Source organism: Elusimicrobiota bacterium, from assembly GCA_016706425.1.
Lineage (GTDB): Bacteria > Elusimicrobiota > Elusimicrobia > FEN-1173 > FEN-1173 > JADJJR01.
This window is the reverse complement of sequence record JADJJR010000001.1, coordinates 288,357-344,818: the sequence shown is the minus strand read 5'-3', so window position 1 is coordinate 344,818 and position 56,462 is coordinate 288,357. Positions and strand designations below refer to the sequence as shown.

The window sequence follows — 56,462 nt, the reverse complement described above, 5'->3', positions numbered from 1 at the left end:
GGTCGCCGCCCCGACCGGGTTTCCACCCAAAAGGATTTCGTGGCCGTGGCGCGGCACCCCGCGCTCCTTCAGACGGAAGGCGATCATCCGCCGACGCGATCCCTGTTCCTTTTCCTTCAGGAGGGCGGCGCGCCCGATGAAATCGGTTTTCCCCAACTTGACCGCCCAGCCCAGGCCGGACTCCAGGGCGGAATGGCCCTCGTCCAGATCGTTGCCGTAGAGGCGGTAGCCCATCTCGAGCCGCAGGGTGTCGCGCGCGCCCAACCCGCAGGGGACCAAGCCGTGGGGCGCCCCCGCTTTGATCAGCGCTTGATGGAAAGGCAGGACGTGCTCCGCGGGGCCGAAGAATTCAAAACCGTCCTCCCCCGTGTACCCCGTGCGGGCCACCACCATCTCCCGGCCCAGGACAAGCCACTCGGCCACGTCGTTCTTTTGCATTTTGACGGCGTTGGGCAGGAGCTCTTTTAATATCGCCGCCGCGCGGGGGCCCTGCAAGGCGAGGGCCGCGGCCTGGGGTTGTTCCGCCAGCTCCGTCTCGGGGCCGAGGTGGGCTTGAAGCCACGCCCAGTCCGCCCGGGCCCGGGACGCGTTGGCGATCACCAAATAACGGCCGCTTTCCAACCGGTAAATGTAGAGGTCGTCCACCACGCCGCCGTCTTCCCGACAGAGGAGCGCGTAAAGACCGCGGTTGTCTTTGAGGGCCGACACGTCGTTCGTCACGAGCCGATCCAGGGTGGACCGGGCGCCGGGGCCCGTGACCCAGATCTGCGCCATGTGGGAGATATCGAAGAGCCCCGCCCGTTGGCGAACGGCCTGGTGTTCGGCCAAGATCCCTTCGAACTGGATGGGCATTTCCCAGCCGGAGAATTCCACGATCCGCGCGCGGGCTTCTTGGTGAAACACGAAAAATGGGGTTCGTTGCGGGGTCGCGGTCATGCGGTCTCCAAGAGTTCGTCGGCGTGGTAGGAACTGCGCACCAAGGGGCCCACGCTCACGTTCTCAAAAAACGCCTTGGCGGCCCGCCCGAGGGCGCGAAATTCCTCGGGCGTGTAAAAGCGGTCCACGGGGAAAAAGGCCGGCCCGGGCGGCAGGTACTGGCCCACGGTCAACCTCCGCACGCCGGCGTCCCGCAATTGGGCGAACGTCGCCAAGAGCTCGTCCTCGGTTTCGCCCAGCCCCACCATGAGGCCCGACTTGACGCGCAGCCCCGCCCCCGCCGCGGCCGACAACACCGCCAAGGACCCCCGGTGCGTGGCCCGGGCCCGCACGCGCGGGGACAGACGTTCGACGGTTTCCACGTTGTGGTTGAACACGTCGGGGGCCGAGCGGAACACCCGTTCTAGCAAATCACGGCGGCCCTGGAAATCCGGGGTCAAAACCTCCACGGTGACGCCGGAGGCGCCCGTGCGCAGGGCGTCGACGCAGGCGGCGAACTGCCCCGCCCCCTGGTCGTCCAGGTCGTCGCGGGCGGGCGAGGTGATGACCACGTGCTTCAAAGACAGTTTTTGAACCGCGCGAAGGAGATTCGCGGGCTCCGCGGGGTCCACCGGGCCGGGGCGCCCGGTTTTTTCGGCGCAAAAGGCGCAGCGGCGGGTGCAAACCGCGCCCAATATTTGAAAGGCGAGGGTCCCCCGGGCCCAGCAGTCGGTGCGGTTGGGGCAACACGCCTCGCGGCACACCGTCGGGAAAGCGGCGTCCGCGAGGGCCGTTTGGACCGCCGCGAGGGCTTCGCCTTCGGGCACCGTCCGGGTCAAATGCCGGGGCAGACGCGGACGCCAGGACAGGACGGGGCTCATCGCGCCAGCGCCTCCCGCACGCCCTCGGCCAGGGTCGGGTGGGCGAAGATCACGCGGTGAACATCTTCGGTCCGCATGTCCCCGGCGAGGGCCAGGGCGAAGAGATGGACCAGTTCCGTCGCGTGCGGTCCCACCAGCTGGGCGCCGAGGATTTTCCCGTCGGCCCTATCGGAAAGCACTTGAAGGAAGCCGTCGCCCTCGTTCGAAGCCAACGCTTTGGGCGACCCTTTGAAAAAGAACCGATGGGCTTTGACGTCGACGCCGCGCGCCCGGGCCGTCGCGGCCCACTCGCCCACGCTGGCCACTTCGGGCCAGGTGTAAAGGCAGCGGGGCACGCGGTCGTTGCGGTAGGGGCGCGCGGCGCCGAAGAGGGCGTCGACCGCGGTTTCGGCCTGGGCCGCGGCCGCGTGGGCCAGGAGGGACAGGCCGTTGACGTCGCCCACGGCGTAGATCGACGGCGCCGATGTCAACATCAAATCGTTGACGGCCACGCGCCCGCCGTCGACCGCCACGCCCGCGCGCTCGAGGCCCAGGCCGGCCGTGACCGGCCGCCGCCCGACGCAAACGAGAATTCGGTCGAAAGCGGCGGGGTCGCCCCGGGAAAATCGGACGGTGAAACCGTCGGCCGTTTTGTCGAAATCGGTGACCACCGTCTCGAGGCGCACGGCGAGGCCGCGCCGTTCGAAGGCCCCCTGCAGGACCCGCGCCACGGCCGGGTCTTCACCGGGAAGCAGTTGGTCTTTCATTTCGACCAGCGTCACGGCCGCGCCCAGCTCGGCGAACAACCCCGCGAACTCGCAGCCCACCGCGCCGCCCCCCACCACCAAAAGGCGGCCGGGCACGCGTTCCAGGGCGAGGGCGCCGTCCGAGTCCAGCACGTCCCCGCGCCGCGCGTCGAAAGGCGGCGGGAACACGGGCGCCGAACCGGTGGCCAGAACCGCGGCGTCGAACTCGATGGTTTCATCGCCCCGGGCCGTCCGCAGGAGGGCGCGGTGGCCGTCGACGAACTCGGCCGCGCCCGTCACCACCCGCACCCCCCGGCGGGACAAATCCTGTTCCAGGGCGCGACGGAGGCCGTCGATCAATTCGTCTTTTTTGCGACGGAGGGCCTCCCAGTCCACGGACAGGGGCCCGCCCGTCAAGACGGGACCCGCGGCACGGACCGCGTGCAACAGACGGCCGCCTTCCAAGAGGGTTTTGGTGGGAACGCAGCCCCAGTTGAGGCAGAGGCCGCCGAGGCGGTTTTTTTCGACGAGGGTGACGGCGGCGCCCCGGGCGGAGGCCCGTTTCGCCGCGGCTTCGCCCCCCGGCCCGGCGCCGATGACGAGGACGCGCTTCACGTCGTCACTCGACGGTGACGGATTTGGCGAGGTTGCGGGGTTGATCGACGTCGCAGCCCCGCAGCACGGCGATGTGGTACGACAAAAGCTGAAGCGGCACCACGTTGACGGCCGGCGCCATGGATTCGGGCATCTCCGGCATCCAAAGCACGTCGGGGGTCAACGCGGCGATCCGGGTGTCGCCCTGGGTGGCCACGGCGATCACCCGGCCGCCCCGGGCGGCCACTTCTTCGAGATTGGTGAGGATTTTGTCGTAGACGCGGCCCTGGGTGGCCACGGCGACGACGGGCATGTCTTCGTCGATGAGCGCGATGGGCCCGTGCTTGAGCTCGCCGGAGGGATAGCCCTCGGCGTGGATGTAGGAAATTTCTTTGAGTTTGAGCGCCCCTTCCAGGGCGATGGGGTAGTTGAGGTTCCGCCCGAGGAAAAGGAAATTCCGACTGTGGAAATATTTCTTGGCCAGGGCGACGGTGGCCGGCTCGCATTTCAGGGCCTCGCCCACCCAATGGGGCAGGTGGAGGAGGTTTTGCATGATCTTTTCCACGTCGGGGCGCGGCAGGGACCCGCGAATCAAGGCGCCGTAAAGCGCCAACATGTAAAGCACCACCACCTGGGTGGAGAAGGCCTTGGTGGACGCCACGCCGATTTCCGGTCCGCAGTGGGTGAGGATTTTACCGTGGCACTCGCGGTAGAGGGTCGAGCCGATGACGTTGCAGATGGCGAGGGTGCGCGCGCCCTTTTCCTTGGCGTGGCGGATGGCCGCGATGGTGTCGGCCGTCTCGCCGGATTGGGAGATGGCCACCACCAGGTCCTCGGGGCCCACCAGCGGGTCGCGGTAGCGGTATTCCGAGGCGATTTCGACGTCGCAGGGAGCCTTGACCCATTTTTCGATGAGGTAACGCGCCAGAAGACCCGCGTGGTACGAGGTGCCGCAGGCCACGATGGTGATTTTTCGGAAAGCCCGGATCTGGTCTTCCGAGAGGCGCAGGGTGTCGAGGTGGACGCGGATTTCGTCCACGTTCAACCGCCCGCGCAGGCAGTCTTCGATGGCGCGGGGCTGCTCGTGGATTTCCTTCAACATGAAGTGGCGGTAGCCGGCTTTCTCCGCTTGCAGCGGGTCCCAGGGCAGGTGGGTCGTTTTGCGTTCGACGGGTTGGCCGGTCTCGGCGCTGTAAAGCTTGACCCCCTCGGCGCTCAGAAGGGCCATGTCGCCTTCGTTGAGGAAAATGGCCTGGCGCGTGCGCGACAGGATCGCGGGCGCGTCGGAAGCCAGAAAATATTCGTTTTCGCCGACGCCGACCAAAAGGGGGCATTCCCGGCGCGCGCCGATGATCACCCCGGGGCAGTCGGCCGACACGACACCCAGGGCGTAGGTGCCTTTGAGCTCGGAGAGGGTTTCGCGCACGGCCTCCAAAAAGTCCGGGGCGGCGAGGGGCGCGCCGTTCTTCTTCCGGCGGGCGATGGCCTCGCCGATCAGGTGCGCGATGACCTCCGTGTCGGTTTGGGATTCGAATTTGACGCCCCGCGCCTGCAGGCCGGCTTTGAGCGCGGAATAGTTTTCGATGATGCCGTTGTGGACGACCACCACGCGGCCCGACGCGTCGCGGTGGGGGTGGGCGTTTTCTTCGGAGGGGCGGCCGTGGGTGGCCCAGCGGGTGTGGCCGATGCCCACGTGACCGGCCAGGGGCGATTTTTTGAGCAACACGTCCAAATTGTGAAGTTTGCCGACGCTGCGACGGATGTCAAGAACGGGGCCGTTCAAAACCGCCACACCGGCGGAATCGTACCCGCGGTACTCCAACCGTTTCAGGCCGTCCAGCAAGACGTCCGAGGCGTCCTCGCTCCCCACGTACCCGACGATTCCGCACATGGTCTACCTCCCGGCCGGCGCGCCGGCCGACATCAAAACTTTCATTTCCCGCACGGCGGTCGTCAACCCCGTAAACACCGCGCGGGCCACGATGGAGAACCCGATGTTCAACTCCCGCATCCCGTCGATCCGCGACACGGGGCCCACGTTGTCGTAATCCAGACCGTGCCCCGCGTTGAGCCCGAGCCCCCCCCCCAGGGCGGCCGCGCCGGCCGCGCGGAGTTTCACGAGCTCCCCCTCCCGCTCGGCGGGCTTGGCGTTGGCGTAGGCGCCGGTGTGCAGTTCCACCCAATCGGCGCCGGCGTCCTTGGCCGAGCGGACCTGCTCTTCGTCCGGGTCGATAAAGAGGCTCACCGCGATGCCCGCCGACCGCAAGCGGCGCGTGATTTCGCGCAAGCGGACGAGTCCGCGCGCGACGTTCAAGCCGCCTTCCGTGGTCAACTCCTGGCGCTTTTCCGGCACCAGGCACACGCTGTCCGGGCGGATGACCCGCGCGATGCGGACCATCTCGTCCGTGGCGGCGATTTCCAAATTGAGCCGCAGACCCGGCTCCTTGCGCACGAGGGCCACGTCCTTGTCTTGAATGTGGCGGCGGTCTTCCCGCAAATGGACCGTGATGGAATCGGCCCCCCCTTCCCGGGCGGCGCGAGCGGCGGCGGCCACGTCGGGGAAACGGGCGCGACGGGCCTGGCGAAGCGTGGCCACATGGTCGATGTTGACGCCGAGAAAGGGCATGGATGAGGGAGTGTGTCGACGATTATTCCATATCGGAAGGCGTTTCGCTATGATGGGTCCATGAACCGGTGGACCAAAATCCCCTTTGGCCTGTGGGCCCTCTTGTTGGCGTTGATCCCGTGGTGGGCGGCGCCCCGCGGCTACCTGGGAATCGAGAACGACGACGCGCTTTATGTCCTGGCCGCCCGGTCCCTGGCCGAGGGCCATTACCGCATGTGGTTTTTGCCCGGAACGCCCCCGTTCACCGACACGACCCCGGGGTTCCCGGCTTTTCTCCTTCCCGCGGCCGCGTTGGCCCCCGACTCTTTCCTCGCCCACCAACTGCTGGCGGCTCTTTACTTGGCGCTGGCGGCGGGGGCGGTCGCCCTCTGGTTTCGCCGCCGGTATTCGACCCTCGCGGCCCTGACGCTGGGCGCCGCCTTCGCCCTCAACCCCCTGGTGCTCTCCCGGGCGGGGATCGTCATGCCGGAACCCGTTTTCCTGTTGGCGGCTCTGGGGGTGTTCGCGCTGCTCCCGGGGCCGGGGTGGAAAACGGGCCTCGCGTTGTTGGGCGCCTATTTGATCCGTCCCGCCGCGCTGCCCCTGTGGGGCGCGGTGGGGCTGTCGCTCGCGCTTCAAAAACGCCGTCGGGACCTGATCGCGGCGGTTTCCATCCCCGCGGCGGGATTCGCCCTGTGGTCCCTCTGGGCCCGCGCGGGGGGCGGGGTGCAGGAAGCCAAGGAACTCCCGCTCCTCTGGGCGGCTCTGGGCGCGGGGCGCGGCGGGGACTTGATGATGGGCAACCTGCGGCAGATCGTGGAAACCTGGGGGCGGACCCTCCTGCCCCTGCCCTGGGCGATCACCGCCCCCGCGGCGTTGCTCGCGGGCGCCGCGCCCTTCACGTGCGTCCTCCTGGGGCTCCAACGTCGGTTGCGCGCGAACCGGGGGGACGCGGTCGCGTGGTTCGTGATCGGCAGTTTGGCCATGCACACGCTGTGGCCCTGGTGGTACGAACGCTATCTGGTGGCGCTCCTGCCGTTCCTGCTTTTGATGGCCGCCGAAGGGCTGCCCGCCGCTCTAAAGGCGCGCCCCCGGGCGACGGCCCTCGCCGCGGCGGCGGTGATCGCGGCGGCGTTTTTCAGTCAGAACATCCCCTTGCTCCGGGGCGGGGAGGCCGGGCGACCGCCGGCGCTCAAGAACACATACGCCTGGATTCAGGGCAACACGACCCCCGGCGACGGGTTCGCCAGCGCCCTCTACGCCCGGGACCTGATTTGGACGGGCCGGGTGTTCCAGCCCGTGGGAAGGGCCGAATCGTCCGAGGGTTTGGCCGCGTCTTTAAAGCAACGGCGGGCGCGTTACGTTTTGTGGGAAGAATCGGTGGACTTTGGTTTGACCCGGACCGACAACGCCCTCGCGCGGGGGCTGGCGGGTGTCGAAGCGGCGTTGAAAGACGCGGACCGTTTTCGTCCGGTCCGCACCGATCCGGCGGAGCGGGCGACGATTTACGAGGTGCGTTGAAAATCAGACGCCGGCGGCTTTGACGATGGACGCGAGGCGTTCGGCGTGGGCGGTGATGAGGGCCCGGTCGGGACCCTCGATCATGACCCGCAGCAACGGTTCCGTGCCGGAGTAGCGGATGAGGGTCCGGCCCGTGGCGCCGAGGGATTTTTCAATCGCGGCCACGGCGGCCGGAAACCCGGGGATCTTTTCCAGGGGCACGCGCTCTTTCACCGTCACATTCACGAGCGCCTGGGGGTACTCCACCGCCAGCGACGTCAGCGCCGAAAAAGACCGACCCGTTTCGGCCAGCACCGCCAAAACCTGAAGCGCCGTCAGAATCCCATCCCCCGTCGGTAAAAATTCCCGGAAGATCACGTGGCCCGAAGGCTCTCCCCCCAGCAGGGCGCCGCTTTTCACCATGCCCCGCCAAACGTGCTTGTCGCCCACGGGGGTCACTTCGGCCCGAAGACCCAGGGCCTCCAGGGCGCGGATCAACCCCAGATTGGTCATGACCGTCACGGCGACGGCGTCGGCGCGCAACCGCCCGCGGGCCTGAAGCGCCCGGGCCGTCACCAGCAGGACGGCGTCGCCGTCCCGCACCCGGCCCGTTTCGTCCACGAAGATCGCGCGGTCGGCGTCCCCATCGAAGGCCACGCCGAGACGGGCGCCGTGACGGCGCACCGCGCGGGCCAAGGCCTCCGGGTGGAGCGCGCCGCAACCCCGGTTGATGTTTCGCCCGTTGGGCGCCGCCGACAAAACGGTCACCCGGGCGCCCAACCGCCGGAATAGCGCCGGCGCGACCGTGGACGCCGCCCCGTGGGCGCAATCCAGAACGATCGGGAAATCCCGGAGGGAAACCCCCCGGGGCCAGACGTTGAAAAGGAATTCGGCGTAACGCGCGCGCGCGGCCGGGAACGGTTTGAGGCGGGGCGCCGGAGCGATCGCGGATTCCTGGTCCAGGGCGAGGCGCTCGATGGCGTCCTCCCAGGCGTCGTCGATCTTCATGCCCCGGGGGTTGAAGAGCTTGATGCCGTTGTAGGGCGCCGGGTTGTGCGAAGCCGAGAGCACGGCCCCCGCGGCCACGGGCAGGTCGGGCAGGAGCGCCGCCACCGCGGGCGTCGGCAGAACGCCGCCGTCGAGCAAGGCGTAACCGGCGGCCCCGAGGCCGTCGGCGAGGGCGGACAGGAGCGGCGGGCCCGAGGCGCGGGTGTCGCGCACCGCCAAAACGGCCCGGGGACGCCCCGGCTCATGGGCGGCCAGCACCCGGCCGGTCGCCCAACCCAGACGACGGACAAAATCCACCGACAGGGGGGGGCGCCCGGCCAACCCGCGCACGCCGTCGGTGCCGAAAAGCCTTCCCATCAGCGTTTCACCGTCGGGGCCGCCCGGCCCGCGGGCGCGGGACGGCGGGCGTCTTGGTGGTGCACCACCCACCACAGGAACAGCGCCAAGACAATCGCCAGGACCTTCAGTTCCCAATTGTGCCGCCAGATTTTCATAGATCGCCGGACCGGTTCGCGCGACGGCGGAAGAGGCCGCGGTCGTTCAAGAGCCGGTAGGCCGCTTTGAGCCGCTCGCGCAGGTCTTCGGGGGCGATGTCGCGCTCGATGCGCCCGCTGTGCGTGAGGGACAGGGTCCCCGTCTCCTCACTCACCACCAGGGCGAGCGCGTCGGATATTTCGCTCACGCCCAGGGCGGCCCGGTGCCGCGTGCCGAAAATCCGCGCGAGGGACGGGTCGTTGGACAACGGCAGGACGCAGCCCGCCGCCACGAGACGGTCGTCGCGGACGATGGCCGCGCCGTCGTGCAGCAAGGTGTTGGGAAAGAAGAGGGTGAGCAAAAGGTCCTTGGTCACGTCGCCGTTGATGGGCGTGCCGGTGCCGATGAAATTGCGCAGGCCGGTTTCCTGTTCCAGCACGATCAGCATGCCGATTTTGTTGGCCGCGGCCTCTTTGAGCGCGTCGACGATTTCATCGACGAAAGTGAGCTCCGGCGGGATCAGGGTGCGCGCGAAGCGGCGGCTGCCGATTTGGGCCAGGAAGGCCCGCAGTTCCGGCTGGAACACCACCACCAACACGGCGCCCCAGGCGATCCAAAAGGTGCGCAACACCCACCCCAGGGCGGGCAACCGCAGCACGTTGTCGACGAGGAACGTCACCACCGCCAGGATGACCAGCCCGCGCAGCACCTGCACGGCCCGGGTCCCGTGGAACAACACCAGAATTCGATAGATGACGAACGACAGGAGGAGGATGTCGACGACGTGGATGAGACCGTTGTTCCAGAAGCGGGCGAGGGCGTCGGCCATGGCGGGCGTCCGTTGGGAAACGTGGCTCCTTGTGCGGGATCAAGCCCGCCGGTTGTCGATCAAACGCGTGCGGCCCACATAAATCGCGGCGGCGATGCGGGCGGGGCCCCGCCCCTCCCAGGGCCGCAGAGTGCGGGGTTCCACCACCGAAACATATTGAATCCGCCGCAATCCGCCGCGGGCGAGCGCGGCCCGGGCCGCGCGTTCCGCGGCGGGGGCGTTCCGACGGGATCTTAACACTTGGGCCGCGGTCCGTAAAGCCAGCCGCAAATGCGGCGCGGCGCGGCGCTCCGCGGGGGTCAAATAACGGTTTCGGCTCGACAACGCGAGACCGTCCTGTTCGCGCACCGTCGGGCAGGGCACCACGCGCACCGGCACGTCCAGGTCGCGCACGAGCCGCTCGACCACCCGCAGTTGTTGGAAATCTTTCTCGCCGAAATAGGCCCGGTGGGGCTGGGCCGCGTTCAATAACTTCAAAACAACGGTGGCCACACCGCGAAAATGCCCGGGCCGAAAAGGTCCGCACAGGGGTTGGGACAGTTCCTCCACCGTGACCCACGTTTGAAACCCCGGGGGGTAGAACCCGGCGGCCGACGGAGCGAACACGGCGTCCACCCCGGCCGCGCGGCAGAGGGCCAAATCCCGACGAAAAGGGCGGGGGTAGCGCGCGAGGTCTTCCCGGGGCCCGAACTGGGTCGGGTTCACGAAAATGGAGACCACGACCCGTTTGTTTTCACGACGGGCGCGGCGAACGAGGGAGCGATGCCCTTCGTGGAGCGCGCCCAGGGTGGGGACAAACCCGATGGTCTCGCCCCGGCCCCGCCAACGGGCGGACAGCGCTTGCAGGGCGCGGGCGCTCCGAACGATCTTCATCGCCCAAAGGCCCCGTTGAAGAAAGCCAACAATCGATCCTGGAAGGCGCGGCCCGCCACTTCCGCCACTTTGCCGTGATCGGCGCCGGGGACGGTCCACTGGGTTTTGGGTTCCCGGGCGGCGGCGAACAACCGGTCCCCCTCGGCGCGGGGAATGCGGCGGTCGCGGTCGCCTTGGATGAGGAACACCGGCCGCGGCGCGATGCGACCGATGGCCTTGATCGGCGCGTAGTCGCCGAAATCAAACCCCAGGCGTTGGCGGGCGAACCAAAGGGCCAGGCGCCCGACAAAGGGGGGCGTGTGGTGGAACAACCGCCCGTAGCGGAGCACCGTGGGCCCCAGCTCCGGGAACGGGCTTTCGGCCGCGAGGGCGGCCACGGCCGGCTCGTCGGCGGCCGCCCACAGGGCCAGGGCGCCGCCCATGGACATGGCAAAAATGCCGACGCGCGCCGCTTCCCGGGGGTGCTCAAAGCGCACGTGCGCGAGGGCCGCCCGCAGGTCGTCGATTTCGTAACGGGACAGGGAGGTGCGGCCGGGACCGCTTTCCCCGTGACCGCGGAAATCAAAGAGGAAGAGGTTGTAGCCGCCGCGCGACCGGAGAAAATGGGTGCGCTCAAGCACATCGGAGCGGTTGGCGCTCCACCCGTGGCAAAGGACCAGGGTGACGTCGGTCGGGTGCGGCGCGGGAACGAACCAAGCGCGCAACGGAACGCCGTCGGCGGAGCAGAAGGTTTCGTCGCGGTAGGGAAAACCGAAGGTCTCGGGCCGGGTCGTGAGGGGGTCCCGGTCGCCACGCAACAAGAGACCCGACGCCCACCAGCCCCACAGGAGCACCGCGCCCGCCGCGAGGAGGACCACGCCCCCGATCGCCATCAGAGGTAAGTTTGCGCCGGACCGGGGAAACGGCCGGCCTTCACGTCGTCCCGGTAGCGCGCCGCCGCCGCCCGGGCCAGGGGCCAAAGCGCGGCGTAGGCCTTGACGAACCGGGGCGGGAGCGCGTCGGAAAAACCCAAGAGATCGTCCAACACCAAAATTTGTCCGTCGGTGTCGGGGCCCGCGCCGATGCCGATGGTCGGGACGCGCAGGGCCCGCGTGACCCGCCGCGCCAACGCGGCCGGCACGGCCTCAAGCACGAGGGCGAACACGCCGGCCCGTTCCAATGTTTTCGCGTCCCGCAGCAGCCGCGCGGCGTCGGCGCGGTCGCGCCCTTGCACGCGGTGGCCGCCCAGCCGGTGTATCGACTGGGGCGTCAACCCCAGATGCCCCATGACGGGGATGTTGGCGGCGATCAGGGCTTTCAATGAGGGCAGCACCGGACCCGCGCCCTCCACCTTGACCGCTTCGGCCCCGCCCTCCTTCACGAGGCGGCCGACCTGGCGGACGGCGTCCTTCGGGTCGAACTCGTAGGACAAAAAGGGCATGTCGGCGACCAGCAGCGCGCGGCCGTTCCCGCGCCGGACGGCGCGGGTGTGGTGGAGCATCTCCTCCACCGTCACGGGCAGGGTGTTGGCGTACCCCAGCTTGACGTTGCCGACGGAATCCCCGACCAGGACCACGTCGACCCCGGCGGCGTTCACCAGCCGCGCCATGGGCGCGTCGTAGGCCGTGAGGGCGACGATCTTCTCCCCGGCGCTTTTCATGGCGCGCAGGGTTCGGACGGTGACTTTGGCGGCGTCGATCGGTGGTTTTTTCGTCATAGGATCGCGGGCGAAGCCAGTTTAATCCTTTGGTCCGGGGCTGTCAATTTGGCCCGGGCCCGCGCCACCGTCTGGCCGGTCACGGGATCGCGAAAACGCGGCGCGATTTCGGCCAGGGGCTCCAGCACGAAACGGCGCTCCCGCCAGTGCGGGTGCGGCACCGCGAGACCGGGGGCGTGCACGCGGCGGCGCCCGTAAAACAAAACATCGAGATCGATTTCGCGGGGCCGCCAGCGGCCGCGTGGTCGACGACCGAGGGCGCGCTCCAACAATTTGAGCTCGCGCAACAAATCGACGGGCGGCAACCCGGTGGCGATCTCCACCACCGCGTTCAAATAGTCGGCCTGGGCGGGACCCACCGGCGACGTCTCGTAAACCGACGAAGCGCGCACGACCCGCGTGCCCGGCAAACGGGCGAGGGCCCGCGCCGCCCCCCGCAGGCGCGATCGCCGGGGCCGGACGTTCGACCCCAACCCGAGAAAAACCCGTTCGCGACGGATCATTTTCGCTCTCGAAGAATAAACCGGAACAACCCGTGCATGAGCGCCACATCGGGCCGCTGAATCCGCCAGGACAAAAGCTTTTCACGCACTTTGCGCACTTTTTCCGAAGGGGACAGGAACGGAAGAAACCCCACCGCCTCAAAAACCTCCCGGGCGTGGGCCGCCAAGCGGCGGCGGTCGGCCACGGTCGCCGGTTCCGGGGCCCCGGCGCGGAGCGCGGGGGCGGGCCGCGCTTCCACTTGGGCCCAGGCGTAGGCCGTCAGGGCCACCGCGTGGCTCAGGTTCATGGACGGCGTGCGATCGTCGGTGGGGATGGTGATCCAGAAATGGCAGCGGGCGAGATAAGCGCCGGGCAATCCCGTTTTTTCGGAGCCGAAAAGCACCGCCGCGCGGGCCCGGCCGGAGAGGAGTTCGGGGTGGTGGCGACGCAGGTGCGCCGCCAGGGACGGCAGGGGAACCACGGGCCGGTCGGCGCGGCGGTCGCGCAGGGCCGTGGTGCCGACCACCAGGGCGCAATCCCCGGTCGCCTCTTCGATGGAATTCGTGGCGCGCGCCGCCGACACCAACCGCTCGGCCCCGACGGCGCTCGTCGTTTCCTTCCAAACGGGGGCGTAGGGCTTGACCGCGACCATGTCCTCGAAACCGAAGTTCGCCATGGCGCGGGCCGCCGCCCCGATGTTCAACGGGTTGCGGGGCCGGACCAGGACAAAGCGCGTGTTTTTTTGAATCACGCCGCGGCGGGCTCCTCCAGCCCCGGCACCGCCCGCTGGGTGCGGTGGATGATGAGAACGCCCGCCACCACGATGAGCGCCGTGCCCACGGCCGAAAAAACGTCCGGGCGACGGTGCCACAGAACCCAGTCCAACAGGGCGGCCACGGCGACGGCGATGTACATCAAAGGCCCCACCCGGCCGGGCGAGGAGCGGCGGTAACCGCCCGTCATGATGAGTTGGGCCACCGTCGCCAGACCCCCCAGAAGGAGGATCCACCCCCACAACGAAGCGGGAACCGGACGCCAGGATCCCGCGAGCGGCAGGGCGGAAACCCCCGAGGCGAGCAAACCAAAATAGAACACGATGGCCGTGGAGGTTTCGGTCTCGGTGAGCTGGCGGATGCCCACCTGGGCCACCGCCCCCAGAATGCCCGACGCCAAGGCCGCCAGGGCCACAGGTTGGAAAACCCCGGTCCCGGGTTTCATTACCAGCAGGACGCCCACGAACCCCAGCGCCAGGGCCTGCAGGCTGTGGGTGGGAATTTTCTCCTTCAACCAGATCTTGGCGATGAGCGGCATGAAAAGCGGCGCGGTGTAGGAGAGCACGTAGGCGTCGGCCAGGCGGAGGCGCCCGATGGCGAAAAACGAAAGATACATGGAGGCCAGCCCCGCCGCCGCCCGGGTGACATGACGAAAGAAATGGCGGGTGGCGAGGGAGCGGAGGCCCGCCCGGTGGACAAAGGGGACGAGGGCCAGGAGACCCACCGCGTTCCGGAAAAAAACGATCGTATCCGGTGGGAACGTCGCGGACAAATGTTTCACCACGCCGCCCAACAGTCCGAACAGCAAGGCGGAAAGGGCGATCATCCACGCCCCGGCCCGGGGCGACGCCGGGGGGCTGTAGGCGGGGATCACCAAACGATTTTGGCGATGCGCTCCAGGGCTTCCTCAAGCCGCGGGCGCGGGACCGTCAAGGCGAACCGCACGTACCCTTCCCCGGAGGGCCCGAAGCCGTTGCCCGGCGTGCAGACGATGTGGACCTCCTCCAACAGGCGCTCGGCCGTGCGCGCCGAGGAAATGTTTTTGGGCGGCTTGGCCCAGACGTAAAAGGTCGCCGGCGGGTTCACCACGTCCCACCCGAGTCCGCGCAACCCCTGAACGAAAAGATCGCGCCGCTCGCGGTAGACGCGCCGCATCTCGGCCACGTCGTCCTGAGGCCCGGTGAGCGCCTCGACGCCGGCCTCCTGGACCGCCTGGAAGACGCCGGAGTCGAAATTGTCCTTGAGCCGACCCAACGTTTTCACCGCGTCGGCGTTGCCGCAGACCCAGCCGATGCGCCAACCCGTCATGTTGTAGGTCTTGGAACAGGAATGGAACTCGATGCCCACGTCCTTGGCCCCGGGGATTTGAAGGAAGGACAGCGGCGGCGCGTCGTAGTACATTTCGGAATAGGCGGCGTCGTGAACCACGAGAATGTTGTTCTTTCGGGCGAAGGCGATGACTTTTTCATAAAAGGACGCCGGCGCCATGACCGACAGCGGGTTCGAGGGATAATTGACGTAGAGCAGTTTGGCCCGTTTCAAGACCTCCGGCGCGATGGTGTCCAGTCGCGGCAGGAAATTGTTCTCCCGCAGGAGCGGCAAGAAATGCGTTTGGCCGCCGGCCAGGATGACCGAGGCGTTGTAGGCCGGGTAGGCGGGTTCGGGGATAAGGGCCACGTCGCCGGGATTGAGAAACGCCAGGGGCAGGTGGGTGAGGCCGTCCTTGGAACCGATGAGCGCGTGGATTTCGGTCTCGGCGTCCAATTCCACCTGGAAACGCTTTTTGTACCAACCGGCCACCGCTTGACGGAAAGACAGCAGACCCGCGCCGAAGGGGTATTGATGGTTGGCCGCTTTGGCCAGGGCCGCCTGGCCGGCGGCGATGATCCGGACCGGCGTGGGCAGGTCCGGGTCGCCCACCCCGAGGGAAATGATGTCCGCGCCCCGGTCCTTCGCGGCTTTTTTCTTCGCGTCGATGGCGGCGAAAAGGTAGGGGGGCAATTGGCCCAAACGGTCGGAAGCGGGAACGGCCATGGTTCGATCTCCTTTATTTTTTACGGGGCGGCGCGAGCAGGACGCTTCCCACGCCGAGGGCGAGGAACAGGGTCATCGCGAGACCCGCCAAATTCACGATCCATCCTTCAAACACCCCGAGCTCGCGGGGCCCCCGAACGCCGGCGTCGGCCCAGGTGGCCGCGGTGAACACCACCTTGAGGAGGGGGCCTATTTTAACAAACAGCCCCCCTTCGCACACCAGGAGGGCCCAAAGGGTCCAAAACAGGACGGCGAAAACCGTTAAACACCCCACCAGCACCAACCCCACGTGAACGGGGTCGTAAACCGGCGCCGCCGGTCGAACGTCATCGGCCCAGAGATTCCAAAACCCCCGCCAGACCCGGCCGATCACCGCGACACCCGGTTCATCAGGCGCCCGATTTGCGGCGAGCGAATTTCCACGCGGTCGCCGGGCCGCAGCGGCCCCACGCCCGATGGGGTGCCGGTGGAAATCACGTCCCCCGGTTCCAGGGTCATCACCCCGCTCACGAAGGCCACCAGGGCGGGAATGTCGAAAATCAATCGCCGGGTTGAGGATTTCTGCCGCCGCTTTCCGTTGACCCAGGCTTCAACGCCGATGTTTCCCGGCGACAGCCCCGGGACGATCCACGGCCCCAAGGGCGCGAAACCGTCGAACCCCTTGGCGCGGGTCCATTGCCCGTCGGACCTCTGTAAATCGCGGGCGGTGACGTCGTTCATGAGGGTGTAGCCCAACACGTGGTCCAGGGCGCGGCCCGGCGACACCCGGCGGGCGCGGCGGCCGATCACGACGGCGATTTCGGCCTCGAAATCCACCTGTTTCGAACGGAGGGGCAACCGCAGGGGATCGCCCGGTCCGATCACGGCGCTGGGGGGTTTGAGGAAAATCAAAGGTTCCGGGGGCGGGGCCTTGCCGAACTCCTTGGCGTGGTCGGCGTAGTTGACCCCCACCGCGACGATCTTGGACGGCCGAACGGGGGCCAAAAGGCGGACCCGGGCCAAGGGCCATTCCACCCCCGTCGCTTCAAAGGGTCCGAAGGGATCGGGGAGGATTTCCTCGACGCGGGTCCCGCACAGACGGCCCCACCGGGGGCCGTCGCCGGCGTCGAAACGGCACAGGGGAAAAGGACGTGTCATGGGAATAACCAATTATAGCCTTTCCGTGGGAGGACCACGGAACCGGAATTCGCTAGAATGGCCGGGTGTTCAACTCGGCGCTCGGCCTCAAAATCATAAGAACCATGTTCCGCCCCCTTGCCGTGGTCGGGTTCGGCCTCAGTTCGCCCTTCGCCCTGGGCCAACAGTGGTCGCTACAGGAGTTTTGTTGGAGCACCTGGCTGGCGGCCCTCGTTTTCTCCTGGGCGTGCGTCGTCACGGCCGCTTTGCAAATATTGACGACGGGGGCGACGACCCGGCCCGCCTTGGAAGAGCGGTTCCCCCCCCTGAGGGACTTGCCCGCGGCGGGGTACGCGGTGTTGCTGGCCGCCCTTGCCCTCGGGGCGGCGGCCGCGGCTTTTTGGGTTTACGGGCTCGTGTTTTCCTTCTACGGGGTGTTTCTATCGGTGTTCGCGGAGATGGAACCGGTGCGGCTCTTCGGTCGCAACGGATTCATCAATTCGGACTTTTACACGCCGCTCGCCCACCTGCTCGGGAAGTACTGGCCCATGGCGGTCGGGGCGCTGATCGCCGACACCGTGTTCTTGGTGAAGGGGAACCCCTGGCGCCGTTTCGCCGCGCCGTTCCATTCGGAGGCGATGCGGTTGCATGTTTTTGTCATCGCCCTGCCTTTTGTCACGATGCTGGCCTGGGCCCTTTTTGGGCGCGAATACCACCCCGCGGCGATTCTATTGCTCAGCCTGTTGTTCTACTTTTTCCCCCGCAAATCGGCTTTCGCCAATCCCAAAACGTCCGCCATGTCGTAAAGGCCCGCGGGTTTTCCCACGGCCCATTTCGCGGCGGCGATCGCCCCGGCGGCGAAGGCCGTGCGGGAGGTCACGCGGTGGACGAGCTCAATCCGCTCGCCGTCCCCCAAAAACAGCACCGTGTGGTCGCCCACGACGTCGCCGCCGCGCACGGCGTGGATGCCGATCTCGTCGGCTTTGCGTTCCCCGACCAATCCCTCGCGGCCGAACACGAAGCGGCCCTTTTGGCGGCCCCGGCGCACGCTTTCGGCCAGGCGTTTGGCCGTCCCGGAGGGCGCGTCTTTTTTCAAGTTGTGGTGGATCTCGGTGACCTCGGCGTCGTAACCGGGCAACAGGGCCGCGACCCGTTCGGCGACCTCAAACAGCACGTTCGCCGAAAGGCTCATGTTGGGGGATTGAACAATAGCAACGCGTTTAGCGGCTTCCCTGACCCGGACCAAGTCTTGCTCCATCAAGCCGGTGGTGCCGACAACAAGAGGAATGTTCGAGCCCGCGGCAAGTTCGGCGTGGGCGGCGCTGAGTTGGGGCACAGTAAAATCGATCATTGCGTCGACTGTTCTCAACGCGGCCTTAACGTCATCGATGACTCGGATCTTGTGAACCTCCCGCCCGATTATATGGCTGCCACTGGATTCCACAAGCGCCGACAAAACGATCCCCGAATCTTTTGAGGCCAGATCAATGATAGCCTGGCCCATCCGTCCACCCGCGCCGATGATCCCAAGTTTCAACATGTCAGCACCCCGCGTGCCGGCGTCGCGGGCCCACCAGCCCGTAATCGCGCAGCGCTTTTTCCAGTTTTTCCGCGTTGCCCTTTTCCAGGGGCGTCAACGGCAACCGCATGTCCGGCTCGCAGAGGTCCAACCACCCCATGGCGGTTTTGACGGGGATGGGGTTGGTCTCCAGGAACATGGCGCGGCAGAGGGGATAGAGTTTGAGATGACGCCGCGCGGCGTCCGCCGTGTCGCCTTTTTCCCAGGCCGCGCAAAGGCCGGAAACGTCGCCGGGCACCAGGTTCGCCACGACCGACACAACCCCCTTGCCGCCCACGGCCAGGATCGGCAACGTGAGGGAATCGTCGCCCGAAAGGACCTCGAAAACCGGCCCCAGGGCCTGGATGATTTCGGTGCTCTGATCGATGTTGCCCGAGGCCTCCTTGATGCCGACCACCCGGGGACAGGACCGAACAAGGTCCACAACGGTGGAAGGCAGCATGTTGACCCCCGTCCGGCCGGGGACGTTGTAGAGAACGATGGGCAAATCCACCGCCTCGGCGATGGCTTTGAAATGGTCCGCCAAGCCCCGCTGGGTGGGTTTGTTGTAATAGGGCGTGATCTGGAGTGTCCCGTCGGCGCCCACCGCCTTGGCGTGACGCGTCAGCTCGATGGCTTCCTGGGTCGCGTTGGAGCCGGTGCCGGCCAAAACGCGCGCCCGTTTGTTGACGAATTTGACGGTGAGCTCCACGACGCGGTTGTGCTCTTCGTGGGACAGGGTCGAGGTTTCCCCGGTGGTGCCGCAGGGCACGATGGTTCGGGTTCCCCCGGCGATTTGGAATTCCACCAATTCTTTTAATTTTTGCTCGTCCACCGCGTTGTTCTTAAACGGGGTGACCAGCGCGACCGCGGATCCTTCAAACATAAGGCTCTCCTTGTTGATCCCTAAGAACGCCAAACGCCGTCAAAAACGAACGCGGCGGGGCCGTTTAAATAGACATGGTTGTCGGGGGCCCATTCCACCTCGAGCGCCCCGCCCGGCAAAGACAAAGTCACCCGACGGTGCAGACGGCCGGTCAACACCCCCGCCACCCCCACCGCGCAGGCCCCGGTGCCGCAGGCGAGGGTGGCGCCGCTGCCGCGCTCCCAGACGCGGACCACCGCGCGGTCCGGGTTTTCCACCGTCACGAACTCCACGTTCGCGCGGCGCGGGAAGAACCCGTCCCTCTCGATCGCCGGACCCCAGGCGACCAGGGGCACGTTCGGGGCTTCGTCGACAAAAATCACGAAGTGCGGGTTCCCCATGGAAACGGCCGTTCCCGTCAGGGTTCGGCCGGCGCGCCCCAAGACGGTCCGCGCCGCGGCCCCCAGGGTTTTGGACAACGGACGCTCCAACACCCGCCCGACGGCGCGGGTCGGTATCCGCGCGGCGTCCAACACCGGCTCCCCCATGTCGACGCGAACCCGCGTCCCCTGGACCGTGGGGCGCTTGACGCCGCCCAGGGTCTCCACCGTGAAGGAAGTTTGGCGGGTGTGACCCCGCTCGCGGGCGAAGAGCGCCAGGCAACGAATGCCGTTGCCGCACATTTCCACTTGGGAGCCGTCGGCGTTGTAAATCCGCATGCGGAAATCCGCCACGGCGGATTTTTCCAGAACCAACACCTGGTCGGCGCCGACCCCGAACCGGCGGTCGCACAGCGCGCGCGCCAGGGCGGGGGTCACCCGCACCGGCCGCCGAACGCCGTCAAGCATGACGAAATCGTTGCCCGTCCCGTGCATTTTGGTGAACGCGAGATTCTTCACGGGCGCCCCCCCGGCAGGCTTTCGCCCCGCGTCAGGTCGGCCAGGGTTTCCCGTCGGCGAATGAGGTGGGCCTTCGCCCCGTCCACCAGCACCTCGGCCGCGCGCGGCCGCGTGTTGTATTGCGAACTCATGGAAAACCCGTAGGCCCCCGCCGCCATGACGGCCCAGAGGTCCCCCGCTTTCGGGCGGGGCACGGCGCGGGCCTTGGCCAGGTAATCCCCCGATTCGCAAATGGGGCCGACGACGTCGGCCACGTAGGAACCGCCGCGGGATTTTCGCGTGGGCCATATCGGGTGGTGCGCGTCGTAGAGCGCCGGCCGCGCCAAGTCGTTCATGGCCGCGTCGACGATGACAAAGTTTTTGTGGCCGGGCTCCTTGCGGTAAAGCACGCGCGTCAGCAGACAGCCCGCCTCGGCCACGAGGAAACGCCCCGGCTCGAACAGCAACCGGACGTTTCGGTTTTTGAGGCGCGGCAGCAACTCCCGCGCCAAGGCGGCCGGGTCGGCGGAGCGGTCGTTTTTGTAGGCGACGCCCAGGCCGCCGCCCAGATCCAGGACGTGCAGGAAAATCCCGGCCTTTTCCAGCCGGGCCATCAACGCGAGCAATTTGTCCAAGGTTTCCCCGTAGGGACGGACGTCCAACAACTGCGATCCGATGTGCGCTTGAAGACCCACCACGCGCAACCAAGGCCGCTGCGCGGCCCAGCGGTACAATTTTTCCGCTTCGCCGATGGACACCCCGAACTTGTTCTCCGCCCGCCCGGTCGTGATGTGGTGGTGGGTGTCGACCACGACGTTGGGGTTGACGCGGACCGAGACCGGCGCGGCCCGCCGCAGGCGCGCGGCCACCCGGTCGAGGGCGCCCAGTTCCTCGGCGGACTCGATGTTGAACATGAGGATCCCGGCTTTCAGGGCGGCGACCATTTCCGGCTCGGTCTTCCCCACGCCGGAAAAAACGATCCGCGCGGCGGGCACGCCGGCCTTGAGCGCCCGGGCCAATTCCCCGCCGGAAACGATGTCGGCCCCCGCCCCTTCGCGGGCCAGAACGTTGACCACGCCGAGGTTGCTGTTGGCCTTGAGGGCGTAACACACGGTGTGCGGCACCGCCGCGAAGGCCCGATCGAACCGCCGGAACTGCGCGCGGATCTTGGCGGCGGAATAAACGTACAAGGGGGTCCCCCACCGGGCGGCCAAATCCGCCAACCGCCGCCCCTCCACGAACAAATCTTTTCCGACGTAACGAAACGTCTCGTAAGGATTCCGCACGCGCACCTCGCTCATTTTAATAGCGATTCCAAAACGGCCAACCATTTTTCCGAAGCGGGGTCCGGCGGGAAAGCGTTGCGCAACACCGCGCGCGCCCGGTCCCTGTCGCCGCGCTCGATGGCGACCAGGGCCGCCAATCCCCGCCCGGGGAAATAGCCCGGGGCCTCGGACTCGAGCCGTTTCAACAAACCCTCCAGGCGAACCCCGTCGTTGCGCCGCCAAGCGATGACCGCCCGTTCAAAAACCAGAGCCGGGGTCGCCGCGCCCGGTCGATCGGCCCGGGCAAAAGCCATGTCGGCCAAATCGAGGGCGTCCTGCCGGGCCCACAAACGGCCGAGGGCGAAATCCCCTTCCACCGACGGGCTCTGGTTCAAAATCGATTCCCATCTCTGCGCGGCGGAGGCCAGATCGCCTTCGGCCTCGTCGATCCGGGCCAGGAGGGTTTGCGCGGCCAAATCGCGCGCGTCCGCCCCGCCCGCCGTCCCCGCCAACTTCCGCGCGTCGTCGAGCCGACCGGCTTCGAAACACAGGCGGCCCAGGGCCAGGGCGATGTCCCGCCGGTGGGGATCCCGTGCGCGGGCTTTTTCGAAAAGACGCAACGCCTGTTCGTCCAGGCCCACGGTGTCGTACAGCCGCGCCAGATCCACCAAACCGTCCACCCGGCGCGGGTCCAAGTCGTGGGCGTCTTGATAGGCGGTCAGCGCTTTTTGAAAATTGCCCTCGGCCTCCAAGGCCCGGCCCACCCAGGGGCGCCAACGGCGCGCCTGTCGGCGGGAGGCGCCCGCGAGGGCGGCTTCCCATTTTCCGCGGGCTTCGCCGAATTTTTGGGCCCGGAACAACGCCTCGCCCTCGGCCGCCAAGGCCTCCCGGCCGCGGGCCGTTTGCGCGGGAAGGGAACCCGTCCAAACCCCGAGGAACGCGAGCGCGACCGCGACGCGCTTCACCGTGGACCCGCCCCGCGCGCCGCGCGCTCCAAAAATTTCGCCGCCAGAACGTTTTTGATCTCGGGCAGGGCCGCTTCGGCGGCGCGCTGGCCGGCGTCCATGGCTTCCCGCGAGCGGCCGAGCTCCGAAGCCGAGATGTCGGCGACGTCGGGCCGGATCACCAGGTCCGCGAGCTTCAACCGCTCCTCCGAAATCACCTGCCCTTGGATGTACAGCGCCTGCATCAGCGTCGAAAGAACGTTGGTGACGTTGTGCCGACTGAAATCCGCCGCGGGGTAAACGCAAATCACGATGTCCGCGCCGAGCCGGCGCGCCACGTCGGTGGGCACGTTGTTGACGACCCCGCCGTCGATCAACAGGCGGTGGCGGTAGGGCACCGGGTCGAAGACCCCGGGCATGGTGGCGCTGGCCCGGGCCGCCAGGGCCACGGGTCCTTCGCGCAAAATGATTTCCTCGCCCGTGCGCAGGTCCGCGGCCACGCAGGCCAGTTCCGTTTTCAAATCCGCGAAAACGCGGGGGCCGATGCGCGCCGTGAGGTAGTCCTCCATCTTGGCCGTCGACAAGAGCCGCTCGGACACCAGGAGCCGCACCACGCGCGCGGTCGACACGTCGGTCAGCTTGTCCCACCCCACGCGGGCGGCCATGGTTTCGATCTCGTCCACCGGCACTTCCGCGGCGTAGAGGGCGCCCACGATGGACCCAACGCTGGTCCCGACGATGAGATCCACAGGAACTTTTTCCCGGGCCAACACTTTCAAGGCGCCGATGTGCGCCAAACCGCGCGCTCCGCCCCCGGACAACACCAACGCCACCCGCGGCCGCTGGCCGGCGGGCCGCCCCCGGTGCTTGAGCCACAGAGCGTCGCGCAAAAGGTCGCCCGCCGCGGGCGTTTCCGGCCGGACGGCGGCGCCGAAAACCGACAAAACCGCGACCAGCGCCGCGACCCGCGCGCGACGGATCACAGGGGCGCCCCCACGGCTTTTTCAAGGCGCGCCCGGGCGACGAGGTGGCCGTGAACGGCTTCCCAATAGGCGCGCGCGGCGGCGAGCACTTCCAACCGGAGGTCGGCGCGGGCGACGGCCCCGCGATCCCCGGCCTTCCCGGCGAGGTCCGCCAGGCGGTCCCAGTCGGCCCGCCGTTCGGCCATTTCGCTTTGCCAGTGCAGGAGCGTGGCGTGGGCCTCGCGGACGTCGCGGTTGACCCGGTCCTGGACCACGGCCCGGGCGACGCGGTTTTGTTGGACGGCCACCCGCGACTGACGAATGCGCGCCCGGCTGGCGAAACCGTCAAAGATCGGAAGGTTGACGTTGAGGGTCGCGTTCCAATAGGAGCGATCAAGCGGAAACTCGGTTTTGCCGAGCTCGTAGCCCGCCCCGAAGGCGATCACGGGGAACCGTTCCGATTCGGAGAGGTTCACGGAAAGACGGTCCATTTCCCTCTGGTACTCGGTGCCGCGGATTTCCAACCGGGCGTCCTGGGCCCGCGCCAACAATTTGGGCAGGTCGACCCGCAGGGGCGACGACGACAGTTCCCCCACGCAACGGACTTCCGTGTACAGTTCGAGGCCCAAAACCGAGCGAAATTCCAAAATGGCCGCGTCCCGTCGGCGGCGGCTCTCGGCCTGCTCCCGCCGCAACCGCGCGGCGCGCGATTCCAAAAGGGCCTCGGCCGCCGTGTCGCCCCGGACGCCCCGCGCCCATCGCTCCAAATCCTTGCGGGCTTCTTCGCCGAGCCGCAGGGCTTGCTCGGCCCACAACACTTCGTAAAAAACTTCCGTCGTCGAGGCCCGGGCCGCGGCTTCGATCTCCTCGCCTTTCACACGGGCCTGGTCCCGGGCCGCCTCGGCCAACCGCACGTTGGCCCGGGTGCGGCCGCCGTTGTAAAGGGTTTGGCGCAGATAGATCCGGCCCGAAAAAAAGTTGTCCGGCTCATCGACCGGGTTCAAGACGGTCGAACCGAAATCCGAGGGCAACACGGCGTGATCCTCGGCCAGGAAACGGGTGGCGTTCATGTTGACGCCCAAGGTGGGCAGGAAATGCGCGCGGGCCTCCGCCACCCGCAGGTCCGCCGAGCGCACGTCGTGCCGGGCGGACACCAGGGCCGGGTTGTTTTGCAACGCGGTGACCACCGCCCGATCCAGCGTGAACACCCGGTCGGGGTTTTCGGCGCGGGCGACCGCGCCCCCGAGGAGGAAGGCGAGGAAAAACCGTTTCACCGGGGGAGTCTCAGGAGACGCCGCAACGCGGCGATCTGGCGGCGGGCCTCGATGGGCGCGGTGCCGCCTTGGGAGCGGCGCGCGGCCACCGCCCGGTCAATCGACAACACGTCCTTGATCCAAGGACCGGCGGCCGGCGTCACGTCGCGCCAAACGGACAGGGGAACGTCCTCCAGCCCCAGCCGGTGTTCGCCGGCGTAGCGCACCACCCGGGCCACGGCCCCGTGGGCCTCCCGGAACGGCACGCCCCGGCGCGCGAGCGCGTCGGCCACGTCGGTGGCCAGCAGGTGGCCCAACCGGCAGGCCTCCCGCGTGCGGTCGCCGTGCACGACCATCGTGCGGGTCATGGGCGTCGTCACGTCGAGGACCGACCGGACGGTGTCGACGGCGTCGAACAGCGCGGGCTTGTCTTCTTGGAAATCCCGGTTGTAGGCCAGGGGGGTTCCCTTCATCAAGGTCAACAGCGCCGTCAAGGCCCCGTAGACCCGTCCGGTTTTGCCGCGGATCAACTCGGCCATGTCGGGGTTCCGCTTTTGAGGCATGATGGAGGATCCCGTCACGAAGGGATCGGCCAGGGTGACGAACCCGAAGGACGGGTTGGTCCAGACAATCAACTCTTCGGCCCAACGCGACAGGTGCGTCATGATCAGGGCCAGGGCGGCCAACAACTCGATCACGAAGTCCCGGTCGCTGACGGCGTCCATGGCGTTTTCAATCACCCCGTCGAACCCCAGCCGTCGGGCCACCCAACGCCGGTCGATGGGGAAGGTCGTTCCGGCCAGGGCGGCGGCGCCCAGGGGCAGGCGGTTGATCCGCCGGCGCACGTCGGCCAAACGCTCCCGGTCGCGGGCCAACATCCAAGCGTGGGCGAGGAAAGGATGCGCCGCGAGCACCGGCTGGCCGGGCTGGAGATGGGTGTAACCCGGCATGACGGTGGCGATGTTCTTTTCCGCCTGATCGACAAAGGCGGCGGCCAGCGCGGCCAATTGGGCGGAGATACCGTCGACGACGTCGCGCAAATAAAGGCGCAGGGCCGTGACCGTCTGGTCGTTGCGGGAGCGGGCCGTGTGCATTTTCCCGCCCAGGGGCCCGATCTCTTTGTAGAGCGACTTTTCGATGGCGTAGTGCACGTCTTCGGCGTTGAGGAGCCGCCCGCCTTTGTCCACCCGGGCCGCGAGCCGCTTCAGCCCGGCGACGATCTTCGCGGCTTCGGAGGACGTCACGATTTTTTGACGGCCCAGCATCTCCACGTGGGCGATGGACGCGGCGAGGTCGTGCGCCGCCAGACGCCCGTCGAAGGCGATGGAGGAGACGAATTCCGCGGGCGTCGTCGGTCGTCGGGGCATGGGCCTACACGCGCCCTTTGCGCAGCAGGGCGGCGACTTTGATGGGCAAGCCGAAGAGGTTGATAAACCCCTCCGCGTCCCCCTGGTTGTAGATGTCCTCGGCTTCGAAGCTCGCGAGCTTCTGCCAATAGAGAGAATGGGGCGACGTGCGGCCTTGGACGGTGATGTTCCCCTTGTAAAGTTTCAATTTGACGCGCCCGGTGACGAATTTTTGCGTGTCGTCGATGAACGCGTCCAGCGCGCGGCGCAGGGGGGTGTGCCACTGCCCGTTGTAGACGAGTTCGGCGTAGCGGGGCCCGATGAGCTCCTTCGCGTGGGCCGTGTCGCGGTCCAGGACAAGGGACTCGATCTCTTTGTGGGCGAAATACAACACGGTCGCCGCCGGGGCCTCGTAAACACCGCGGGATTTCATACCCACCAGCCGGTTTTCAACGATGTCGATGCGGCCGACGCCGTTGCGCCCGGCGATCCTGTTCAGCGTCTGCACCAGGGTCACGGGGTTGAGGTTTTTGCCGTTCACGGCCACGGGGACGCCCTTCACGAAATCGATGGAAACGTATTCCGGCCGGTTCGGCGCCTTTTCGGGCGATACCGTCAGTTCGAACATATCGTCCTTGTACGGGTGGTCCGGGTCCTCCAACACGCCGCCTTCGTAGGAAATGTGCCAGAGGTTGGCGTCGGAGGAATAGGGTTTCGCCTTGGTCACCGTCACGGGGATGTTGTGCCGCCGGGCGTATTGGATCTCGTCCTCCCGGCCTTTGAACTCCCACTCCCGCCAGGGGGCGAGTATGCCGAGTTCGGGGGCGACGGCTTTGAACGTCAGTTCGAACCGCACCTGGTCGTTGCCCTTGCCCGTGGCGCCGTGGCTGACGGCGTCGGCCTTTTCCTTGCGGGCGATCTCGGCCACTTTTTCGGCGATGATCGGACGGGCGATGGAGGTCCCGAGCAAATAGCGGCCTTCGTAGAGGGCCTGGGCCTTGAGTTGGGGCCAGAGGCACTCGGTGACGAACTCCTCCCGGGCGTCGATGACGTAGGCTTTGGAGGCCCCGGTGGCCAGGGCGCGTTTCTTCAACCGGGGGTAGTCTTCGGCTTGCCCCACGTCCACGCAACAGGCGATGACCTCGCAGTTGTATTTTTCTTTGATCCAACGCAACATCACGGAGGTGTCCAGGCCCCCGGAATAGGCGACGACCACGCGGCGATAGTTCTTCATAAGAAAGAAAACTCCTTAGATGTGATAAAAGGAAGGCGAATTCGCACTTAAAGCCTTGATTTTACCGCTTTTTGCCCCCTCGGACAAGGACGGGGGGTGTGTTTAAAAAAGCCCGGCGCCGGGGCTCGGGAAACCGCTCGATGGCGTACCGCAGGGCCGTCCGGGGCATGCGCGCCGCGTGGCGGCGAAGAAACGATTCCAGGGTCCGGACCGAGACCCGTTTCCCAACTTCCCTTAACATCCAGCCGACGGCCTTGTGCATGAGGTCGTGGGGGTCCGTGAGTAACCGCCGCGCCAGGCGGAGCGCCGGTTCGGCGTCCCCCTCTCGGGTGAAATGGAACGTGGCCACCATGGCCACCCGCCGGCGCCAGAGATGGGGGGAGCCGGCCAACCGATCCAGGAGGGACCGATCCCGTCCCAGGGCGGCCCCGACCAGGTCGGGGGCCGTGGCGTCCACCAAATCCCAATTGTTGACGCGGTCGAGGTGTTTCAAATAAAAGGCGTGGCACCGGCGGCGTTCCATCGGCCCCCCGCGCCGGAAGCGATCCACGAGGATGAGGAGCCCCGTCAACCGGTCCTCGTGGTGGGGACTGTGAAGCAATTGGGCCGTTTCGGCAAAAGGCAGGTCACGGTGGTTGCGGGCGACGCGGCGCTGGCGCGGCACCGTAACGCCCAAAAAACGGTCGCCTTCCCCGTACTGGCCCGGTCCCGTTTTAAAAAATCCCGCGAGCCCCCGGGCTTTTTCCGCCGAGGCGAGGGCGCGCAACGCCCGCTGAACCGCCCGGGCCGAAAGAGCGCCGTGCCGGGGCCTGCCTGTCCGGATCAAACGGGTATTTTTAGGAGCGGCACCAACTCCCGGTGGATATTGACCTCCGCCTCCAGATCGGCGAACAGGGAGTGGTGCCCCCAATAAACGCGGTGGAGCGGGATGTGGTCCGGGGAAAACCGGAACGGACCGCACCGCCGCGCGAAATCGCCCATGGCGGCCAACTCCCGACGGACGAAATCCCGGGAGAAAACAAAGGGCTTGTCCTCGAGCCAGGTGCCGTAGGTCCCCTCGCGCAGCAGCGTAAGCAGCTCGGTGTAGTTAAAAGCGGGATTGTCCGAAGTGTAGCCCAAGGCGCGGCAGGTTCGCCCGAACGTTTCCAAATCTCCGTTCAGGGCGGCGAGGCTTTGCGTTTTGGAGAGGTTGATGAACTCGCGCGACCACCGCTTGGTGAAACCAAAATCCAGGAAACACACCCGGCCGCCCGGCAAGAACAGATAGTTGCCCGGGTGGGGGTCCGCGTTGAAGGCGCAGTGGCGGTGGATGGAGGTGACCGCCATGCGGGTGATGACCGTGGCCGCGCGGTTCTTCGCCGCCCTGTCGGCCCGCGCGGCGAAGGCGGCGAACCGTTCGCCCTGAACGTAATCCATGGTCAAGAGCCCCGACGTGGAAAGATCGCGGTGGACGGCCGGGATCACGATCTCGGGATCGTCGGCGAACACGCGGGCGAAGGTGTCCTGGTGGTCGGCTTCGCGGGAAAAATCGCACTCCGCCAGAATCAGCCGTTGCAGTTCCTCCAGGACTTCTTTCGCGTTGCCGATGTTCAAGAGCCCTTTGAGGAAGGGAGCGACAAAACGCAGAAGCGAAATGTCCGACCGGACGGCTTCCGCGATGCCCGGGTATTTGACCTTGACCACCACCCAGCGCCCATCGCGCCGGCGCGCGAGGTGCAACTGGCTGATGCTGGCGGCGGCGATGGGCGCGTCGACGAATTCCAGGAACGCGTCGCGGAGGGGGCGGCCCAACTCGGCCTCGATGATTTGGCGGATGCGCGCGGGCGCGATGGGCGCGGCGTGGTCCTGCAGGTTTTTGAGTTTTTCGCGCACGGGCGCGGGGAGGGATTCGCCCACATAGCTCAGCATCTGACCGAACTTCATCAAGGGGCCCTTGAGCCGCCCGAGTTCCCCCGTCAAAACGTCGCCGAATCGCTCCAGGGCCTGGGCTTCGGATTCGCGGTGGCGGCGGCGCGCGGTTTCCTCGGCGCGGCGCGCCCGCTCCACCCGTCGGCGCCAATAGGCCGCCCGCACAAAGAGGCGCAGCGCCCGGGCGCCGCGCGCCAGCGTCGACACGGGCAATCGACGGCGGAACGGCGCGTCGTGAAAGAGGGCCATCCATTGTTTCGCCGCCACCGCGACCGGCGGGGTGGAAGAAAAGGGGTCCGGCCCGAAGCCGCCCAACCCGAAAAAGAGGCGCATTTCCTCCAAATCGTTCTTGTAGCGGGGCGACAGGGCCTCCGCCAGGGACCGCAGGCGTTCCGCCGTCGGCGCGGGCAAGGGTCGATCTTCGGTTTTCAACACCACCAGAAACGGAATCCGGAACGTCGTCAAGAGGCGCGCCGACGGCGGCAGGCAGCGGGCCGCGAGCGCCTCGAACTCCTCCCGGGTGAAAGCCGCCCGCAGGGAGCGTTCATAATCCCTTGAGAACAAATGCGGTTGGTGGTCGGCGTTCATGTAGGAGAAGAAGAGCACGGACCGCAGGGATTTGAGGCGCCCAAAGTCGATGAGGTACAGAGCGCCGTCGGGACGCAACACGCGCGTGACTTCCCGGAGGGTTTTTTCCAGATGGGCCTGGGTCGGCAAATGGTGGAAAGCGAGGGTGCTGATCACCCCGTCCACGCTGTGGTCGGGGAACGCCACAAGCCGCGTCATGTCCTGCTTGCGGAACTCGACGTTGGAAAGGCCCCGGGCCGCCGCGTGGTCCCGCGCCTCCTTCAACATTTCATCGGACAGGTCCACGCCGATGAAGCGGGTGGCCGGGTTGAGCTCGGCGATCTGGACCAATTGGGTTGCCGGACCGCACCCCAGGTCCAGCACCGTGCCCCGGCCTTGAACGACCTGGCTGATGCGGGAGGTTTGGTAAAGGTAATGGGCGGCCATGACGCCGTCGATGCGCCCGGCGACGCGGTAGGCTTCGACCTGGTCTTTTTCGTCCATCACGAGGTCCGGTTCGGGCTCGCGGGGGAATCGCCGCTTCCCCAGCCACTCGCGAAGGAAGGTCGGCAACATGGAAAGGCGGGGCAGGGTCATATGGCGAAATCTTCCCCGTGCCAGACCCCGTGGTCCGGGGTCGGGATGGGACGGCCGCGGGCGCCGGCGGGGCCCTTTTTCTCAAGCTGTTCAACACGCGCCACCAGGGCGGCCAGGGAGTCGCCCAACACGTCGGGCAACCGCCCGTGCTCCAAATCCGGCCCGGTGGCGGGCGCGTGGGGTTTGCGTTTAATGATTTCGCCCGGCACGCCCACCACGACGGAATCGGCGGGAACGGATTTGACCACCACGGCGTTGGCGCCGATGCGGCAACGCTCGCCGATCGTGACCGCGCCCAACACCTTGGCCCCGGCGCCGACGACGACGCCGTCCTCCAGCGTCGGGTGGCGCTTTCCCTTCGTCAGCGTGGTGCCCCCCAGGGTGACCCCCTGGTACAGGGTGACCCCCGCGCCGATTTCCGTGGTTTCGCCGATGACGACCCCCTGGCCGTGGTCGATGAAAAGTCCGGGGCCGATCCGGGCCCCGGGATGGATTTCAATGCCCGTGAAAAAACGCACGAATTGCGACAACCACCGGGCGGGGAACGTCCATCCCCACCCCCACAACCGGTGGGCGAGGCGGTGCCACCACACGGCGTGCAGCCCGGGGTAGCAGAAAAAGACCTCCCAAAACCCGCGCGCCGCGGGGTCGCGTTCCTGCGCCGCCTTGATGTCCGTCCGGATGGGCCAGGGCATCAAATCGCCTGCTGCTGATTCTCCTCGAACAAGGGCGCGTACAAGGCGGTGCTCAGGTACCGCTCGCCGAAGGACGGAATGATCACGACGATCAGCTTGCCTTTCATTTCGACGCGCTCGGCCACCCGCAGGGCCGCCCACACCGCCGCCCCGGAGGAAATTCCCCCGAGAATGCCTTCTTCGCGCGCCAGGCGGCGGGCGACGGCGAAGGCGTCGTCGTTGCGAACGCGGATTACTTCGTCGTAGGATTTCACATCCAAAATGGGCGGCACGAACCCCGCGCCGATGCCTTGAATGGGGTGGGGCCCTTTGGCCCCGCCGGACAACACGGGGGACGCGTCCGGCTCAATGGCGAAGCTTTTGAAAGAGGGCTTTTTGGCCTTGAGGGCCTGGCTGACGCCGGTGAGGGTGCCCCCCGTACCGACGCCGGCCACCAGGGCGTCCACGCGGCCGTCGGTGTCTTTCCAGATCTCCTCAGCGGTGGTCCGGCGGTGAACGTCGACGTTCGCCACGTTCTTAAACTGTTGCGGCATGAAGGCGTTGGGGTCCTCGGCGACGAGCTCCTCGGCCTTGCGGACGGCGCCGATCATGCCCTCCGCCCCGGGGGTCAAAACAAGTTCCGCCCCGTAGGCGCGCAGCAGGACACGCCGTTCCTTGCTCATGGTCTCGGGCATGGTGAGCGTCAGCTTGTAGCCGCGCGCCGCGCACACCATGGCGAGGGCGATGCCCGTGTTGCCGCTGGTGGGTTCAATGATGACGGTCCCGGGCTTGATGCGCCCCTCGCGCTCGGCGGCGTCGATCATGGCCACACCGATGCGGTCTTTAACGCTGTGGGCGGGATTCATGAATTCCAATTTGGCGGCGACGGTGGCCTCCAGCCCCTGGGTCAACCGGTTGAGGCGGACCAGCGGGGTGTTCCCGACCACGGCGGTGATGTCGCGGGCGATGTTCATTGTCTTTTCCTTTCGTGCGGGAGAAAATCCTTCAGGGTTTTCTTGAGCAACGCGAGCCCTCGTCGGGCGTCGGCTTCGGACAAAATCAAGGGCGGCAACAGCCGCAACACCCGGTCGGCGGTGCAATTGATCAAGAGGCCGTTCTTCCGCGCGCGGGTCACGAAGTCGGCGCCGGGCCGGTCCAATTCCAAACCCAGCATGTGGCCCGCGCCGCGGACGTCCAGGAGGAAAGGCATCGTTGTTTTCCAACTGTCAATTTCCCGGCGCATCCGACCGGCCACGCGGCGCGCCCGGGCCAGGGCGGATGGGCTTAAGGCGGCGAGGACCGCCCGGGCGGCCCGGCAGGGCACGGCTCCGCCTCCGAACGTCGAGGCGTGGTCCCCGGGTTGGAGCAAATCGGCGATTTCCTTTTTGGCGAGGATCGCGCCGATGGGCAACCCGTTGGCGAGGCCCTTGGCGGACGTCAACACATCGGGCACGACCCCCGCGGGCATGAGCGCGCGGTTTTGATAGGCGTACAACGTCCCCGTGCGGCCCAGGCCGGTCTGAACTTCGTCGAACATCAGGAGCAATTTGTTCTTGCGGCAAAGCGCGGCCAGCCCGGCAAAGAACGCCGGCGACGCCACCCGCACGCCGCCCTCGCCCTGGATCGGTTCGACCAACACGGCGCAGGTTTTCGGGGTCAACGCCGCGCGCACCGAGGCGAGATCTCCGTAGAGGGCCACCTTGAACCCCGGGACGAGCGGGCCGAAATTCGCCTGGTACTTTTTCTGCGGCGTGGCCGACAGGGCCCCCAGGGTCCGCCCGTGGAAAGCGTGGTCGAAAACGATGATCTCGTGCCGGGGGCCACGCGGGCCCGGTCGCATCGCGCCGAACCGACGGGCCAGTTTGATCGCCCCCTCGTTGGCCTCCGCACCGGAATTGCAGAAGAACACGCGCCCGCCAAAGGTGCGCCGGGACAGTTCCCGCGCCAGGTCCTGTTGCGGTCCCGTGTAATACAGGTTCGAGGTGTGCAGCAGGGTTTTGACTTGTTGGGTCACGGCCCGGGCGACGCCGGGGTGAGCGTGGCCCAAATTGCAAACGGCCAAGCCCGAGAAGAAATCCAAGTATTTGTGGCCGCGGTCGTCCCAGAGCCAGGGGCCGCGCCCCCGCACGAAGGTGACGGGCTGGCGTTTGTAAGTGTTGAAGAGGTACGGAGGCGTCGTCACGGCAGGATCCGTGTGCCCGACAGCGCGGCGAGACCGGCCCGGCCGTCGACGATGTTGATTTCCCGAACGCCTTTTTTAATGGCCGATCGGCAGGAGAGGAGCTTGGGGATCATGCCGCCCTTCACGACTTCGGCATCGATGAGCCGCTGGATGTCGCGGGTGCGGATTTCGGGGATCGTTCTTTTCGCGTCGTCCAACACCCCGGGCACGTCGGTCAGGTAGACCAGCCGCCGGGCCTTGAGGGCCACGGCCACGGCCGCGGCGGCCTCGTCGGCGTTCACGTTGAGGGCCCGTTGACCGGGCCCTTCGGCGACGGAGGAAAGCACCGGCAGGTACCCCGCGCCGAGCAGGGTTTTCAAGAGCGCGCCGTCGGCCTTGTCGGGTTCGCCCACCCGGCCCAACCCCGGCACCGGCTTGGCCCGCAGCAGCCGGCCGTCCCGGCCCGAGAGACCCACGGCCCGGGCGCCGAAACCGGTCAATTCCCCGACCAAATTCTTGTTCACCTGCCCCGACAACACGCCTTCCACCACGGCCATGGCGGCTTCGTCGGTCACGCGCCGGCCGTTGACCCATTGGGATTGGATGCCCATCTTGTCGAGCGCGGAGTTAATTTCCGGGCCCCCCCCGTGCACCAGCACCAGACCGTTCTTGCGGGCGATCCGGGCGGCCTCGGCCAAAAAGCCGGTCCGCGCCGTCGCGTCCGAGAGCAGGCTCCCGCCGAATTTCACCACCCACACGTCGTTGGTTTTTTTTGCCATGGGTCAGGCCTTTCGTTGAAAAAACGTCAGCACGCTGTCGCCGTAATCTTTTTCACGGAAAATCGTCCAACCCGCGGGCAGGGGGGCCGTGGGTTCTTTCTTGTGGTGCTGGCCGATGACCCAGGTGTCCGGCGTCGCGAGCCCCGCTTCCCCGAGCGCCGCCAGGGTGGGCAACGTCAAGGCGAGGGGGATTTTTTTCTCGTCTTTATAAGGCGGGCCCAAAAAAACGATGTCGAAGGGCCGCGCGCCCACGAACCGCAACTCCCGCACGGCGTCGGCGCGGATCACCTGGGCCCGAGACGAAAACCCCAGGTGGGCGAGGTTGTCCTCCACCATGCGGCAGGAGTCCCGGCTCGCGTCCACAAAAACGACTTCGGAGGCCCCGTTGGAGAGCGCCTCGATCCCCACGGTGCCCGTGCCGGCGTACAAATCCAGGAAACGGGTGCCCGCCAAGCGCGGGCGCAGGATGTCAAAGAGGGATTTGCGGATCCGGGCCAGGATGGGCCGAACCTCCGGCCCCCGGGGTCGCGCCTTTATGTACCGCCCGCCCGCCTCGCCCGACTGAATTCGAAGGACCATGCGTCTCCCGAAACCAAAAAACCCAACCCGCGTTGGGTTGGGTTTTGTTATTTCAAATCGAACTCAATAGATGGTGGAGCTGATCGCGGTTTTCGGCCTAACGGCCTCCAACCATTCCCTCGGCTCCCTCGCCTCGGTCAGGATCGAACTCAATAAATTGTGGAGCTGATCGGGATCGAACCGACGACCTCCTGCATGCCATGCAGGCGCTCTCCCAGCTGAGCTACAGCCCCGTCCTGGTCTTTCCAACATCCCGACCCAGATGATCGGGGCCGCGGCAGGCGGCGAAGCGGTATTTTACCCCATCCCCGGCCGAAAATCCACCCCGGCGATGGAGCGGGTCAGGCCCAGACCGTCGCTTCGGCGGCGGCGAGGGTGGATTTCTTGGTGGGATAGATCTCGGTGACGATCTCGTCCGGCTTGAACCAAAGCTTGATTTCCCGTTCGGCGTCCTTGGCGTCGGAGGAGGCGTGGATCACATTTTCAAACACGCCTTTCGTCGTGATGCGGCCGAAGGAACCCCGGATCGAAACCGAATCCGCCTCTTCGGGGTTGGTGGCGCCGGCGATCTCCCGCACTTTTTTAATGGCGTTGGGGCCTTTGTACACCAGGGCCATCACGCGTTCAAACTCCGGACCGTAGGGCTTGCCCTGGATGTACTCGATCAAATCGTTAAAGAACGGCTTTTCTTTCAGGTGCTGATAATGGGCTTCCGCCAGCTCCCGGGAGACGCGGACCACCTTCGCCCCCACAATCATGAAACGCGCCTCGGCGAGCTTCGTTAAAATGTTGCCCGTCAACGATTTTTTCAAACCGTCCGGTTTCACAATCACCAACGTCACTTCGGTTTCGGCCATAAAAAAGGGTCCTCCGTGGATTAGGTGTCCAGGATACCAAACCCGGGCGGGGGTCGTCAACGAAGGGCTATTTCTGGGCGATGATGAAAAGGAGGGAGGTGTCCAGCATCATCCAGACCAGGGACAGGATGAGCACGATCTCCACCGCGATGAAGAAGTTGGTGGAGATGAAGTCGCGGGCGGAATTGTACGACTGCTCAATGCGCTCGAGCTTGGTGTCCACGGCCTTGGACAGTTCGTCGATGTCGAATTCCTTCTCGACGTTCTTGTAAATGGTGCGCAGATGCCAGTCCGAGTCGATGCGTGGGATGTTGGTCTGCACGTTGTGCAGGCTGTCCACGATGGCCAGCTTGTCCCGGACGAAGTCCATGGCTTCCCGGGAAAAACGCTGGTAGCTGCTCGGCATGGACCAGAATTTGTAGTACGGCGGTAATTTCGCCAGCACGCTCTGTGCCTGATCGATCTCTTTCTCCAGGAGGAAGTTGTAGGAGCGCAAGCTCCAGAACAGGGAATAGGCCAACCGAATCAACTCCAGAATCGTGTTCGATTCCTCGGAAGAAACCACGGCCCCGAACCGTTTAATAAGGATCAGTTCGTTTTCGTAATAGCCGAAGTTGCGCAGTTTTTCCTGTTCCAACACGAAATCGGAGAGGGCGTCGTAGTTGGGTTCCCCGGAAACGATGCCCGTCAACGCTTTTTGGTTTTTGGTGATGAATTCGGTCGCGTCGGCCACGGCGCCTTTTTCAAAAACAAAAACGGGGAAGGGGTCGACGTCTTCCAAGCGACGATCGTAGGCGTGGCTGGCGAACCGTTTGGCGCCGGCGATGACCTCGTCCACGCGCGAATGGGCCCACTCGGTGATGGACCGGGCGCCCACGGTCAACGCTTCGGCCCGGCAGGAGAGGGTGGCCAAAACATCCAAATCCCCCTCGGTGTCGAAGGTCAAACCCAATTGACCGACGCCGAATTTATAGATCTGCACCGTGAGGCGGACGTCGGTGAAGGCGCGCCCGCCGAACATCAGGTTTTCGATGGGGCGGCTGGAAATCTCTTTGGCGATGGCCTTGGCGTCGGCGCCCTCGAAATCGAGCTCCAACCCCAGGTCAAAGGGGATCAAGATGTGAACGGTGGTCTTCATGGTGTCACCCTGGATAAAGGGTAAACCCGGAGGCGGGGTCTGTCAATATAATAAAATCGCCCCGTGAAGACGGTTTTGTTTCTTCTGTTTACGGGACTCGGCGTCGCGCGCGCCGAGGAGGGCGTACGCCTGCCGGCGTCCACAACCACCGTGCGAACCGGGGGCGCTGTCAAAGTCGTTTACCCTTTCGGGGCGGTGACGGTGCCCAAGAGCGCCGTCGCCGTTGCCCCCGTGGACGCTCCGACGGAAAAGGGCCCTTTGCAGGCCCAGACCCGGGGCCGATTCCACTTCAACTACGCGCTGGAGCGGCGCGGAAGGCGGGTGGTCGTGCGTCGCGTGCGGGTCTGGGTCGCCAACCGGGAAACCTACCACGCCGCCCCCACCGAACGCCTGCGGGAACACGAGGCCATGCACGTTCGCATCAACGAACGCGAAGCCCGCCGCATCGAAAAGGTTTTGAGGGGCTTCGCGACGGCGGGTTCGTTGGACGCCGCGGAAAAAGAGCTGAAGGCGCGCTTCAACGCGGAGGTCGAGGGCGTGCGCCGGCTCCACGCCGACTGGGACGAAAACCACGTGTTCCCCCTCGACCCGCCGGCGGACGAGACGGAATGATTTAGAGGTACCCCCAGGTGCGCAACAGGTCGCCGTCGCGGCGCCAGCGCTCCCCGATGTCGGTGCGGTAGAACATGTTGGGAATGACCACGTTGCGCACGCGCGAATAGGCTTCGCGCATGGCGTCCTCCATGGTGGCGCCCGACCCCGTGCACACGAGCGCGTAGCCCGTCTCCCCGGCCAGGACCCAGTCGCCGTCCACCAATTTGATGTCCCCCGGCCAGAGCCCCTCGGTCATGGGTTTCTTGAAGACCACCACGGCGCCTTCCGAATATTTTTTGAAAGCCCCCGCGTCGTCGAAAGGGAACGGGGGCACCGCGATCACCACCCCCACCTGAAACCCTTTTTTCGTGCGCAGGGCGGGCGACTCCCCCTGGGCCAGGGCGTGGAAGAAATCCCCCCACTTGGACAGCACGCCCTCCATCTGGATGCAGAGGGTCGGGTACCCGAACCGGGGCGTGCATTCCAAGGGGTAAATCGCCCGGGGGGTCGCGATGCAATTGATGTCGAAATAGCCCACGTAGCCCGTGGGCGCCAGGCGGGCCGCCATTTTGGCCAGGGTCTCCCGGTAGAGGGGCCCGTCCCCGACCCAGAACATGGACGTGCCCATCTCGCCCGTGGAGGGACCGATGTCCCCGTTGAACATCTTCTTGTGCTCGAAATTGACGCACACCGGCAGGAGGAATTCTTTCCCGTTGAAAAACCCTCCCACCGCCACTTCCACGCCGCTCGCGAATTTTTGGATTTGAAATTGTTTGATCTGCTTCGACCAGCCGCGCTTGTAGCGCTCCAGGATGGCGGTGATGTCGTGCCCGTCGTCCTCCTGCCCGACGTAGGAGAGGACCTTTTCGCTCTGGGCCGATCCCGAAGGTTTGACCACGTAGCGGTCCGGGTGGGCTTTGACGAATTGGATGGCTTCCTCGAAACCGGAAAACGTCCAACTGGGCAACACCGTCAGGCCCGCGGCCTTGAGCTCCTCCTGCCCGAAGTCGCGGTCGTCCTCGAGCCGGTCCGAATACGGCGTGCCGCCGATCACGGCCTTGCCGTCGCGGCGGAGGGCTTCGGCGTCCTTGCCGAAGTCGGAATCGTCGAAGATCACCAGGTCCGCCCAGGCGCGGTGGGCTTTCCAGTCGTCGACCTTCTCGACGAAACCGTCCGAGACGTCCTTGTCCCCTTTGCTCTCGATGAAGTACCGCACCGCGTGGCCTTCCCCGAGCAATTGCCGGCACAGGTCCCCGACGCAACCGACGCGGGAGACGACCAGGATGTTGCGCCCGGCGGGGGTCGCGACCCGGTCGGGTTTACCGTTGCCTTCGCTCATACCATCATCTTAAGGTGAAAGCACTCTGTTCACAAGGGGGAATCCTCAAGACGTCTCGAGGGCGCGGCGGGCAACGGCCTTGGCCTTCACCGTGTCCACCTTGCCGGAGGCGAGGGTGGGCCACTCGTCGACGGGCACGAACATCCGCCGGTCGGGGACCCACAGTTTCGGCATGTCGGAGGCGGCCAAGCGGGCCAACAACTGGTCCGGGGGCTGGCGCAGATTGTAATAAAGGACGGCCAGCTTCTCCCCCTTTTTTTCATCGGGCAGGGACAAGACCAGGAACTGCGCCTCCGGTTCGCCCGAGAGTTCGGCCAGGCGGCGCTCCACCAGCATGTGGGGCACCATCTCACCGCCGATTTTGGAAAACCGCGACAGGCGGTCCGTGATCTCCACAAACCCGTCCTCGTCGACCGCCGCGATGTCGCCCGTGACGTACCAGCCGTCGCGGATCGCCTCGGCGGTTTTTTCCGGCTGGTTCCAATAGCCCCGCATCACGTTCGGGCCTTTGATGAGCATCAGGCCCGGTTGGCCGTCGGGCAAGCGCGCTCCGGTTTCGGGATGGACGATGCGCACGGACACGCCCGGCAGGGGCCGTCCGACCTTGCCGGGTTTGTTGCCGATCTGATACTCCGTCGCGTGCCGGACGCTCAGGACGCTGACGCAGGCGACCGGCGACAGTTCCGTGGTTCCGTACCCTTCGATGATGGGAACGCCCAGGGTTTCCTGGAACTCCCGCGCGAAAGTCTGTTGAAGTTTTTCCGCGCCCGTGAGGGCGAAGCGCAGGCGTTTCACGTCGTCCTTGTCCAATTTCTTGAACCACATTTGCAAGAAGGTCGGGGTGGCGATGAGGACGGTGACGCTTTCCTCCTTGATCATTTTTTTGATGGCCACCGGCTCGAGGGGGCTGCGGTGATAGGCCACTTGGCACCCCGACAGGAGGGGCAACCAGAACGTGCCGGTGAACCCGAAGGAATGGAAGAACGGCAAAACCCCGAGCAGGGTGTCGCGGCCCGACAGTTGGAAAGTTTCCTGAAGCCCCTGTATGTTCGCGTGGATGTTGCGGTGCGTGAGCATGACGCCCTTGGGCGTGCCGGTGCTCCCGCTCGTGAAGAGGAGCGCCGCCAGGTCGTCGACCCCGACGTCGGAATGGGGCGCGACCAGGCGCTCGACCCAGCGCGCGGGCATGAGACGGAAAGCCAAAAACGCCGCCAGGGCCTTGGGTTTGGGGGCGCGGGGCAGATCCTCGAGGAACACCGCCCGGGCGTCGTCGCCCCATTTCACGGCCTCCAACATTTTTCGGGCGGTGAGCAATGCCGTGATCCCGGCCTCGCGGCAAATTTGGTCCACGACCCCCCGGCCCAACGAGTAGTTGAGGTTCACCGGCACCCGCCCGGCGAACAGCAGGGCCAGGTTCACCACCGCCGCCGCGCCCCCCGGGGGCAGGAGGACGCCCACGTTTTTTTCGGGAGGCAGGATCTTGTTCAACCGCCGTGACAGGAGCAACGCCCCCGTGGCGAGCTTCCCGTAGGAGAGGCGCAGGCCCGTCGTGTCCGAGAGACAGGGCGAGAGCCATTGGCGACGCGCCTGACGGAAGAAATGCTGGTGCAGCGGGCGCAGCGCGTCGAGCCGGTGTTCAAAGGCGGCGGCGCCCAGATCGAGGACCGCTTGCCGGACCTCGTCGGCTTTCGCTGTCGACGGGAGGGGTCGGCCGAAGGAGATTGTCACCGGGTAGGGCAGTTGGCGCGGAAGTTTCCAAACAAAACTGCCCCGTTCGAAGCTGAACACGCTGCCCCACACGCGGTCCAAATGCACCGGCACCAAGGGAACGTCCAACCCCTCCACGATCCGCTCGAATCCCTTGCGGAACCCGAGCGTTTGCGCCAACCGGGTCACCGCCCCCTCGGCGAACACGCAGGCCACGTGACCGTCCTCCAACCGGTGGCGAACTTCCTGAAGAGACCCGAGGATCTGCTTCGGCCGGTCGTTCGCCGAGATCGGGATCACATCCATGAGTCTTACGAAAGGTTTGATCCAGGGAATTTCAAACATTCCCCGAAACATGAGGAACCGGATCCACCGGGAGGTCGCGCCGCCGATCAAAAAAGGATCGACGTAGGACACGTGGTTGGGCAAAAGGAGGGCGGCGCCCTTGGTCGGAACGTTCTCCCGGCCGATCACTTTGATCCGATAGATGAGGTGGGTGAGCCCATAGAGAAAGAGCCGCAGCGGCGCCTGGGGGATAAAGAACGCGATCCCCAGGGCGGCCAGGGACGACAGCACGCCGAGAACGAAAAAGACTTGAGCGGGGTCCGTCTTAAATATTTTTGAGGCCGCCCAGAGAAACGCGCTGCCCAAAAGGATGGCCACGAAAGAAAAGAAGTTGAGGGTGGACAACACCCGCCCGCGTTCCTTTTCGGGGCTGCGCAACTGCACGAGGGTGGTCAAAGGGATGACGAAAAGACCGGAGAAAAACCCCATCAGGCCCGCGTCGATCAAGACCCGAACCAGGGACCCGTGGGCGAAAAAGAGGTCCAGGGTGAAAACGCTCATGCCCACCGCGCCGAGGGGGACAAGCCCCAGCTCCACTTTCTCCTTGGACATCTTTCCGGCCGCCAGGCTTCCCAGGGAAATTCCGATCACCACCGCCGTCAAGAACAGACCGGACACCGCATCGCCCAGGTTCATCACTTGTTTAACGTAGGTGAAGGCGTTCAAATGCAAGACACCGCCCAAAAACCAAAACCAGGACAGGGCCAGCACCGCGCGAAAAAGGGCGCGGTCCCCGCGAATCAGGCGCGTGTTGGCGACGATGTCGGGCAGGGGGTTCCAGCGGACCTCCTGGGCCGGGTTCGCCGGCGGCACTTTTTCTATGAGCGTTGCGGCGCCCAGACTCAACAGCGCGCCGACCCCCGTCAAAAGGGCCACGGCCCACAGGTGGTTCGTCAACAGGGCCCCCGCCACGTTCCCGCCCAGGATCGCGACGAAGGTGGTGGCGTTTAGGAGGGCGTTGGCCTGGGTCAACCGGTCCGCCCCTTTTAATTCCGGCAACAGGCCGTACTTGGCGGGGCCAAAAAAGGCGCTTTGCGCCGCCAAGAGGAACAACCCCGTCATTAAAAACGCGACGCTGGATTGAAACAGGCCGATCAACAGAAGGGCGACCACCCCGATGTCGACGGTCTTGGTCAACACCACCACCCGGGCTTTGCTCCAGCGGTCGGCCAAACGGCCCGCCGCCAGGGAAAACATGAGAAAAGGCAAAGCGAAAACCAAACCGGAGAGGGCCACCAGTTCCCGGGACGCCGCTTCCCCCCGCCAGCGCACGATCAACAGGGCCGCCACCGCCTGGAAAACGTTGTCGTTAAAGGCGGCGAAGAATTGCGCGGTCATGAGCGCCCGGAACGAGCGCGTCGAACGGTCGGTCATGGAATATCCCCCGGAAAGCAACCGACCTTAGTATAAGGGCCGCGCTCCTTCAAAACCAGGATTTTCTCGGGTGGGCGCCTCATCTTGTCGGAGGGTCTTCGTTGGCCGGACCGGCCGGGGGCGCGACCCGGCAACGGACGCGGAGGTCTTCCGGGCTCCCCTCCAGGGCGAAGAGACCCCGCGCGGCGACCTCTTTGTCCAAAAAGCCCGGCAACAGGAACCGCCATCCGCGGCCGAAGGGGCGATCGACCAAGGTGTTCACGTGCCGTCGGATGTTTTGGGCGCAGTTGTTGAACGCGGTGTTGTAGAACTCGGGTTTTTCGGTCAGGGCGGCGGCGCGCGCCAACATGTCGTCCAAAAGCCGGCGAACCGCCCCGGGCTCCGCCCGCAGGGGGTAGAGATACAACGTTTGACCCCGACCCACGGTGCGTTGGTCCAGGGCGTCCCGCTCCGTCGAGACCACGTACATCAATTCGTACCGTCGGCACAGCCCCCGCCAGGGGGAATAGCTCTCGCCGCGCCGCCGTCGGGCCTCCGCCGAAACCGTGATCGCGTCGCCGTTCGCCAGACCGAAGCTCAGCATCAAATGGGCGGGCCCCCGGCGGCGGGCCGACAGGGGGACCACCGCCAACCGGAGAGACACCACATCGCCCGTCTTGAAGGCGAAGTCCCGGTAAAAGGGCCGGGGACCGTCGGCGGTCCAGGAAAAATCTCGGAGGCCACGCAGGACCCGCCGGTCGCCGTCTTTCGACAGGGTTGTCGCGCCGGCGAATTCGGGCGCCCATTCGCCGCGGGCTTTTCCGCGCGCGCACCAGATCCCCGCCCCCAAAAACACGACCCCGACCGCCCCCAGGATCGAAAGAGACCGTCTCTTCACCGCCACGGCACCCCCGGCCGGGGCGACAGGCCCAGAGCCGCCAACACGCGCGCCTGCCGGTCAAAGGGGTTCGGGGTCCGCCGCGCGCCGTTCCAGGCGCCCGCGTGGCCGATCAAGAGAGGCGGGAAGGCGAACACGGGCAGCGGGTAGTCGGTGCCGAACACCATGCGCTCAATCAAATCGGAACGGCGGCGCAACCTCAACAACATGCCCACCCGGTTCGGCAGGGTCAGGGCCGAGGCGTCCCAATAAAAATGGGGGTAACGTTGGACGAATTCCACCAGGGTTTTCCAATGGGGTTCATGGAAAAAAAGCCCTTGGCTCGCGCCGTGAGCGGCGATCACCGTCACGCCTTCCTCCAGGGCGATCCCCAGTCGCGCCGGGTCGCCCACCGACTGGTCTTTGCCCAACAAACTAAATTCGTACCCGACGTGCGAGAGGAGGGGCAGGCGGTGCCGCGCCAGCGCCCTGTAAAACGCGCGGTACCGTTCCTCGCCGGGGTTGAAATGTTGGGTGTTGGGCAGCACCTTCACCAGGAACGCCCCGCCTTCGGCGCACCGGGCGGCCTCGTCGATGGCGTCGCGGCGGGCGGGGTTGATGGAGACCCCCGCCAGCAACCGGCCGGGGTGCGCGGCGACCGTGCGCAGCACGTAATCGTTGGAGATTAAAAATTCGGTTTCCGATTCGTTCCGTCGCCCGTCGGCATCATACACCCCGTCCAGGCCCAGGACCACCGCCTGAGCCGTGGTTTCGGACTCGTCCAAGCGCTGAAGGAGGCGCTCGACGTAAAGCCGGTTGGTCCCCGCCGGGTCGTGGAGGGGTAGCCCCAACCGCGCAGCGACGGTTCGGAACAACAGCCCGTTCAGCATTTTTTTAGAAATGAAACAGCCGTTGTCCCCCTCGGGCAGGGCCGCGAGATGGACGTGCACATCGATGAGGTTTTTTTGATTCACGCTCCCACCCCCGCCCAATACAGTCCGTAACCCAGGGCCCACAAAACGGCCCAAAGGGTCCAGGCCGTCCGGCGACGCGACGGGCCCAGAAGCCGCGACACCCCCGCCGCCCCCGCCGCCATCAGGAGAAAACGCAGTCCCCGCGCCGGCACGCTGGCGAGCAAGAACGGAAGCGCGCGCATGGAATTTTCCGGGGCGCGGACGGCGTACACCTTGTAGGGAATTCCCCGGGCCGGACCGCGCAGAACGGCCAGGGCACCCTTTTGCTTGAAATCCGCGTCGGCCCTGTCGACCATGCCGGAACGCACGAAGGGCACCCGCAGCACAAACGCGCACGCCCCGTCGGGGTCACGACGGGCGAAGGAGAACATCACGGCGCCGGCGACGAGGGCCCCCGCCAGGGCCCACCCGCTTTGGCGCAGGGCCTTACGAAATGAGCCCAGCGCCGTGGCCGTGAGCAGGGTGTCGGGCAGGAGAAAAAAAGCCGTTCCCTCGGCCAGACCCCACACAAACGCCAACGCCGACACGCTCACTCCCAGGCGGGGAGCGAGGCCCCCGCCGCCAAATCTCGAAGTCGCCCTTCCAGGGTCGCCATGTAGACGTCGCGGTCGCCGCCCCAGGTCACCGGTTCGCCGATGAAAACATCGCAGAAAAACGGGACCAGCAGGGCCTCGCCCCGCGGCAGGGCCTTGCCGAGCCCGTGGAGAAATACCGGCGTCACGGGCACCGCCGGGTGCCGTTTGGCGATGTGGGCGATGCCGCTGCGGAACTCTTTAAAAGTTTCCGGCTCCCCCCGCGTTCCCTCGGGAAAAAGGATCACGATGTCCCCCTGGGTCAGGGCGTCGTCGATCCCGGCGAGTGGGTCGACGCCGGGGCGGGGTTTCCGGTCCAACGGCAGAATGTTCATGACGCCCCGGGCGAAGGCCTCGCGCCCACCGCCCCGGCAAAAATAATCGGCCGCGGCCACGGGCCGCAGATGGCGAAGTCGGCGCAGCGGGAAGAGCGTCATCAGCACCAGCGTGTCAAGATGACTGTTGTGGTTGGCGGCGAGGATCGCGGGGCCCCGGACCGGCAGACGTTCCCGGAAACGCACGTTGAGCCCCATCACAATCAGGACCAGGGGCCGGACCACCAACAGAAAAAAGAGGGTCTGCCAAAAACGCATCAGTAGTGGAGGTAATAGATAAAGTGGAAAAAGATCATCGCTGTGAAGGTGAGGCTGTTCACCCGGTCCAAAACACCGCCGTGCCCGGCGATGAGCGTGCCGCTGTCTTTCACCCCGAGATCCCGCTTCAACGACGACAAATTGACGTCCCCAAAAAAACCGCCGACGCTGACGAGGAAACCGGCCAGGAGCGCCTGGGGGCGGGACAGGGGGGTCAGCCAGGGGCCGATCAATCCCCCCAGGACGATCGTCGTCAAAACTCCGCCGATCAGGCCTTCCCAGGTTTTGTTGGGACTCACCGTTGGCACCACTTTGTGACGGCCGAAACTTTTCCCCCAGATGTATTGGGCCACGTCGTTAAACTGGGTCAGAAAGACCAGGGTCAGGACCAGCCCCGCGCCGCCCGCGGCGGGGTTCCGCTCCGGGGGCAGGACCAGAAGAAAGCTCACGTGGCTCAGGGCGAAGACGGTCATCATCAGGCCCCAGTGCAGGGTCCCCACGGCTTTCAAAAACCCCTCGGTCTCGCCCACGAGCACCATACGGATCGGAATCCACATGAACATATAGACCGGAATAAAGATGATGAACATGCCGTACCAACCCCGCGCCACCCAATAATATTGAAAGGGAATGGCCAGGTAGGTCCAGAACAACACCCGGCGGTCCGCTCGACGGGTGGGGATGAGGGACAAATATTCCTTGAGCGCTAGGAAAGAAAGGAAAGCGAAAAAAGCGATGGACATTTTGGGTCCCGCCGCCAGGGCGGCGGCGAAGACGCCCACCATGATCCACCAGCTTTTGACCCGTTGGGACAGTTCCTGAAAATTGGACGCCGGTTTGAGACGACGGAGTAGCGCCGTGACGGCGCTGGCGGCGACAAGAAGTCCGAACAGCCCTCCCACGGCCCAACGCAGGGCCGGGGTCCAGTCGGGCCTCACGGGCGGGCCTCTTTCAAGGCGTTCTTGGCGCGGTTCCAGACCGTCTGAAGCAGAAGCACGATGGCGAGGCCCTGGACCACCGTCAACCAGCGGCCGGCGGGCACCCCCAACCCCAGCAACAACCCCAGCGCGCCGAACAACAGGGCGCGGTCGCTTTTGCCCAGCGGCCCGTCATACCGTCGGGCGGCCCCGATCTGGATCGCCACGACCCCCGTCATTTCCGTGGCCGAGGCCAGAAACACGATGGCGACGACGAACACGGGGGAGAACCCCGGCCAGAGGGCCAGGGGAGCGTACAGGGCCGCGTCGGAAAAGACGTCGCCCAACTCGTTCAGCACCGCGCCCCGGGCCGACTTTTGGTTGTGCTCCCGGGCGAGCATGCCGTCGATGGCGTTCAACGCCATGCGGACCGAAAGCACGGCGGGAAGGAGAAACAGCCAGCGCGGGTGGCCGGCCTTCGCGACCAACACCGCCCCGGCGGCGAAAGACAGGACCACGGCCGCGATCGTCACCTGGTTGGCGGTGACGCCCGCCCGTGCCAAGGCCCCCACGGCGGGCCGCAACAGCGCCTGGAATTTGGGTTTCACATCATAGACACTGGGCATACTCAATCCTCCCGATTTAAAACCATCGTCAACGATTCGCCCGGACGAAGAAGCCGGCACACGGTTTCCGGTGTCACCGTCCCCAAGAGGTTTTGGAACACCTCCGGGCCCACCGACGGCTTTCCCGTGATCCAATGGCCGAAGGTTTCCATGTGGATGGGGACGACCGCTTTGGGTTTTACCCAGGACACCGCCCGCGCCGCCTGGCGGAGGGTCCAGATGTTTCCGATCACCGGCGTCCCGGCATACGGCATTAACATGAAATCAATGTTCTCGCCGGCCAGATTCTTCAGTCCGTTGAACAACTTGGAATCCCCGGTGAAATAAGTTTTGGTCCCGTCCATTTCAATCAGATATCCCACATTGTGCCAAGCGTTGTGACGGGCCTTGACCGCTGTGATTTTGACGTTTTTGCAGTTCCAACTTTCCCCCGGTTTCAAGTCAACAACTGTAAATCCCTGCTTACGCAAACGTCGGCCCCTTCCCCAGGGCATCACCAAAACGGGTCGGGGCGTCAACGCTCGGATCGCGTCGGGATCGAAATGGTCGGGATGGGTGTGGCTGATCAGAACGACGTCCACGGGGGGCAGCTCCGCGGGAGTGCGCGACGGGAGGACCCGGCGCCGGAGCCACAACATCTTCGGCTTGAAAAAAGGATCGGTCAACAAGGTCGCCTCGGTGCCTTCCAGCAAAACCGTGGCGTGGCCGATGAAGGAGAGGCGCGGCCGCTCGGCCACATGGGAGTGCACCGCGATCGATAGGAAAGCGGCGCCAAGGCACAGGATCGCCCAGCGCGTTTTACCGACCACGATCCCCCCCCGAATCCCCTTGAGATTCCGGAAGCAGCCGCTGGACCGCGAACAACAGGGCGGCGGTCACCAATATCAAGACGACCCAAAACAAGGGGCCCGTCGCCCCCCGGCCGAGGCCCCACCGACGTTTCAGTTTCTCCTCGGGGCCGACGGGAACGGCGTCTTTTTGGGCGGCCAGGAGCTCGTCGGCCACCATCGCCGCGTCGTAGACCGGGAACGACGCCTCGGGCCGACCGTAATAAAGCCAGAGCGCCCCGGGCGACGATTTGAAGACCAGTTCGTAACTGCGGTAATGGGCCTTGAAAGACCGCACGGTCAAGGGGGCGTTGTCGCCGTTGTCGATTTCCAACACAAGGGTGTCCCCCCGGGGCGCCTCGACCAGGGTCAACACCAAACGGTCCGTCCCGCCGGCGCGGCGCCATGGGGTTTGGGCCAGGGTCATCGCCCAGGGTTGACCGTTGGGGGTGGTGCGGTTCTCAATGACCCGCAGCGGCCGTTGAAAGAGCGTCTCGGCCGCGTTCAGTTCGATGTGTGTGATCGGCATGCCCTCGAAGGGGAGACGGATTTCCCAACGGCTCGTTTTTTCGGGGGCGTTCTTGGCCGCGACGAGCTCCAAGGCCACGTCGTGGTACCGGCCGGAGCGGTCGTAAACAAAGGGGATTTGCCGCCCGTCCCGCACGAGACGGAGATCGCGGCCGTCGGAGGCCCCGTGCACCAGGGCCGACAGGGGCACTTCCACCTTTTGAACGCCCAGGGTTTTGATTTCCACCGGCGCGCGGTGGCGCCACCCCCCGCCGTCGAAGGGCGCGGCGGGGCCGTCCAACAGCGGCGCCACCTCGGGCGCTTGGTGATCGGGGTTCGCGACCAGGGGCCCCAGGACCGCCGCGGACGGCGCGGTGTCCACCGCGGGCCAATCGTAACGGGGCGCGGGCGCGCCGGGGTGGCCGACGGCCAAGCGCAGAGGACGTCCGTCCGATGAAAAGCGCAGTTCGGTCGGAACGACCCGGGCGGCCACCGACGTCAGTCCCAGGGGCGGCGCGTCGATGTTGGTCACCACCAGCATAATCTCGCGAACGTCCAAACGGCGGTTGACGGGCACGAACAGGGCCTCGGCCCGGGCGCCGTTCGCCTCGGTGCGGTACAGGGTCGTTTCCCCCAGGATTTCCTCAACAATCTGCCGACCGCCGGGGGTTTCAACGCCCGCCCAGCGCCGGGCCACGACGCGGACGCGGCGTTGAAAAAACGCCTCCGGCGTGACGACCGTCAACCCGTCGATAAAGAGGTTGCGGGCGGGAAGGGCCAGGGTCAGGCGGGTCTCAAAAGGGCGCTCCTCACGCGCGGCGACGACCGCCGCGACGGACTCCGTGTCGGGAACGCTGTCCCCCGCCAGTCGCAGGGCCGCCCCGGTAAAAGGCACGGGCGCGCCCCCCCGGTCGTCGACCCGCACGCGAAATTCGCCCAACCGACGGGCCGGAAAAGGCAGTTCCCGGTTCTCGGCCCCGGAGCGGGCGCGAAAAATGGGCCGTGATTTCCAAAGGGTTTTCCAAACGCCGTCCTCCCGAACCTCCAGGGACACCGACTTCAAAAATTCCCCCTCCGGCGACTCCAGCCGCAGGGCGTCGACGGCGGCGTCCGGGGCGCGGCCCGCCAACACCGTCGCCCCCGACTCCAGCCGGGCGTCCAGGCTCTCGACATTCGCCCACCGGGCGGCCGAGCGCGCGGGTTGGTGAATCACGAAGGGCTGTTCCACCCCCTCCGCGTCGAAGACCCGCACGTCGCGCAAATCCGTCGACGCGCGGTCCAGCGCGGCCGCCGGCAGGCGCACCGCGGCGTATCCTTTTGGGGAAGCCTTGAGGTCCGCCCCGTGGGACCAGGCCGACGGCAGCGGGGCCTCGGCCCGGACGGGGGCGACGGCGAAAGCCAAAACCAGAAATCCGAGGGATCGTTTATTCACGGGACGCCTCCTTGGCGCGCGCTTGGTAGTGCTGAAAGAGGAAGGAGCCGAGGATCAGCATGACGGCCAGCCCGGCGAAGGCCGCCGAGCGGAACAGGGTCGTGAGCCGCCAGACATCGTGCAGGTACAGTTTACCGATGGTGACCCCCAGGAGGGCGAGGCCCGACCATTGGGCCGTCTTGAGCCGACGAACAAGCCCGGTCACGATGAGCCCCAAACCGAAGAGGCCCCACCCCAAGGTGTAGGCCAGGTCCTGGGCGAGGGAGCCGCGCAGATTGAACGTCAAAGCCGCGCCTTCGCTAAAAAAATCCGCGATCTCGATGTTGAGGAGCAGGAACAAAAGCCCCGTCCCCAGGGCCGCCAACAGGCCCGGCGCGCGACGTTCCCAGCGGCCCGGCGACGGCGCGGCGGGCCAGAGCCGCGCCGCCAGGAAAGCGCAAAGGGCCGTTGCGCCGTAGGCGTACAAATACCAGTTGAAGAAACGCGCCCCGACCCGCGGGTGATAATCGAAAATGGCCGGGTTCAAGGCCAGACGCGCGAAGGCCACGGCCACGAGACCAAAAGCCCAGGTCTTAAGGCCCGGGTGGGGAATCCGACGGTAAAGCCACAGAAGCGCCACCCCCTCCAACGCCCAGGCGAGGGTGAGCCATTCCTTGTCGAACTGCAGCGGGAATATCAACGTGATGAAAAACAGCGCCACCGCGCCGAAGAGGGCGAGCAGGCTTTGCCGGTGGGGAAAATCCCCGGGGAGGCGCCGGAAAGCCCCCACCAGGGCGATCAAAGACACCGCGGCCCAGGCCGCCGGCAGGAGGCCCCAGCGGCCCGCCGGATCCACCGCCGAAAACGCGTGGTGGTAAAGGAAAAAATGCACGGGGCCGGATAGGGCGGCGCCCATCCAGACGAACCGATTCCGGGCGAACCGCGCGCCGCCCAGAAAGGGCACCAAAAGGAAACCGAGCGCGAAGGCGGTCGTCCAGGCCAGGGTCGGCCATATCGCCGGCGGCGCAAAAGCCGCGACCTGCCAGGCGTATTGAACGAACCCCGCTCCGCCCAGGGCCACGAGCGCCACGGCCGCGACGCTTCGGCCCGCAAACCCCGCGATCCCGAGGAGCAACGCGCTGACGAGGGCCGTCACGCCGAAGAGCGCCGAAGGATCCGCCGGGCGCAGACGCCCCGCCGCCGTGGCGAGCAGGATGTGGGGCAACGCCCCGGCCAACGCCGGGAAAAGGAACCGGCTCTCGGCGGGCCAGCCCCGCGGGGATTCTGTCGCCGGGAGCTGCGCCCGCGCGGACCGCCGCGCCCACCACAACCCCGCTCCGGCGAACACCAGCCCCATGGCCCCGACGACGACCAGCAGTTCGGCCAACCCGCCCGCCGACAAGCGGGGTATCCAGGCGTAAATGGAGAAGAAGGTCAGGACCAACGCCGCCAGAGCCACGGCGAAGAAACCGGTGGCGACCGCCACCCCCAGCGCGATGAGGTTGAGCCCGAACAACACCGGCCACACAAAGACCGACACCGTGAGATCGCTCAACAACCCCGCGGTGAGGGGCAACAGCAGCGCCGCGGGAAAGAGTTGGCTCACCCACCGGCTGCCTTTCGGCGCTCCCCGCCGCTCAAACACCAGGGCGAGGGCGCCGTGCATACCGCCGACCAATAGATAGGCGGCCAAAGCCGCCGGGAGCGTGGCGGCCGTGAGATTGTTTTCCGTCCAAGAGAACAGGATGAGAAACAAAAGAATGCCCGCCGCCGTGTAATAACGGTGCCCCGCCGGTCGCCGCAGGGCCAGAAACGCCGTGGCGGCGTCGGCCCCGAACAGCGCGGCCATCGGGAACGCCGTCGACGGCAAATCCCGCCCGAACCGCCCCAGGAGCGCGCCCGCCATCAGGAGGGCAAAGAGGGGCAGGGCCCCCGCGGCGTGCCCTGTCCAGCGGTCGTCTTTGCCGAGTTTCTCCAATCGGAATTGAGCCGCCGCGAAAAACGCCGTGAACCACAGGCACACCCCGGCGGCCACGTTCACGTTGGCCAATCCCGGGAACTTGTTCCACCATCCCGCCATCACCAGCGCGGTGCCGCCCGCCGCCAAAAACCAAAGGAAACCCCACCCTTTGCGGGCCACCAAGGCCCACAGGCCGACATTAAGGAGCGTGATGTAACCGAAGAGGCCCAGGGGCCGGTCCACGCCCGTGGACACGAGGGGCGGCACCAGAAACCCTCCCAACAACGCCAGGACGGCGATGTAGCGGGAATTCATCCGGGCGGCGAGCAAAAACGACAGGACCGTCACCAGGGTCAGAAACCCGAAGGTTTCAATGGGCCCCAGAAAACCGTAAAGGGCGTGGGCCGAAAAACACACGGCGTAGAGGGAGGCCGCGCCCGCCGCGGCGAGAGTTTGACCGGTGACGTCGTAACGGCCGTGGAGTTTCAATCCCAACAAAACGGCGACGGCGCCCAGAACGAACCCCGCGCCCACGCGCATGACCGGGGTCAGCCAGCCGTTGTCGATGGAGTACTTGGCGAAAAACACGGCCCCCAAAAACAAGGTGAAGCCGCCGATCCAACTCATGAGTTTCACGGCGGTGAAATTCTCCCAATGGATCAGGGGAGGGCGCGGCGCGCGGGGCGGCGGGGGCGGGACGGCCGGGCGCGGGGCGGCGGGTTCCGGCGCGGGGCGGGGTGTCGGCGGGGGCGGCGGGGGCGGGGGCGGCGTTCCCGCGGGCGCCGGAACATTTTCCGCGACGCCGCCGCGGAGGGCGGCGAGGCGTTTTTCCAACCGCCCCAGGCGCACCAGGGCCACAATGGACAAGACCAACGCCGTCACCGGCACCAACAACAGCGCCGCCACCGCCATCACGATGAATTCGCCCATGATTCCGCCCTCCTTAAAATGAAATGCAACCGCTTATTTTTTCAACGCCCGCCAAAGGGATTCCGTCACCGACTCGGTCTCTTGCCGCAAGTCCCGCCCGATGCCCTCCCGGAACCTCACCACGCACAGGCGGATGACCGCCCCGAGCACGATCGACCCGGCGACGTAGGGATCCATGGGACGGAACGCGCCCTTCGCCCGGCCGTCCTTCACCAACTCCAGAACCACATGGCCCGGGTGCTTGAACGTGGCCGGGAATTTGTCCAGCTCGCGGTGCTCCGATAGTATTAAATAGGTGAACAAATCGCGTTCCGATTCAAAGGCTTCGAAGGCCGTCGCGACGAAGGCCCGCAACTGGGCCCGGCCCGGGGCGGCGCGGTTGATCCGCGCCGTTAACTCGTGTGAGAATTCATTTACATGGACGGCGAAGAGGGCGTAGGCCAGATCCTCTTTGCTTTTGAAGTGGCGGTAGAGGGCCCCCTCCGACACCCCGCCCGCGGCGGCGATGTCCTTGATCGTTGTCCCGTCGATACCCTTGGCCACGAACAAACGCACCGCCGCCCGCATCACGCGGGGAAGCACCGTCTTTGTTTTGGCCGCGTCCACGATGAATTTCACAACCCCTCCTTTGTAATGTGAGTGTTCACTTACATTTTAGACCCGAAAGCGGGGTTTGTCAAGAGTCGGCGGGATTAGATTTTGACCGGGAAGGGCGAAACGGCCCCGGGGCGGTCGGTCGCAGAGCTTCCGACACCGGGGGCGGCAGAGCCGCTGACGCGGGGCACCATGGCGATGGCGTCCCAGGGGCAGATCTTGAGGCAAAGCGTGCAGCCGGTGCAGCGGTCGACGTTCACTTCGCAGACGATGAGCGTCGTGGGTAAGGTGATGTCGTTGGAGACTTTGACGATGCAGTCGTCGTGGGGCATGACCGCCATGCAGGCCTCGCACCCGGTGCATCGGTCGGGGGAGATCTCCGCGATGGTGCGGGATTTGCGCGTGGGGGCGGTCGGGGCGGCGCTCATGGGGACATAGTTTAGCCGCTCGGCGCGCCCCTGTCAATTTGACACCCCCCCGCGGCAAAGCTAAAATGCGGCTCTATGCCAAAGCGTACATTTCAACCCCATAAGCGCCGGCGCAAGAAAACCATCGGTTTTCGCGCCCGGATGGCCACGGCCGGTGGGCGCCGCGTTTTAAAGCGGCGCCGTCAAAAGGGCCGCTGGAAACTGAACCCATAAGGTGGACCCGTTGCCCGGAAGGGCGACGGACGCCGTGACCCATCGGACCTTCCGCGCCCACGAGCGCATGAAGGGTCGGGACAATTTCTCCCGGGCCCGGCGGCGCGGCCGTCGGTGGTCCGGCCGTTTTTTGGTCCTCTGGGCTTTTCGCCGGGAGGAGGTTCCTGCCCGGGCGGCGCGTTTGGGCCCCGTGGTGAGCCGCCAACACGGCGGCGCGGCGCAGCGCAACCTTTTCAAGCGCCGTCTGCGGGAAATTTTCCGCCAAAAAAAGCCCCCCCGGGGCTGGGACCTGGTGATCACCGCCAAGCACGGGATCGCGCCTTTCCCCCCCAGCCACCGGGAGATGGAGCGGGACTACACGGCCTTGACCGCGCGCCTGTCGTCGGGAGAAAACGCCGTATGAAGTATTTTTTTGTTGGGCTCATCCGCCTTTACCAATCCCTGGCCTTCGCTTGGAAAGGCCGGTGCCGGTTTTGGCCCACCTGCTCGCACTACGCCGCCGAGGCGTTCGAACGCCACGGCGTCGCGCGCGGCCTGTCCCTCACGGGACGGCGATTGACCCGCTGTCGGCCCTGGGGCGGCCACGGCTACGATCCTGTCCCCTGAGAGACCTTCGTGAAATCCAATTACATCGTCGCCTTCGTCCTTTCTTTCGCCGTCCTGCTCGGCTGGGATTACTTCGTCGTCCGGCCGCGCAAACGCGCCGCCCTGTCCGCCGAAGCCCCGATCACGGCGCCCGCGGCGGCGGGCGCCCCGGCGGCCTCGGCCAACCCCGCGGCCCCGGCCCCGGTGAGAAAAGAAAACCTCGTCGTTTACGAAATCGGCGAGAACCGTCTCTCCATCAACCGCTGGGGCGGCGCCGTGGCGCAGTGGGAAATCCTCGAAGACGGCCGGTGGCTGACCCTGGTGCCCCGGGCGGACATGCCCCAACAGGGGTTGGGAACGTTTCCCGAACTTGAATTCCGCACGGCCCAGGAGGGCGACACCTTGACGCTCACCGCCGCGCGACCCGATGGGTTGCGGGTGGAGAAAACCCTGCGCTTGTCCGACACGCACATCCACACCCTGGGCGTTAAAACCCGCAACGCCGGCAAAGCCGACATCGACGTCAACCTTTCGATCGGCTGGGGACCCGGCATCGAGGCCGGCGACGAGGCCGGCGCGAAGGGCGGCGCGTCGAAGGGCACCCAGCGCGCCATCGTGGCCGAGGGAGACACCGTGCGCCGGGTGAAAGCCGGGGCCTTCACCGGCGATTTCCGCTGGTGGGCGGTGGACGGCCATTACTTCCTGGCCGCCTTCGTTCCCGGACAACCCGGCGCGTCCACGCTGCGGGTGTCCGAGTCCGACGATTATTTCGCGGTCGACCGATCCCGCGTCGAGACCCTGCGCCCCGGCGACGAACGGGGGACGACCCTGACGTTCTACATCGGGCCCAAAATCCTGGCCGATCTCAAGGCCACGGGCCTGGGCCTCGAAAAGTCCGTCAATTTCGGCACCTTCGCGCCCTTGGCGCGGCTCATCCACACAACCCTTCTGACCTTCCACAAGGCGACGAAGAATTTCGGCTGGTCGATCATCCTCCTGACCTTTATCATCCAAGCCTTCGTTTTGCCGCTCACGATCAGCAGCTTCAGGCACGGGCAAAAAATGAAGGCCGTCCAACCGCAAATGAAGCGGCTCCAAGAGCTCTACAAAAACGACGCCCGCCGGTTGAACGTGGAGATGATGGAACTCTACAAGCGCCACGGCCTGCGGTTCATGGGACTGGAAGGCTGCTTGCCGGTGTTTATCCAAATGCCGGTCTTCTTCGCCCTCTACAACGCGCTCCGCAGCACTTACGAACTGCGTCACGCGCCGTGGATCGGGTGGATCAAAGACCTTTCCCTGCACGACCCGTTCTACGTGTTGCCCGTGCTGATGGGCGCGGGAATGTTCTTTCAACAAAAAATGTCCATGGCCAGCATGGACCCGTCCCAACGGCAAATCATGTACATTATGCCCGTCATGTTCACGTTCTTCTTCCTGAAAATGCCCTCGGGGCTCGTGCTCTATTGGTTGACCAGCAGCCTGCTGGGCATCTTGGTCCAGGTGATCCTCACGAAGCGGCACGCCGCGGCGGCCCGGCCGTGAACGATTGGATCGGCGAAGGCCGCACGACCGAAGACGCGGTCGCCCGCGGGCTCGCCCGCTTGAAGTTGCGGCTCGACCAGGTGGAGGTCCAGGAGCTGGGCGAACGACAGAGCGGATTGCTCAGCATGTTCGGTTTTCGCCGTGTCAAAGTGCGCCTGGTGGAAATACCCCGCAAAGGCGTGCGCTTCGACCGCCGCCTGGACGACGAGCGTGGCGACCGTCGCCACGAACACCGGGACGAGCGCGGCGGCCGCGCTTCGGGACGGCGGGACGAACCACGAACCCGTCGGGAATCCCCCGGACCCCAAAAGAGCGAACGGCGCGACGCCCGCCGCGCGGACGGCCGGGGCAAAAACCGTCCCCCGCGCGAAGAGCGCCGGCCGGACCGCGAACCCCGCGAGGCGCGCAAACCCGCCCCGCCCCCGCGGCCCCCCGAACGGCGCGACGCCCCCGCGGCGCCGCGGCCCGCGGTGGCGCCCGAGGTTCTGTTGGGACAATGGAAAGACCTCTTTGGCTGGGACGATCTCACCTGGGAAACCAAATCCGAGGAGGGGAGGGTCGCGTTCCTGCTTCAGACCTCCCGCGCCGCGCGCATCGCCGGCGGGGGCGCCCGGGGCCTGGAGGCCCTGGAATATCTTTTTAACCTCGTCTCCTCCGGGGGCGACCGGGAAAAACCCTGGGTCGCGTTTCGGTTGGAGGGCTTTCCCACCGCCGAAGAGGGTCGCCTGACCGACAAGGCGCTCTTCGCCGCGTTCCAAGTCCGGCGCACGGGGAAACCCTTCCGCATGGACCCCATGCCCCCGGCCCAGCGCCGGTTGATCCACCAAGCCCTGGCCAACCACCCCGACGTGGCGACCGCCTCCGAAGGCGAGGGGGCGAACCGCCGCGTGGTCGTGGTGCCCCGGGGCGGCGCCGCCCCGGACGCCGCGGGCGCGGGCGAGAACCCGACCCCTCCCATCCCGTAACCCTCTTTCCCATGACGGACACCATCGCCGCCATCGCCACCCCCTTGGGCGCGGGCGGGTTGGGCGTGCTTCGCCTGTCGGGACCGTTGGCCGTTTCCATCGCCGACGGCGTGTTTCGGACGAAGACCCCCCTTTCCCAGCCCCCCCCCCGCGGCGCCCGGCTCGGTGAGCTCCACGAGGACGGCGTCGTCCTCGATCAAGCCCTCGCCCTGGTGTTCCGCGCCCCCCGTTCCTACACCGGAGAGGACGTCGTGGAATTTTCCTGCCACGGCGGGCCGGCGGTCTTGCGCGGGATCCTGGATTTGCTTTTGCGGCGGGGCGCCCGGGCGGCCGGCCCGGGCGAATTCACACAGCGGGCTTTCTTAAATGGGAAAATGGACCTGAGCCAGGCGGAAGCCGTGGCCGCCTTGATCGGCGCGCGGTCGGCCGCCCAGGGCCGCCTGGCGCTCAACCACTTGCGCGGGGGGCTCGCCCGCGAAACGCGCCCTTGGCGTGAAAAATTGCTGGCCCTTTTGGCGGCGCTCGAGGC

57 protein-coding genes and 1 tRNA gene (2 of these 58 cut by a window edge) are annotated in these 56,462 nt (G+C 66.2%); 9 read left to right on the top strand and 49 right to left on the bottom strand.

Features of this window, described 5'->3' with window-relative positions:
* The 5 genes in view from gcvT to IPI56_01455 are tightly spaced (at most 4 nt apart) and all read right to left on the bottom strand, a layout consistent with a single transcriptional unit that may run on beyond the window.
* Positions 1 to 936 carry the 5' portion of a glycine cleavage system aminomethyltransferase GcvT gene (gene gcvT, locus IPI56_01475; GenBank protein ID MBK7544412.1) on the bottom strand. It extends 183 nt beyond the left edge of the window, so the window shows 936 of its 1,119 coding nt (coding positions 1-936); it begins with the start codon at positions 934 to 936; its stop codon lies off the left edge, out of view.
* Positions 933 to 1,796 carry a lipoyl synthase gene (locus IPI56_01470; protein MBK7544411.1) on the bottom strand — a complete coding sequence of 288 codons (864 nt, stop codon included), beginning with the start codon at positions 1,794 to 1,796 and terminating at the stop codon, positions 933 to 935. Before IPI56_01470 ends, gcvT begins: the two co-directional genes overlap by 4 nt.
* Positions 1,793 to 3,136: a dihydrolipoyl dehydrogenase gene (gene lpdA / locus IPI56_01465; protein MBK7544410.1), complete on the bottom strand. Its 1,344-nt coding sequence runs from the start codon at positions 3,134 to 3,136 to the stop codon at positions 1,793 to 1,795. The genes IPI56_01470 and lpdA overlap by 4 nt, the downstream gene beginning before the upstream one ends.
* A 4-nt stretch (positions 3,137 to 3,140) precedes the next feature.
* Positions 3,141 to 5,006, bottom strand: a complete 1,866-nt coding sequence (glmS, locus tag IPI56_01460) for a glutamine--fructose-6-phosphate transaminase (isomerizing) (GenBank protein MBK7544409.1) — start codon at positions 5,004 to 5,006, stop codon at positions 3,141 to 3,143.
* Between the two features lie 3 nt (positions 5,007 to 5,009).
* Positions 5,010 to 5,741: a pyridoxine 5'-phosphate synthase gene (locus tag IPI56_01455; protein MBK7544408.1), complete on the bottom strand. Its 732-nt coding sequence runs from the start codon at positions 5,739 to 5,741 to the stop codon at positions 5,010 to 5,012.
* Between the two features lie 60 nt (positions 5,742 to 5,801).
* Between IPI56_01455 and IPI56_01450 the strand changes: the two genes are divergently transcribed.
* Positions 5,802 to 7,241, top strand: a complete 1,440-nt coding sequence (locus IPI56_01450; protein MBK7544407.1) for a hypothetical protein — start codon at positions 5,802 to 5,804, stop codon at positions 7,239 to 7,241.
* Positions 7,242 to 7,244: 3 nt separating this feature from the next.
* Here IPI56_01450 and glmM read toward each other — a convergent pair whose 3' ends face one another.
* Genes glmM through IPI56_01390 form a run of 12 tightly spaced genes read right to left on the bottom strand, consistent with a single transcriptional unit; the run spans position 7,245 to position 16,527 of the window.
* Positions 7,245 to 8,585 carry a phosphoglucosamine mutase gene (gene glmM, locus IPI56_01445; GenBank protein ID MBK7544406.1) on the bottom strand — a complete coding sequence of 447 codons (1,341 nt, stop codon included), beginning with the start codon at positions 8,583 to 8,585 and terminating at the stop codon, positions 7,245 to 7,247.
* A complete protein-coding gene (locus IPI56_01440) occupies positions 8,585 to 8,722 on the bottom strand; it encodes a hypothetical protein (protein ID MBK7544405.1) in 138 nt (45 codons plus the stop codon). Before IPI56_01440 ends, glmM begins: the two co-directional genes overlap by 1 nt.
* A complete protein-coding gene (locus IPI56_01435) occupies positions 8,719 to 9,531 on the bottom strand; it encodes a TIGR00159 family protein (GenBank protein MBK7544404.1) in 813 nt (270 codons plus the stop codon). The genes IPI56_01440 and IPI56_01435 overlap by 4 nt, the downstream gene beginning before the upstream one ends.
* Positions 9,532 to 9,570: 39 nt before the next feature.
* Entirely contained in the window at positions 9,571 to 10,404 is an 834-nt protein-coding gene (locus tag IPI56_01430) for a pantoate--beta-alanine ligase (protein ID MBK7544403.1), read from the bottom strand.
* Positions 10,401 to 11,276, bottom strand: coding sequence for an alpha/beta hydrolase (locus tag IPI56_01425; protein ID MBK7544402.1), 876 nt, complete (start codon positions 11,274 to 11,276; stop codon positions 10,401 to 10,403). The genes IPI56_01430 and IPI56_01425 overlap by 4 nt, the downstream gene beginning before the upstream one ends.
* Positions 11,276 to 12,100 carry a 3-methyl-2-oxobutanoate hydroxymethyltransferase gene (panB, locus tag IPI56_01420; GenBank protein MBK7544401.1) on the bottom strand — a complete coding sequence of 275 codons (825 nt, stop codon included), beginning with the start codon at positions 12,098 to 12,100 and terminating at the stop codon, positions 11,276 to 11,278. The genes IPI56_01425 and panB overlap by 1 nt, the downstream gene beginning before the upstream one ends.
* On the bottom strand, positions 12,097 to 12,603 hold the full coding sequence (gene folK / locus IPI56_01415; GenBank protein MBK7544400.1) for a 2-amino-4-hydroxy-6-hydroxymethyldihydropteridine diphosphokinase: 507 nt from the start codon (positions 12,601 to 12,603) through the stop codon (positions 12,097 to 12,099). Before folK ends, panB begins: the two co-directional genes overlap by 4 nt.
* Positions 12,600 to 13,334 (bottom strand): RNA methyltransferase, encoded by a 735-nt coding sequence (locus IPI56_01410; GenBank protein ID MBK7544399.1) that lies wholly within the window; start codon positions 13,332 to 13,334, stop codon positions 12,600 to 12,602. The genes folK and IPI56_01410 overlap by 4 nt, the downstream gene beginning before the upstream one ends.
* Positions 13,331 to 14,230 carry a DMT family transporter gene (locus IPI56_01405; protein MBK7544398.1) on the bottom strand — a complete coding sequence of 300 codons (900 nt, stop codon included), beginning with the start codon at positions 14,228 to 14,230 and terminating at the stop codon, positions 13,331 to 13,333. The genes IPI56_01410 and IPI56_01405 overlap by 4 nt, the downstream gene beginning before the upstream one ends.
* A complete protein-coding gene (locus IPI56_01400) occupies positions 14,227 to 15,390 on the bottom strand; it encodes an LL-diaminopimelate aminotransferase (GenBank protein ID MBK7544397.1) in 1,164 nt (387 codons plus the stop codon). Before IPI56_01400 ends, IPI56_01405 begins: the two co-directional genes overlap by 4 nt.
* 13 nt (positions 15,391 to 15,403) lie before the next feature.
* The gene (locus IPI56_01395; GenBank protein MBK7544396.1) at positions 15,404 to 15,763 is read right to left on the bottom strand and encodes a hypothetical protein; all 360 of its coding nucleotides are present in this window, start codon (positions 15,761 to 15,763) and stop codon (positions 15,404 to 15,406) included.
* Complete coding sequence (locus tag IPI56_01390; protein ID MBK7544395.1) at positions 15,760 to 16,527, bottom strand: fumarylacetoacetate hydrolase family protein; 768 nt, start codon at positions 16,525 to 16,527, stop codon at positions 15,760 to 15,762. The genes IPI56_01395 and IPI56_01390 overlap by 4 nt, the downstream gene beginning before the upstream one ends.
* Positions 16,528 to 16,631: 104 nt before the next feature.
* Between IPI56_01390 and IPI56_01385 the strand changes: the two genes are divergently transcribed.
* Positions 16,632 to 17,312, top strand: a complete 681-nt coding sequence (locus IPI56_01385) for a hypothetical protein (GenBank protein MBK7544394.1) — start codon at positions 16,632 to 16,634, stop codon at positions 17,310 to 17,312.
* Here IPI56_01385 and IPI56_01380 read toward each other — a convergent pair.
* The 19 genes from IPI56_01380 to IPI56_01290 all read right to left on the bottom strand — a co-directional run bounded on the left by IPI56_01380 (position 17,255) and on the right by IPI56_01290 (position 36,071).
* Entirely contained in the window at positions 17,255 to 18,046 is a 792-nt protein-coding gene (locus tag IPI56_01380) for a 4-hydroxy-tetrahydrodipicolinate reductase (protein ID MBK7544393.1), read from the bottom strand. The two genes, IPI56_01385 and IPI56_01380, sit on opposite strands and share 58 nt — an antisense overlap.
* Position 18,047: 1 nt before the next feature.
* Entirely contained in the window at positions 18,048 to 18,950 is a 903-nt protein-coding gene (locus IPI56_01375) for a 4-hydroxy-tetrahydrodipicolinate synthase (protein ID MBK7544392.1), read from the bottom strand.
* Between the two features lie 20 nt (positions 18,951 to 18,970).
* Entirely contained in the window at positions 18,971 to 19,828 is an 858-nt protein-coding gene (locus IPI56_01370) for a diaminopimelate epimerase (protein ID MBK7544391.1), read from the bottom strand.
* Positions 19,825 to 21,108 carry a diaminopimelate decarboxylase gene (lysA, locus tag IPI56_01365; GenBank protein MBK7544390.1) on the bottom strand — a complete coding sequence of 428 codons (1,284 nt, stop codon included), beginning with the start codon at positions 21,106 to 21,108 and terminating at the stop codon, positions 19,825 to 19,827. Before lysA ends, IPI56_01370 begins: the two co-directional genes overlap by 4 nt.
* Positions 21,105 to 22,037, bottom strand: coding sequence for a tetratricopeptide repeat protein (locus tag IPI56_01360; protein ID MBK7544389.1), 933 nt, complete (start codon positions 22,035 to 22,037; stop codon positions 21,105 to 21,107). The genes lysA and IPI56_01360 overlap by 4 nt, the downstream gene beginning before the upstream one ends.
* Positions 22,034 to 22,999, bottom strand: a complete 966-nt coding sequence (locus tag IPI56_01355) for a patatin-like phospholipase family protein (GenBank protein MBK7544388.1) — start codon at positions 22,997 to 22,999, stop codon at positions 22,034 to 22,036. The genes IPI56_01360 and IPI56_01355 overlap by 4 nt, the downstream gene beginning before the upstream one ends.
* Positions 22,996 to 24,252 (bottom strand): TolC family protein, encoded by a 1,257-nt coding sequence (locus IPI56_01350; GenBank protein MBK7544387.1) that lies wholly within the window; start codon positions 24,250 to 24,252, stop codon positions 22,996 to 22,998. The genes IPI56_01355 and IPI56_01350 overlap by 4 nt, the downstream gene beginning before the upstream one ends.
* The gene (argH, locus tag IPI56_01345; GenBank protein ID MBK7544386.1) at positions 24,249 to 25,598 is read right to left on the bottom strand and encodes an argininosuccinate lyase; all 1,350 of its coding nucleotides are present in this window, start codon (positions 25,596 to 25,598) and stop codon (positions 24,249 to 24,251) included. The genes IPI56_01350 and argH overlap by 4 nt, the downstream gene beginning before the upstream one ends.
* Before the next feature lie 4 nt (positions 25,599 to 25,602).
* Complete coding sequence (locus IPI56_01340; GenBank protein ID MBK7544385.1) at positions 25,603 to 26,811, bottom strand: argininosuccinate synthase; 1,209 nt, start codon at positions 26,809 to 26,811, stop codon at positions 25,603 to 25,605.
* Positions 26,812 to 26,872: 61 nt separating this feature from the next.
* Positions 26,873 to 27,577, bottom strand: a complete 705-nt coding sequence (locus tag IPI56_01335; protein ID MBK7544384.1) for a DNA alkylation repair protein — start codon at positions 27,575 to 27,577, stop codon at positions 26,873 to 26,875.
* 56 nt (positions 27,578 to 27,633) lie between these two features.
* Entirely contained in the window at positions 27,634 to 29,883 is a 2,250-nt protein-coding gene (locus IPI56_01330) for a methyltransferase domain-containing protein (GenBank protein MBK7544383.1), read from the bottom strand.
* Positions 29,880 to 30,578: a serine O-acetyltransferase gene (gene cysE, locus IPI56_01325; protein MBK7544382.1), complete on the bottom strand. Its 699-nt coding sequence runs from the start codon at positions 30,576 to 30,578 to the stop codon at positions 29,880 to 29,882. The genes IPI56_01330 and cysE overlap by 4 nt, the downstream gene beginning before the upstream one ends.
* The gene (gene cysK / locus IPI56_01320; protein ID MBK7544381.1) at positions 30,578 to 31,531 is read right to left on the bottom strand and encodes a cysteine synthase A; all 954 of its coding nucleotides are present in this window, start codon (positions 31,529 to 31,531) and stop codon (positions 30,578 to 30,580) included. Before cysK ends, cysE begins: the two co-directional genes overlap by 1 nt.
* Entirely contained in the window at positions 31,528 to 32,739 is a 1,212-nt protein-coding gene (locus tag IPI56_01315) for an aspartate aminotransferase family protein (protein MBK7544380.1), read from the bottom strand. The genes cysK and IPI56_01315 overlap by 4 nt, the downstream gene beginning before the upstream one ends.
* Positions 32,736 to 33,497: an acetylglutamate kinase gene (argB, locus tag IPI56_01310; GenBank protein MBK7544379.1), complete on the bottom strand. Its 762-nt coding sequence runs from the start codon at positions 33,495 to 33,497 to the stop codon at positions 32,736 to 32,738. Before argB ends, IPI56_01315 begins: the two co-directional genes overlap by 4 nt.
* A gap of 3 nt (positions 33,498 to 33,500) precedes the next feature.
* A complete protein-coding gene (gene rsmD, locus IPI56_01305) occupies positions 33,501 to 34,076 on the bottom strand; it encodes a 16S rRNA (guanine(966)-N(2))-methyltransferase RsmD (protein ID MBK7544378.1) in 576 nt (191 codons plus the stop codon).
* Between the two features lie 160 nt (positions 34,077 to 34,236).
* Positions 34,237 to 34,309 (bottom strand) — tRNA-Ala (locus IPI56_01300).
* Positions 34,310 to 34,417: 108 nt separating this feature from the next.
* Positions 34,418 to 34,933, bottom strand: coding sequence for a nucleoside-diphosphate kinase (locus IPI56_01295; GenBank protein ID MBK7544377.1), 516 nt, complete (start codon positions 34,931 to 34,933; stop codon positions 34,418 to 34,420).
* Between the two features lie 67 nt (positions 34,934 to 35,000).
* Positions 35,001 to 36,071: a hypothetical protein gene (locus IPI56_01290; protein MBK7544376.1), complete on the bottom strand. Its 1,071-nt coding sequence runs from the start codon at positions 36,069 to 36,071 to the stop codon at positions 35,001 to 35,003.
* 63 nt (positions 36,072 to 36,134) lie between these two features.
* Here IPI56_01290 and IPI56_01285 point away from each other — a divergent pair, with 63 nt between their 5' ends.
* Positions 36,135 to 36,683, top strand: coding sequence for a DUF922 domain-containing protein (locus IPI56_01285; protein ID MBK7544375.1), 549 nt, complete (start codon positions 36,135 to 36,137; stop codon positions 36,681 to 36,683).
* Position 36,684: 1 nt separating this feature from the next.
* Here IPI56_01285 and IPI56_01280 read toward each other — a convergent pair whose 3' ends face one another.
* The 13 genes from IPI56_01280 to IPI56_01220 form a co-directional block, all read right to left on the bottom strand.
* The gene (locus tag IPI56_01280; GenBank protein ID MBK7544374.1) at positions 36,685 to 38,004 is read right to left on the bottom strand and encodes a phosphoribosylamine--glycine ligase; all 1,320 of its coding nucleotides are present in this window, start codon (positions 38,002 to 38,004) and stop codon (positions 36,685 to 36,687) included.
* Between the two features lie 45 nt (positions 38,005 to 38,049).
* Entirely contained in the window at positions 38,050 to 41,430 is a 3,381-nt protein-coding gene (locus tag IPI56_01275; protein MBK7544373.1) for an MFS transporter, read from the bottom strand.
* Positions 41,431 to 41,509: 79 nt separating this feature from the next.
* Positions 41,510 to 42,307 (bottom strand): DUF4105 domain-containing protein, encoded by a 798-nt coding sequence (locus IPI56_01270; GenBank protein ID MBK7544372.1) that lies wholly within the window; start codon positions 42,305 to 42,307, stop codon positions 41,510 to 41,512.
* Positions 42,304 to 43,260, bottom strand: coding sequence for an amidohydrolase family protein (locus IPI56_01265; GenBank protein MBK7544371.1), 957 nt, complete (start codon positions 43,258 to 43,260; stop codon positions 42,304 to 42,306). The genes IPI56_01270 and IPI56_01265 overlap by 4 nt, the downstream gene beginning before the upstream one ends.
* Positions 43,257 to 43,787: a hypothetical protein gene (locus IPI56_01260; GenBank protein MBK7544370.1), complete on the bottom strand. Its 531-nt coding sequence runs from the start codon at positions 43,785 to 43,787 to the stop codon at positions 43,257 to 43,259. Before IPI56_01260 ends, IPI56_01265 begins: the two co-directional genes overlap by 4 nt.
* Before the next feature lie 2 nt (positions 43,788 to 43,789).
* A complete protein-coding gene (locus tag IPI56_01255) occupies positions 43,790 to 44,425 on the bottom strand; it encodes a 1-acyl-sn-glycerol-3-phosphate acyltransferase (GenBank protein ID MBK7544369.1) in 636 nt (211 codons plus the stop codon).
* On the bottom strand, positions 44,425 to 45,327 hold the full coding sequence (locus IPI56_01250; GenBank protein ID MBK7544368.1) for a phosphatidate cytidylyltransferase: 903 nt from the start codon (positions 45,325 to 45,327) through the stop codon (positions 44,425 to 44,427). Before IPI56_01250 ends, IPI56_01255 begins: the two co-directional genes overlap by 1 nt.
* 32 nt (positions 45,328 to 45,359) lie before the next feature.
* Positions 45,360 to 45,968 (bottom strand): CDP-alcohol phosphatidyltransferase family protein, encoded by a 609-nt coding sequence (locus IPI56_01245; GenBank protein MBK7544367.1) that lies wholly within the window; start codon positions 45,966 to 45,968, stop codon positions 45,360 to 45,362.
* Between the two features lie 2 nt (positions 45,969 to 45,970).
* Positions 45,971 to 46,777, bottom strand: coding sequence for an MBL fold metallo-hydrolase (locus IPI56_01240; GenBank protein MBK7544366.1), 807 nt, complete (start codon positions 46,775 to 46,777; stop codon positions 45,971 to 45,973).
* Positions 46,767 to 48,734: a hypothetical protein gene (locus IPI56_01235; protein ID MBK7544365.1), complete on the bottom strand. Its 1,968-nt coding sequence runs from the start codon at positions 48,732 to 48,734 to the stop codon at positions 46,767 to 46,769. Before IPI56_01235 ends, IPI56_01240 begins: the two co-directional genes overlap by 11 nt.
* Positions 48,727 to 51,603, bottom strand: a complete 2,877-nt coding sequence (locus IPI56_01230) for a DUF2339 domain-containing protein (protein ID MBK7544364.1) — start codon at positions 51,601 to 51,603, stop codon at positions 48,727 to 48,729. Before IPI56_01230 ends, IPI56_01235 begins: the two co-directional genes overlap by 8 nt.
* A 33-nt stretch (positions 51,604 to 51,636) precedes the next feature.
* A complete protein-coding gene (locus tag IPI56_01225; protein MBK7544363.1) occupies positions 51,637 to 52,170 on the bottom strand; it encodes a helix-turn-helix transcriptional regulator in 534 nt (177 codons plus the stop codon).
* 125 nt (positions 52,171 to 52,295) lie between these two features.
* On the bottom strand, positions 52,296 to 52,625 hold the full coding sequence (locus IPI56_01220; GenBank protein ID MBK7544362.1) for a 4Fe-4S binding protein: 330 nt from the start codon (positions 52,623 to 52,625) through the stop codon (positions 52,296 to 52,298).
* 75 nt (positions 52,626 to 52,700) lie between these two features.
* On the opposite strand from IPI56_01220, the gene rpmH reads away from it, so the two are divergent.
* The 6 genes in view from rpmH to mnmE are tightly spaced (at most 11 nt apart) and all read left to right on the top strand, a layout consistent with a single transcriptional unit that may run on beyond the window.
* Positions 52,701 to 52,838, top strand: a complete 138-nt coding sequence (gene rpmH / locus IPI56_01215; GenBank protein MBK7544361.1) for a 50S ribosomal protein L34 — start codon at positions 52,701 to 52,703, stop codon at positions 52,836 to 52,838.
* A 1-nt stretch (position 52,839) separates the two neighbouring features.
* On the top strand, positions 52,840 to 53,241 hold the full coding sequence (gene rnpA / locus IPI56_01210; protein ID MBK7544360.1) for a ribonuclease P protein component: 402 nt from the start codon (positions 52,840 to 52,842) through the stop codon (positions 53,239 to 53,241).
* Complete coding sequence (gene yidD, locus IPI56_01205; GenBank protein ID MBK7544359.1) at positions 53,238 to 53,444, top strand: membrane protein insertion efficiency factor YidD; 207 nt, start codon at positions 53,238 to 53,240, stop codon at positions 53,442 to 53,444. Before rnpA ends, yidD begins: the two co-directional genes overlap by 4 nt.
* A 9-nt stretch (positions 53,445 to 53,453) precedes the next feature.
* Positions 53,454 to 54,968 carry a membrane protein insertase YidC gene (gene yidC, locus IPI56_01200; GenBank protein MBK7544358.1) on the top strand — a complete coding sequence of 505 codons (1,515 nt, stop codon included), beginning with the start codon at positions 53,454 to 53,456 and terminating at the stop codon, positions 54,966 to 54,968.
* Complete coding sequence (locus IPI56_01195) at positions 54,965 to 55,933, top strand: Jag N-terminal domain-containing protein (GenBank protein MBK7544357.1); 969 nt, start codon at positions 54,965 to 54,967, stop codon at positions 55,931 to 55,933. Before yidC ends, IPI56_01195 begins: the two co-directional genes overlap by 4 nt.
* A gap of 11 nt (positions 55,934 to 55,944) precedes the next feature.
* Positions 55,945 to 56,462, top strand: the beginning of a protein-coding gene (gene mnmE, locus IPI56_01190; GenBank protein MBK7544356.1) for a tRNA uridine-5-carboxymethylaminomethyl(34) synthesis GTPase MnmE. The gene runs 847 nt beyond the window's last position; 518 of the gene's 1,365 nt are visible here — the first part of the coding sequence; the start codon lies at positions 55,945 to 55,947; its stop codon lies off the right edge, out of view.

Excerpts from the sequence above, each read along its gene's own strand:
- IPI56_01275 (MBK7544373.1), bottom strand. The coding sequence starts at position 41,430 with ATGACCGACCGTTCGACGCGCTCGTTCCGGGCGCTCATGACCGCGCAA.
- IPI56_01330 (MBK7544383.1), bottom strand. The coding sequence starts at position 29,883 with ATGACCCTGCCCCGCCTTTCCATGTTGCCGACCTTCCTTCGCGAGTGG.
- glmM (MBK7544406.1), bottom strand. The coding sequence starts at position 8,585 with ATGGGAAGGCTTTTCGGCACCGACGGCGTGCGCGGGTTGGCCGGGCGC.
- IPI56_01255 (MBK7544369.1), bottom strand. The coding sequence starts at position 44,425 with ATGCGTTTTTGGCAGACCCTCTTTTTTCTGTTGGTGGTCCGGCCCCTG.
- IPI56_01225 (MBK7544363.1), bottom strand. The coding sequence starts at position 52,170 with ATGCGGGCGGCGGTGCGTTTGTTCGTGGCCAAGGGTATCGACGGGACA.
- lysA (MBK7544390.1), bottom strand. The coding sequence starts at position 21,108 with ATGAGCGAGGTGCGCGTGCGGAATCCTTACGAGACGTTTCGTTACGTC.
- IPI56_01450 (MBK7544407.1), top strand. The coding sequence starts at position 5,802 with ATGAACCGGTGGACCAAAATCCCCTTTGGCCTGTGGGCCCTCTTGTTG.
- yidD (MBK7544359.1), top strand. The coding sequence starts at position 53,238 with ATGAAGTATTTTTTTGTTGGGCTCATCCGCCTTTACCAATCCCTGGCC.
- cysE (MBK7544382.1), bottom strand. The coding sequence starts at position 30,578 with ATGCCCTGGCCCATCCGGACGGACATCAAGGCGGCGCAGGAACGCGAC.
- IPI56_01375 (MBK7544392.1), bottom strand. The coding sequence starts at position 18,950 with ATGTTTGAAGGATCCGCGGTCGCGCTGGTCACCCCGTTTAAGAACAAC.
- cysK (MBK7544381.1), bottom strand. The coding sequence starts at position 31,531 with ATGAACATCGCCCGCGACATCACCGCCGTGGTCGGGAACACCCCGCTG.
- IPI56_01435 (MBK7544404.1), bottom strand. The coding sequence starts at position 9,531 with ATGGCCGACGCCCTCGCCCGCTTCTGGAACAACGGTCTCATCCACGTC.
- IPI56_01340 (MBK7544385.1), bottom strand. The coding sequence starts at position 26,811 with ATGAAGAACTATCGCCGCGTGGTCGTCGCCTATTCCGGGGGCCTGGAC.
- IPI56_01280 (MBK7544374.1), bottom strand. The coding sequence starts at position 38,004 with ATGAGCGAAGGCAACGGTAAACCCGACCGGGTCGCGACCCCCGCCGGG.
- IPI56_01430 (MBK7544403.1), bottom strand. The coding sequence starts at position 10,404 with ATGAAGATCGTTCGGAGCGCCCGCGCCCTGCAAGCGCTGTCCGCCCGT.
- IPI56_01385 (MBK7544394.1), top strand. The coding sequence starts at position 16,632 with ATGTTCCGCCCCCTTGCCGTGGTCGGGTTCGGCCTCAGTTCGCCCTTC.
- IPI56_01220 (MBK7544362.1), bottom strand. The coding sequence starts at position 52,625 with ATGAGCGCCGCCCCGACCGCCCCCACGCGCAAATCCCGCACCATCGCG.
- IPI56_01455 (MBK7544408.1), bottom strand. The coding sequence starts at position 5,741 with ATGCCCTTTCTCGGCGTCAACATCGACCATGTGGCCACGCTTCGCCAG.
- IPI56_01470 (MBK7544411.1), bottom strand. The coding sequence starts at position 1,796 with ATGAGCCCCGTCCTGTCCTGGCGTCCGCGTCTGCCCCGGCATTTGACC.
- panB (MBK7544401.1), bottom strand. The coding sequence starts at position 12,100 with ATGACGAAAAAACCACCGATCGACGCCGCCAAAGTCACCGTCCGAACC.
- IPI56_01230 (MBK7544364.1), bottom strand. The coding sequence starts at position 51,603 with ATGGGCGAATTCATCGTGATGGCGGTGGCGGCGCTGTTGTTGGTGCCG.
- glmS (MBK7544409.1), bottom strand. The coding sequence starts at position 5,006 with ATGTGCGGAATCGTCGGGTACGTGGGGAGCGAGGACGCCTCGGACGTC.
- argB (MBK7544379.1), bottom strand. The coding sequence starts at position 33,497 with ATGGCAAAAAAAACCAACGACGTGTGGGTGGTGAAATTCGGCGGGAGC.
- folK (MBK7544400.1), bottom strand. The coding sequence starts at position 12,603 with ATGATCCGTCGCGAACGGGTTTTTCTCGGGTTGGGGTCGAACGTCCGG.
- IPI56_01425 (MBK7544402.1), bottom strand. The coding sequence starts at position 11,276 with ATGGCGATCGGGGGCGTGGTCCTCCTCGCGGCGGGCGCGGTGCTCCTG.
- IPI56_01440 (MBK7544405.1), bottom strand. The coding sequence starts at position 8,722 with ATGAAAATCTGGCGGCACAATTGGGAACTGAAGGTCCTGGCGATTGTC.
- IPI56_01400 (MBK7544397.1), bottom strand. The coding sequence starts at position 15,390 with ATGGCCGTTCCCGCTTCCGACCGTTTGGGCCAATTGCCCCCCTACCTT.
- IPI56_01295 (MBK7544377.1), bottom strand. The coding sequence starts at position 34,933 with ATGGCCGAAACCGAAGTGACGTTGGTGATTGTGAAACCGGACGGTTTG.
- IPI56_01245 (MBK7544367.1), bottom strand. The coding sequence starts at position 45,968 with ATGCCCAGTGTCTATGATGTGAAACCCAAATTCCAGGCGCTGTTGCGG.
- argH (MBK7544386.1), bottom strand. The coding sequence starts at position 25,598 with ATGCCCCGACGACCGACGACGCCCGCGGAATTCGTCTCCTCCATCGCC.
- IPI56_01390 (MBK7544395.1), bottom strand. The coding sequence starts at position 16,527 with ATGACACGTCCTTTTCCCCTGTGCCGTTTCGACGCCGGCGACGGCCCC.
- rpmH (MBK7544361.1), top strand. The coding sequence starts at position 52,701 with ATGCCAAAGCGTACATTTCAACCCCATAAGCGCCGGCGCAAGAAAACC.
- IPI56_01380 (MBK7544393.1), bottom strand. The coding sequence starts at position 18,046 with ATGTTGAAACTTGGGATCATCGGCGCGGGTGGACGGATGGGCCAGGCT.
- rsmD (MBK7544378.1), bottom strand. The coding sequence starts at position 34,076 with ATGGTCCTTCGAATTCAGTCGGGCGAGGCGGGCGGGCGGTACATAAAG.
- IPI56_01290 (MBK7544376.1), bottom strand. The coding sequence starts at position 36,071 with ATGAAGACCACCGTTCACATCTTGATCCCCTTTGACCTGGGGTTGGAG.